Here is a 57,671-nt window from a genome sequence, read left to right as displayed (position 1 = left end):
TCACCTTCCGCCATGCCGGCGATGATTTCCTTCGAGTCCTTGGCGTCGGTGAACCGGGACAGCCCTCGCACCTTCACCGGGAACGACGCCATTCGTTCGGTGAAGGTCTGAAGATGTTGCTGTGCAAGCAGAGTCGTCGGCACCAGCACCGCCACTTGCTTGCCGTCCTGCACTGCCTTGAACGCGGCGCGGACGGCGATCTCCGTCTTGCCGTACCCGACGTCACCGATGACCACCCGGTCCATCGGAACCGGCTTCTCCATGTCGGCCTTGACCTCACTGATAACGGTCAACTGGTCGATCGTCTCGGTGAACGCGAATGCGTCTTCGAGTTCCTTCTGCCACGGTGTGTCCGGGCCGAACGCATGCCCGGGAGCAGCCTGACGCGCTGCGTAGAGCTGAACCAGCTCGCCCGCGATCTCACGAACTGCCTTGCGGGCCTTACGCTTTGTGTTTGCCCAGTCGGATCCACCGAGCTTGCTCAGCGCCGGCAACTCCCCACCGACGTATCGGGAGAGTTGATCGAGCGATTCCATCGGGACGAACAGACGATCGCCCGGATGACCGCGCTTGCTCGGCGCGTATTCGATGACCAGGTATTCACGACGCGCCCCACCGATGGTGCGTTCGACCATTTCGACGAACCGGCCGATACCGTGCTGATCATGCACGACCATGTCCCCTGCCGACAGCGCGAGGGGATCAACCTGATTGCGGCGCTTGGCCGGCAAGCGCTTTCCGTCGCCGACCGCGGCAACGCGGTTGCCGGTCAGATCGGACTCGGTGACGATCACCATCCCAGGCGTCGAGTCGTCGCCGGCGAGTACCAGTCCGTCGTGCAGTGATCCGCGGAGCACCGCGACCTGTCCACGGGCGGGGGTAGCGCCGGCATCGAGCATCTTGGCGGGCACTTCGGCTTCACCGAGTCGCTCCACGACGCGGCTTGCGGTTCCGGCACCTGCCACCACGATCGCCGCGCGACCGCCCGTGCTCACGTGCGCCCGAAGGCTGACGAACAGCTCGGCCAACAGGTCGTCGGAACCGCGCACCTGCGGTGCCGCATGCACCGGGAGTTCGAGTTCTTCACCGTTTCCCGACGCCAGCGGGCTGACTGTCCACCAGGGTCTGCCGGCAGCTTCGGCAGATTCGCGAACATGACGAAGCGACCGGTACGCGGAGGCACCGAGATCGACTCCTCCGCCGTTGAGGATCGACGTGTCGAGGGGTGCAGCGCCGCCGATCGACGCCGCCGTCCACGATGCTTCCAAGAATTCCTGGCCGGTGCGCACCAGGTCGGTGGCGCGGGTGCGCACCTTTTCCGGATCACACAGAAGAATGTGCGCCCCTTCGGGAAGTACATCGGAAAGTAGCTGCAGTTCACCGGGTTTGAGAACCGGGAGCAGAGCTTCCATCCCCTCGACGGGGATACCTGCCGAGATCTTGTCCAGCATCTCGACCAACGACGCGTCAGCCTGGTTCTCAGCAGCGAGTGCGGCAGCTCGATCACGAACATCAGCTGTCAAAATCAGTTCACGACACGGCGGCGCGATCACGGAATCGACGTCGACGTCCGCTAGCGAACGCTGATCGGCAACTGAGAAGTAGCGAAGCTCCGATACCTCGTCACCCCAGAATTCGATACGGACCGGATGATCCGCCGTCGGCGAGAACAGGTCGAGAATGCCACCACGGACCGCGAACTCACCACGCTTTCCCACCATGTCGACGCGGCTGTACGCCATCTCCACCAGACGAACCAGAACGGAATCGAAATCGATCTCGGTGCCGACGCGCAACGTGATCGGTTCTATCTCGCCCAGGCCTGGCGCCATCGGCTGAACGAGAGAGCGCACCGTGGTGACGATCACCCGAAGAGGCGATCCGTACGAGGCGTCGTCTGGTCTGGCGAGTCTGCGCAGTACCTCCACCCGTCGCCCAACGGTATCCGCGCTCGGCGACAGTCGCTCGTGCGGCAATGTTTCCCACGACGGAAACTGCGCCACTCCTCCACCGAGCATCTCGGTGAGTTCCGAAGTGAGATCGTCGGCTTCACGACCGGTGGCCGTCACCAGCAGCACCGGCGTGCGAGCGGCGAGTGCAGCGGCGATGAACGGTCGAGCCGGCTTCGGAGCCACGATGTCCAAGGCGGCCGAGCCGATGGATTCGATCACCGGAGTGAACGCGGCATCTGCGAGGGCGACCTCGGCGAGTCCAGCGAGCGCAGTCTGGGCAGAGGACAAGGAAGTCAACGAACGCGCTCCTGAACAGTGATGACGGGTTGCGGACGCACAGCCCGAGCGCAATATCCCCACCGAGGCAGAGTTGTGCGCCGGTTCGATTCTATCGGTGTGAGATCTCGCAGCGCAGTCCGATCCGTTCAGTTTCCCGTAGCACTCGTCTTCTTCGACGTCCGCTTGGACGGCGAGGATTGTGTGACCGGAGTGATCGGCGGCGCCACGGCCGCACTCACGTATGAGTTGAGCGCCCGAACGCGACCGATCACCTTCGTCGCCTGACCGGTTCTCCGTAGACGTACAGTCCTGCGACCGTTCGGCGCGAGGTGGAACCAGGAGTCTTCGGGCTCGAAGCCCTGCAGTTCGAGGGCAACGTATTGGGCGGAAGCATCCGTCGAGACGTCGACTACCCACTCTTCGTCACCGACGTTGCGCGCTGTGGCAACAAGTCCGACCGATCGCTCGCGAGGCCGCGCCGAGCCACCCAGGAGGTGGACCACTTCGTCCACCATCTCGCCGTCTTCGTCTTCGAGTGTGACGGTGACGGCGTCGTATGTCCGCGCCCCGAACCGAAAGACGTGAGTGAGGTCGGTGAAACGGCCGACAAGGCTGTCCACGGACCAGGTCAGACTTGAATGCGCTTCCACCTTGACCGGTAGCGCGACGTCGACCGGGACGACACCTGACCGACTGTGCGCTCGAAACCTGATCTCGCCGACGACAGGTTCGGCGGTCTCGTTGATCGCGTCGAGCCTCAATCCGTCCATACCGTCGTCCGTGACGAGGAGCGCGATCGGTTTGGCGCTCCTACGGAGCACGAACCACGGAGCTTTGGGGCTGCCGCTCCAATCGAGGACCCCCCATCCCGGTCCGGGCTCCAGGTCTCGCAGTGCGAGTGTCAAGGCGCCGTCGCACCGAGAGTCCGGGCGACGCCAGTATCCGAGCGTCGATGCGAACGCCTCACATACAGCTGCTCGCCCCAGGTCGAGATAGCGTTCCGGGTCGGACCACCGGACTTCACGAGCGTCTTCGCCGAAAAGCGCGTGGACGTAGTGGTCCCGAACATCCTCGAAATCCCACGACGATCCGTTGTCCCGAGGCACCGCGGCTTTCCATGCCGGGTGGTGCCCCGCGACGGCGAGTGAACCGAATTCGTTCTCGATCACCGCATTCGACGGTGGAATCGAAAATGCCAATGATTCGGTCGCAAAACGTACTCGCGCGCTGAGCACGTCGGCCAGTGGACGACGATAGGCACCCACCCCGAAGTAGTGAGCGACCCCGCTTCCGACATGCGTTGCCAATTGCTCGCCCCCGCGAGGCGCCGAGGGGGACGACGTCACGTACTCGAGTTCGGGTGCCACCGTCGAGATCAACTCCGGCAGTCTCGAATGAATGAGCGGGATGTGTTGATCGACCAAGCCCAGCATGGTCGGCTGCTGTTCGGTCTCGCTGCCGCCGCAGAAGACTGCCAAAGCGGGATTTCCGCGCACTCTGTGCAAGAACTCGGTGACCTCGGAGGCAACGAGTTCGAAGAATTCGTCGGTGTCGGGCGGATCGAGCGTCGCCAACATCATGTCCTGCCACACGAGAATGCCCAGACGCGCGCATTCCTCCCAGAAGTGGTCGCTCTCGTAGACCATCGTCCCCGGGATTCGAATCATGTTCAGGCCCGCCTCTGCCAGGCGTTCCAAGACACGAGTGGTGCCGGCGTCGCCTTGAAGCGAGATCGGGTCGGTCGGCACCCACACCGAACCACGGCAGTACACCCGGATGCCGTTGACATACAAACGGAATCCACCATCGGATCTGTCGACCTCCACCGTCCGGAAGCCAACTGAACCGAGATGCTCGGAGACTCCGAGCGCTTCCATCGTCACCCGATAAGTGCGCGGGGTGCCATGAGTGTGCGGCCACCACAACTGCGCGTCCGGCACTTCGACGACGCCGGACACCTCGAGAAATCCATCCGGTCCGGCGGATACAGCCAATTGCCGCGAGTGATCGCCGACGCGCACGGTCACGTACTCCAGCGAGGCCGGCAATCCGGTGAGCCGAGCACTGACGGCAACGCGACCGGTTGTGCCGTCAACACTCGCATGCTTGACAGCAGAAACTACGGCGGCAATCCCCTTGTCCAACAAGCGGATACCCCGCCACGGACCCACCGGTACCGGTACACCACTGAACACGGGAGCCATACCGAGCATCGTGGTTCGGATCCACCGAAGACCCTGTTCACGGACCATCGACGAGCGCCAACGCCCTCGGGGACGCCTCGATCTCAAAATCGCGGAGAGAGAATGAAAATGAACAGCCACCTGGACACGTTTACCAGCTCCGACTCCGGCCGGAATGATCACTTCCCCAGGTGTGAACATGGATTCAGTGGACGCGACACGGACACCGCCGATCCAGACATCCGCAAACGCCGTCATACCGTCGAACTGGAGCAGCCACGACCCCTCACCGGTCGTGGCCACGGTAGTCACGAACCACCAGTCCGACGATGAAACGGACGATTCTGAAACAGACGACGACGAAACGGACTTCGTGCGTCCGGCGTCCGTCTGCGCCGCACGTAACGCACCGACGACTGTTCCAGGCACGGACGCTGCGACCCACTCGGTCACGGCTTCGAGGGCATCCGGGTCGGATATGGATCCGGGTTCGGTTGCAGCGCATCGCCATATCGCGCCGGCCAGCAGGTCTGCTGACGAACGAGGCACTGTTAGACCAACCTCAAGTGTCGATGCGAGTCGACGCCGACTGTGTCGGCAACGATTTCCATCGCCCTCTTCCACGACACGGCCATCTCGTCGAGTTGCTCACGCGGGTCCACCGCGCGGCCCCTGGAGGCACGCGCCATCTGAAACTGCACGCTCTTGGCACCGGATGCCACTTTGCGGAAATCTGGCGCAGCTTCGCCTGTCCCGGAGAAACCTGCAGTGTCCAAGAACTCGCTGGCGTCGGCAGCCAGCTCCGCGCTGGCCCCGCACTGACGAAGTAGCCCGAAGGACCAGAGGTGAAAGGCATCCATACCCGCCCCCTGCACCCATTCGAGGTCGTCGATCACCTTGCGTCCCAGCTCTCGCACGGGATTACCCACCGCTCGAACCGCTACATTCCGCCGAGCCACTTCGGCGATGTTTCCGGCGTTGGTCGCGTGAACCGGATTCAACCTGATCTGTTCGACGTAGGGCACGAACGAAGGAAGTGAGGAACGATCGAGATCGAAGACGCCGGAGAAATCGTCGCCTCGCAGCAAGTAGTACCCGCTGTTGTGAAAGTACTCGAGCTCGCCGGCAACGCGATCGATCCGATTGGGCACGATCGTGGTCTTGGTGTGCCCCTCGTGATAGCTCGTTCCAAGAGTATCGGGAAGCCAGTATCCGTCCACTTCAACCGTCGACAGCATCCCAACCGCGAGGTTGTCCTCGACATGGATCAGCGGTGCCCGCCAGACGTTCATCTCGGCGACTTCGATTCCGTACAGCGCGTAGATGTCCTCGGCCTTGAGCTTGAGGAACGTCCACTGAGTCCCGTCGAACCGCGATGAGAAGGCACATGCCAATGCCGGGACGGGGTCCAATCCCAGCGAATGCAACACTTCGATCCACAGATCCGTGTAGCAGTTGGTCTGCGCCCACACGCGGTCGTCCTGATGCAACGAATGGGGCCTGTAGCGATCAGGTGAAATGTCGATGAGCCGTGACATCAGATGCCCATTCGTTCACGAACGGAGGTTGGCCATGCAGCCACGTCAAGACCATGAGTCCGCAACAAGGACAACGCGATTCGCTCCATCCCGAAGCCGACGCACGAGCTGTGTGCCACCTCCCCCTCCGCCGTTCGGATGTCGAAGTTGACACCGAAATGGTCGAGATGGTTGTTCGAGGACACGATCGCCGTGCCCTCGTCGAGATCTCCGTAGAGCCGAACCGTCAGTTCCGTCTTGAGATTCTCTTCACGCTGGTTGGCTGCAAGCATCTTTCCGGCGCGCCCGAAGAAGGGATCATTGGCGATCACCGGGGTAGCGTCGAGTTCGAGCCGGCCGAGCACCTCGAGCCCCCGCTCGATCCAGTGCTCGCGATGCGCTCGCGCTGCCGCGGCGTCACCGATCGTCACGAACTCGTGCATCCGAAACGCCTGCATGCGAGCCGGATCGATGGCCGGTTCGTGCCGGAAGCAAAAACCGTAGATGTCCAGCAGCACTCCGCCTTCGGGGAGAACTCCGGTATACCGCGCATAGGCAGGATGGCACGCTGCGGACACGAGCATGGTCTCGGTCGGCTCGAGGTGGCGGTCCCACGATTGTCCGTCGGCGCGATCGGCCAGCAGTCGCGCGTGATCGCGATTGGAACCGGCGAAGGTGTTGATGGCGCCGGTGAGGTTGGGAAACGAAGCGATGTAGTCGGTGCGCTCGAAACTGCTCCGCGGGAACACCGGCGGGAACCGCAGCCGAGTCGCGGCGTCGCCTGGCCCCGCTGCAATCACCACTCGGTCGATACCGTCGACGATGTCCTCGAACACTCCGGAACGCCCGTAGAGTCCCGGCACCTCCGTCTCGACGAGAAGTCCTTCGACGAGCAGTTCACGTTGAAATGCAGCCCGGGCCCGATCCAGATCGGTCTCGCCTGTCACAGTCTCGGTCGTCACAGTCTCGTTCGTCATAGCGTTCCCCGGTATCCGATAGCCATGTGCGCTGAACCTGCCATGATTCGATCGTTGTTCACCATCACCGCTGCGCCGTGCGCGTCACGAAGGTGCCGACCGAGCGAGAATTCGGTGTCCTCGCGATATCCCGAGATTCCACAGATCAACATTGTCTGCCCCACGATTTCCACCACCGCTGTCGACGCTGTGACTTTCAGGTTGTTCATTGCGAGCGAAAATCCCACCGCTCCCGTCGCCTCGAAATCGGCAACGCCTTCCTCCGCGTGGACTGCGCGGTCGTACCTGCGTGCAGAGGCGCCGACGAGATCGGCGAATTGTTGTGCCGAAGCGGCAACTTCGGCGAGCCGCAGCGCTCCGGGGGAAGTGACCCCGGGCTGCTTGCGGGCGGCGGCACGCACGTACTTGCGCGCCTTCTCGACTGCAGCGTCGGCAATTCCCAACCACACCGAACTCCAGACGACGTGCGAGACCGGAAGCATCGTGTGGGTGGAGATATCGGAATACGGTACGTCGGCGACCATCTCCGGCGTCGAGGTGGCCCGAAGGATGTAACCGAGACTGCAAGTTCCCCTCAGCCCCAGCGTGTTCCACTCGGTGGTGCGTTCGAGCGTCAGGTCTGGGGTACGACACACCACGAGAACCTGATCGTTCGGCTGACTCTCCGGTGTTCGCCGAGCCGTCACGACTATCGCGTCGGAGTGTTCACCGTACGAAATGACAGGCGCGTTCTTGATCAACAGCAGGTGACCGCCCAAGTCTTCCACCGCGCAGTAACTCCGGCTGACGTCACCACCGATTCCCAGCTCAGTGGTTGCCGATGCCAACAGCAATTGCTTGTCGACCGTTTCTTCGACAAACTCGCGTAATGCTTCGGTGTTGCCGTGCTTGACCAACGAGTATATCTGCGTCTGATGCATCGCGAAAATCATTCCGCTTGCTGCACAGCGTGTTCCGATCACACGGGCGATCTGCGACACTTCCTGCAGCGAGAGCCCTTCGCCGCCTAGTTCCCTCGGCACAGCTACGGACAGCAGCCGTTCGCTTCGCATGGCGTCGACAGCTTCACGCGGAAACCTTGCTTCTGCATCGACTTCGTCGGCCCACACTGCTGCAACTTCGTCGGCCAACCGTGCGGCCCGCTCGAGGGCCGTTCCGGTGGAGCACTGCGATTGCGGAGCGTTCATGCAGCACCCAACTCCGTCAACGCACCCTCGATCGCCTTGACGCTTGCGAAAGTACTCTTCCGCAACAACTCGTCAGGGAACTCGATGTCGAACGAATCCTCCAGCGCCAACATGACATTCACGCTCGCGTGCGACGTCAAACCCAACTCGTAAAGATCGGCCTCTCCGTCGATCGTGCTCACGTCGACTGCCAGCCGACCGTGCTCGACGAGCACTTTCCGAATTGCCTGATCAATCATCAGCGATGTCGTCCTTCTTTTCGATGCGAGCGCCCGAGCGTGTTGCGATCACCATTGCGATGGCCACGTCCGCTTCGTGCGAGATAGATACTTGAAAATCGTGCAGATCCTGGGCCCGCGCGAGTTCCGCGGCATTACCGGACAGTGTCACCCCACAGCCACCCCACTCGGCCCGAGTGATTTCGATGGAACTCCACGGAACGGGAACGTCACCAGGCCGCAGTACCTTCACCACAGCCTCTTTGGCGGCGAAACGTGCAGCCAATCGTTGATCCCGCGCCGGCCCGGCGCACGTCTGCAATTCGTGCGGGGTGAAGGTCCGATCGAGATACCTCCGCCCGAAGAGTTCGATACTTCGAGTGACATCCACGACGTTCACTACGTCACAGCCGATCCGCGGGCCGATGTCGAGCATCGGCGTCGGCGCAGTGTCACCCATCTGTTGACTCCCCATCTGGGGTCGTACACGCCGGGCAGCCCCCTATGCTGCCCGGTGCGCCGACGCCGTCACCCTGCCCTGACAAACCTTCATTCTCAGCAATTCTTCAGCTACCGATAGAACATACCGCAATCCGAAGATTGACGGCAAGATCGGACTTCCAGATTCCCATCAACACTATAAACATACTCTCAGTTTGTTTCGAATGCAGAATAAAGAGAACAATGTCCCTACCAGGACATTTGCAGCAAATTGACCAAAGGAGCAGTGCGGAGAGCCAGTGATTTCAGTGATCACTGGCAAGGCGACGGGCCGCGAATTGCCTGAAGTACTCCACTTTCGATTCCGGGACCACGATCGGAAGTATCAGATTCCACGATGCCTTCATGGAGTCCGAAAGCTCACGAACGGTCCCGGTCGCGGCTGCCATCAGCCGAACTCCCGACGCAACTTCCAACAGGAAACGAGCAATGTCAGCAGAATCCGCGTCCGAACGCAGATCACCTTCGTCGGCGGCACGGCTGGCAAGTTCACGGTAAATGTCGAGCCACACGTCCAGAGTCGCCGGCCCGGAGCCCCGGTAGTCCCCGATCTCGACCAACAAGCGGAACGTCGCTCTAACCATGGCGTCATGCGCACCGATGTCGACGATGACCGACGAAATACCGATCAGTGACTCGAGTGCGGGAGTTCGACGGTCCAACCAGAGCTCACATTTTGCGTCGAAACGTGCCGAACCCTCGTCTATCACCGCCCGCGCGAGTTCTTCCTTGGACCCGAAATGGAAGTACAGGGCGCCTTTGGTCACCTGCGACTCGGCGATGATCTCGCTCAAGCTGGCATTGGCATAGCCCAGGCGCAAGAACACACCCGCTGCTCCGCGCAGCACCGAATCACGGGTGGCTTCTGCCCGCTCTTGCCTCACCATCGATCCGGCCTCCAATCACCACACATCGAACGAATTCTTGGTCTTACCCGTTCACAGCGTCAAAATGGATGGCACGGTTCGGCATTCAACCCACCCTGCAAACAAATGAGACATTTGCCCATCAAACGATCGTGATACAGCGAACACAGCTTAGACCGCGATCCATCTCTGCGCGGCAGGCGCGCCTGGTTAACCCTCCAATTGTGGATCGGCTTCCAGATTCGTCAGCCCATTCCAACACAAATTCACGAGGTGAGCGGCGACAACTTCCTTCGACGGAGTCCGTTCGTCGAGCCACCAAGTAGCCGTAGTGGACACCATGCCGACAAGCGCCTGTGCGTACATCGTTGCTAGTCCGGGGTCGAAACCGCGTCTGGAGAAGTCCCCCGCCAACAGGTAGCCCACCTGACTGATCGCATCGTTGAGCAAGCTCGAATATGTCCCACTGGGCGCGACAACGGACGAATCGCGCACGAGTATCCGAAATCCGTCGGTGTGCTCTTCCACGTAGGTGAGCAAAGCCAACGCAACCCGCTCGACTCGAACTCTCGAGCGATTTTGTGAGAGCGAAGACGTGATCATCTCGAGGAGTCGCGACATCTCCCGGTCCACTACGACGGCGTACAGCCCCTCCTTGCCGCCGAAGTGCTCGTACACGACAGGCTTGGACACGTTCGCGCGCTGGGCGATCTCCTCGATCGAGGTCGCTTCGTATCCCCGTTCGGCGAACAATGCCCGCCCGATCTCGATCAGCTGTTGCCGACGTTGGGTACCGGTCATCCGGATCCGTGTCACTCGTTCGGGAACTGGATCCCCGCCACCCGAACCGGACACCGTCGCCATTGTCTTCCTCTCGCCGACACACAAATCACTGCTGTGGACGCTCAGCCTATCGGGACTTCAGGGGCCCGATCGGAGGAGCGGTTCGACCTACGGCGGGTCGGCATGCGATTATTCTTTCGCGCGTTCGGCCGCAAGGCTCGGCAATGCGTGGCAATCCGCCGTGGTGTAATGGCAGCACCTCTGATTTTGGTTCAGATAGTTCAGGTTCGAGTCCTGGCGGCGGAGCTGGTGAACAACATGCTTTCCCGAGCGGAATGTATGTCTTGATCGACAGTTTGATCGACAGAGGGAGCTCAAACCAGTGCAGACCGCCGTGATCGTTCTCGCAGCGGGTGCCGGTACACGAATGAAGTCGAAGACTCCCAAGGTCCTCCACACTCTCGCCGGACGCAGCATGCTGGCACATTCGCTTCACGCGGCAACCTCACTGAATCCCACGCACCTGGTGACCGTCGTCGGTCACGATCGTGAGCGTGTCACCGAAGCCGTGAACGCAGTCGCCGGGGAACTGGACCGTTCCGTCACCGTCGCTGTTCAGGACGAGCAGAAGGGCACCGGGCACGCTGTCAGTTGTGGGCTCGAGGGGTTGCCGGCCGACTTCTCCGGGACCGTACTCGTCACAGCCGCCGACGTGCCTCTGCTCGACGGAAAGACCATCGCAGACCTCCTCGCCCAGCACACGGCTGCTCCCGCGGCCGCGGTGACGGTGTTGACGTCGACGGCCGTCGACCCCACCGGCTACGGGCGAATCCTTCGTACGACGGACGGCGAGGTGAACGCCATAGTCGAGGAGAAGGAAGCCACCGATTCGCAGCGCTCGATCACCGAGGTCAATTCAGGGGTCTACGCCTTCGACTTCGAAACTCTGCGCGACGCGCTGGCGTCCCTCGACTCCAACAACGCACAACACGAGTTCTATCTCACCGATGTGATCATGATCGCCCGTCGCGCGGGCAAGCGTGTTCGTGCTCAGCACATCGCGGATTCGGTTCTCGTCGCGGGCGCCAACGATCGCGTGCAGCTCTCGACGCTCGCCCGCGAGATGAACCGTCGGATCCTCGAGAAGTGGATGCGTGCCGGCGTCACCGTCGTCGATCCTGCGAGCACATGGATAGATTGCGACGTGCACGTCGCACAGGACGTGACGCTCCTGCCCGGAGTTCAGTTGACCGGCACAACCTCGGTGGGCGAAGACGCCGTGATCGGCCCGGATACCACCTTGGACAACGTGACCGTCGGTGAGCGCGCAGTAGTCGTCCGCTCGCACGGGACCGACTCCGTTGTCGGCGCGGACGCGGCTGTGGGCCCCTTCGCCTATCTCCGGCCTGGTACCCGCCTCGGGGCACACGGCAAGATCGGCGCCTACGTGGAAACCAAGAACGCGGATATCGGCGAGCATTCGAAGATTCCGCATCTTACCTACGTCGGCGACGCCACCATCGGCCATCACAGCAATATCGGAGCTTCGAGCGTCTTCGTCAATTACGACGGGGTGAACAAGAGCCGTACTGTGGTGGGGTCGCATGTCCGAACAGGCTCCGACACCATGTTCGTCGCCCCTCTCGTCGTGGGAGACGGCGCATACACGGGTGCGGGCACGGTCTTGAAGAACGACGTACCGCCTGGGGCGCTCGCCGTCTCGGGTGGGGTGCAGCGCAACATCGAGGGCTGGGTCCAGAAGAATCGTCCCGGCACACCCGCGGCCGATGCCGCTGCAGCAGCTGCACAACCTGACGGCCCTGCAACAACCTGACAGCCCTGCACAACAGACAGCACAGATCACCACCAGATCGACCGGCAAGTACAAAAGGATGGCATGAACCAGTGACTGCGAATTGGATCGACAACCAGAAGAACCTGATGTTGTTCTCGGGTCGCGCACATCCCGAGTTGGCGGAGCAGGTGGCGAAGGAACTCGATATCCGCGTCACCCCGCAGACCGCGCGCGACTTCGCGAACGGTGAGATCTTCGTTCGATTCGAAGAGTCGGTTCGCGGCTCCGATGCGTTCGTCCTGCAGAGTCATCCGGCACCGCTGAACACGTGGGTGATGGAGCAGCTCATCATGATCGACGCTCTCAAGCGTGGATCGGCAAAGCGCATCACCGCCGTTCTTCCGTTCTACCCGTACGCCCGCCAGGACAAGAAGCATCGCGGACGCGAGCCGATCTCCGCTCGCCTGATTGCCGACCTGCTCAAGACCGCCGGCGCCGATCGCATCATCACGGTCGACCTGCATACCGATCAGATCCAGGGCTTTTTCGACGGCCCCGTCGATCACATGCACGCACACAGCCAGTTGGCCAACCACATTCGCGCGGGCTACAACCTCGAGAACATCACGGTGGTGTCCCCCGACTCGGGCCGCGTTCGTGTCGCCGAGAAGTGGGCCGACTCGCTCGGCGGAGCACCGCTGGCATTCATTCACAAGACGCGCGACCCGTTGGTACCCAACCAGGTCAAGTCCAACCGCGTCGTCGGTGAGGTCGAAGGTCGCACCTGCATCCTGATCGACGACATGATCGACACCGGCGGAACCATCGCCGGCGCGGTCAAGGTGCTCAAGGAGGCCGGTGCAGGTGACGTCGTCATCGCTGCAACCCACGGCGTCCTCTCCGACCCTGCGGCCGAGCGTCTGTCGACGTGTGGCGCGAAGGAAGTTGTTGTCACCAACACACTTCCGATCGACGAGTCGAAGAAGTTCCCGACGCTGACGGTGCTGTCCATCGCACCGCTGCTCGCTCGCACCATCAAGGAAGTTTTCGAGAACGGTTCTGTGACTTCACTGTTCAACGGCAGCGCCTAGTCTCGCGCCGCACGACGGGGGCGTACCTGTGACTTCACGGTCACCGGTACGCGCCCGTCGTCGTCTTCGTGAAGGTCTCAGAAACAGACCACCCGGTCATCATGAAACCACCTGTGGGACACACGAATACCGCCGAATGCGACGATTGGCATGATCTTGATCACGCTACCGTCGAGAAACCCAGGTCGATGTTGGGGCGGTGTTCACCGCGCCGCAATCTTCGCCTAGTGTGGCTCGTCGTGATCGACGCGCAAACCCTGGAATCCCGGCCCGAATCTCATTCCCTGAATTCATCAGTTCCGACGATCCGGCGGTGGCGCCCAGGATCTTGTGTCTGGTGCGGAGACGACAACTCCGTGGACATGTTCCGCAACGAACCCCGCTGCGGAAAATGCCGTGAAAACGAAGGCATCATCGACGACGCCAAGCGCTTCCTCGGCATGTACGGTCTGCGCCCGCTCGGCGGCACGCTGCAGTCCGACGACGACGAAGAGCGCGAGTACCGCGTCAACGCACGCGAGGCACGCCGAGTCCTGAACGAGATCCGTATGGACGTCCTTCCCGATGCGGCCGCTGTTCGCAAGGCAATTCGGCCCCGCGCCGCAACGGTTGTCGCCGACACGTCACCCGCACGCGCTTCCCGCCCCGCCAGCACGGGCACAGCGACGCGTGTTGCCGCTCCGGTCAAGACCGACACCGTGGACATCGACACGCTCCAGACGCGCGTCCTAGGGCTTCTCGATCAGCTCGGTTCGATCGACGAGCAGATCAAGGTCGCCGAACTCGCACAAGGGTTGCCGGCTCGCGCACGACTGAGCGATCTGAACAAGCAGAAGGCCACGGTTCTTCGCACGCTGGCCGCTCTCGAGAAGGCCCGCATCGCCGCCTCCAACTAATTCTCCTCGCGTCCGTCCCACGGCCCCGTCTCACTTGCGGAGACGGGGCCGTTCTGTATGAGCAGGTACCTTTACGAATCGTGAATGACATCACCATCACTTTCGTCGTGCTTGCACTGGTCGTGGCGCTGTTCGTGATCGGCCGAATCCCGGTCGGCATCATCGCGATCGGCACTGCCCTGGCGCTGTACGCCACCGGTGTGATCACGATGGAGCAGGCGCTCGCCGGATTCGGCGATCCCACGGTGGTGTTCATCGCCGCGCTTTTTGTCGTCAGCGAAGCCCTCGACGCCACCGGTGTCACCACGTGGGCGGGCGAGAAACTGCTGGCGAAAGTCGGCGAATCCCGAGTCCGTCTCGTGAGTGCGATCATGTTGCTGGTTGCCGCGTTGACCGCATTGATCAGCGTCAACGGGGCCGTAGCCGCGTTGGTACCGATGGTGGTCGTCTTGGCGGTACGTCTCGGTAAATCGACGTCACAACTGCTTCTGCCGTTGGCATTTGCCGCCCATGCCGGATCGATGCTCACCTTGACCGGAACACCGGTCAACATCATCGTTTCCGAAGCCGCCGAGGAATCCGGGGCCGGTGCTTTCGGGTTCTTCAGTTTCACCTTGGTCGGTGCGCCGCTCGTATTGGGAACGATTGCGATCGCCGTACTTCTCGGTCCTCACGTCCTCCCCCATCGTGCTGGGACGTCGATGTCGCCTGACCTGAGCCGGCATGCCAAGACCCTCGCGAAGCAGTATCAGCTCATGGGAAAGGATGCGCCGTCCGCAGAGCCCTTGATCACCAAGCACGACGGCGTGGTCGAAGTGATCATCCCGCCGCGCTCGGAAATGATCGGCGACAGGGCTTTTCCGGGCATGGTGACCGACAGTGGAGATCTGGTGATACTCGCAGTCCAGCGCGCCGGTGAGGACTGCGGCCCCAAGGGCGTCAAGTTGGCGGCCGGTGACACGCTTCTCCTGCAAGGAAGCTGGGACGATCTCGACACCCACACCGCCGTCGATCCGAACGTCCTCGTGGTCGACGCACCTGCCCAGATCCGTAAGCAGGCAGCCCCGTTGGGAACCCGCGCGGTCATCGCTCTCGTCGTCGTCGCGGCGATGGTAGTGATGCTGACGTTCGGATTGGTGCCGTCCGCGATAGCCGGACTCCTCGCGGCATGTGCGATGGTGCTGCTACGAGTCATCAGCGTCGAGCAGGCGCATCGGTCCATCTCGTGGACAACGTTGATTCTCGTCGGCGGAATGATCCCGCTGTCGACCGCAATCCAGCAGACCGGCGCGGCCGAAAAGCTCGCTCATGCGTTCGTCGACGTAGTCGGTGGGGCAAGCCCGTATGTCGTCGTCGCCGGACTCTTCGTCGTGACGGCAACTCTGGGCCAGCTGATCAGCAACACTGCAACCGCGTTGATCATCACGCCGATCGCGATCTCGGTCGCCATCGAACTCGACATCTCGGTGCTGCCCCTTCTGATGACGGTCACCGTCGCTGCCGCGGCCTCCTTCCTGACGCCCGTAGCCACTCCCGCGAACATGATGGTGATGGGCCCTGGTGGTTACAAGTTCGGCGACTACTGGAAGCTCGGACTCCCGATGTTGTTGTGGTTCCTGATAGTTGCAACGGTGTTGATCCCAGTGATCTGGAGTTTCTGATGTGCTCACCGAAGGTCTTGTCGGAGGTCTACGAATCGATCGGACGCGAAGGCAGGAAGATCAGCCGTCGATCGATGTTCGCGGCGCTGGGCACCGGTGCCCTCGGCGCGACCGTCATGGCTGGCGCTGTACAGCCCACTGCGTCGGCAACGCCATCGGGTCGGACCATCGTCGATCTGACCCACGTACTGACGCCGGAGTTCCCGGTGTGGCCGGGCGCGCGCTCGTTCGAGATGAGGAACCTGGCGAAGATCGCCGACGCCGCCGGATCTCTGGGCTCGCTCGGCTCCGCCGGGTCAGGTGGAAACTTCTACCTCAACGAACTCCGCCTCGAAGAACACACTGGTACTCACATCGACGCTCCCGCACACGCCAGTGCGGACGGAATCACCGTCGAGAAGATTCCCGTCGCCGACCTCGTCGTGCCGATTGCGGTCGTCGACATCAGTGCCCGAGCCTCCGTCGACCCCGACACACTGCTCACCCGCCAGGACATCCTCGATTGGGAGTCCCTCCACGGGACCATCGCTCCCCGCAGCCTGGTTGCGATGAACTCGGGTTGGGATACCCGGGCCGGTGCCGGTGGCGCCTTCACGAATCGAGATGCACTCGGCGTGCAACACACACCGGGATTCAACCCCGAGGCGATCGACTTTCTCGTCCGCGAGCGCGACATCGTCGCCGTGGGCTCGGACACCCTCAGCATCGACGCGGGCCGAAGCACCACCCACGGGGCTCACCGAAGCGCTTTGGGCTCAGGAAAGTACGCAGTCGAAGCCCTCGCAAATCTGTCCGCACTTCCGGCCGTCGGCGCCACGGTGATGGTGGGAGCGCCGACGCATGCGGGTGGTTCGGGTGGTCCGTGCCGGGTCATCGCCTGGTACTGAAGATCAGGGCGTGGGCGTCACCCGCAGCACCTTGTCGCCGGCGCCGTTGTCGGTGGTCACCAGGAGCGAGCCGTCGGGCGTCGGGGTCACCGACCGCAAGCGACCGAACTGGTTCTCCAACCCGAAGGTCTGCGCGTCGACCGAGCGTCCGTCGGCATTCAGGCGGAGAAAGATCAGTTCCTTGCTCTTGAGGCCACCCATTACGAGCGCACCGTCCCAGGCACCCCATGCAGCTCCACCGGTGAAGGCAGCGCTGGCGGTAGCCAACGTCGAGCTACCCGAACGCCACACCGCCGCAATTGCTCCCGGCACTCGCACCGGGTCGGTCATCGGCACGGATTCGTCGTACGTTCCGGGAAGCCGATCCGGGCGGTAGCCGTAATTTCCGCCGGGGGTAAGCAGGTTGACTTCGTCGTCGACGCTTGTGCCCTGTTCAACCGAGTACACCCGGCCGGTTCCGGGTTGCACGGCCAAGCCTTGGACGTTGCGGTGCCCGAGCGTGTAGACCGGGCTGGAAGCATTCGGATTCCCCGCCGCCGGAGTTCCGTCGGCGTTGATGTGCAAGACCTTGCCGCCCAGCGAATTCGGATCCTGGGGGACGCTCGGCGTCGCGGTGTCACCCGTCCCGACGAACAGCGTTCCGTCCTGCGCCGCAAGAATTCGGCAACCCCCGTGACGCCCGGACGAGACCGGGATTCCTGGCAATACAGTTCCGGTTCGCGTGAGTGCGGTCCATCCGGCGTCGACGGTCCACGCGATCACTCGAACGTCCGTGACTCCCCCAGCGCTGAATCCCTGGCAGGTGTAGAGGGTGCGCGACTGAGCGAAGTCGCGGGCAAGCGCGATACCCATGAGGCCGGTTTCGGACTGCGCGTAGAGATCCGAAAGGTCAGCAGCGACTGGACCTGTCGTCTTGTCGCCTCGGCGAACGAAGAATCCGCCGGATCGTTGTCCGGTCAGGATTGCACCGTCCGGGGCCGCCACCACGTCCCAGGGGTGGTCGAGTCCGTCGACCAGTGTGGTGACCGACAACTGCGGGAGGGTGTCCTCGATGGGTATGTCCGGGTCGTCGCTCCCCAACGATCCGGTGCTTCCGTTGCCGAAACTGCCGGGGTCGAAGGGGAATGGTTGAGCCACGCTCTGCGTTACCGGCATCACCAGTACTGCAGTCAGGGCCACGGTCAATGCGGCGAGCTTCGGATGACGCACGCGTTCTCCTCGGGTCGGAAACCGTTCTGCGCCTCACTATAAACAGACAAACACCATTTTTCGGGCCCTCTCGCTATACCCGCAGGCCACAGGAGAAACGAAACCCCTTCAGAAGTCGGCAAACTCCGGCAAAGCGTTCGCCAGTGGGGATGCGTTACGTCTTGATGCAGATCGTGCCTTCCGCCAGCCGGGCACACTCCAGTCCAGGAGGTATTCGAGATCCGCTTCCACTCCCCTGTCCCGAAGTCCGAAACGTCGTTCCAGCGCATCGCCGTCCGTCAAATGCAGTCTCGCCGCGTCGGGCACTCTCAGTTCGGGGTCACAGAATGGGCCTACGGGCGCGGTAACCGTTCGTCGTCCTGACGGATCTTTCCACTCCAGAAGACCACCTCCGATTTGCTTCACTGTCCACCTGCCAAACGTCTTCAGTCGGTGATGTTTTCGACACAGACAGGCCAAGTTCCGTTCTGCAGTAGGCCCTCCCTGAGCGGGGTTGCCGTGATCGAACGGCACCGTGTGATCGATATCGCAACTATCAGAACGCACAACACAATTCGGAAAGCGGCACGTACCGTCTCGCGTCCTTACAATCGTCACCAACGCCGCGGACGGCTGGTACGTGGATTCACCGCGCCGCGAACCACTGTTCCTTCGCGAGCGATTATCCCTTGCCGCAGCGGGCAATATCTCCGGTGAGCGCATCGACCGACCCACGCCGAGCACCGGTCCGGCTGCCCCCGCAGTCGAACAATGTTGCACCTCGGACGGTGCAAGGGTGAGGACTCTCTGCCACGTGGCGTCCGCGGCGATCGCGCGCGCAAGGTCGGCATCGATGTGGCCGTACCCCTGCAAATAGCCTGGCAGGTCGTCGAATCCGAGCAGGGTGGAAGCGTTGACACCCACAAGAATTGTCGCAATCGGGAGCGCGGAGGTCTTCGTATCATCCCTACGGGTGCAATCGCCGTCGCACTGACAATCCAACGACGTCTTTCCTTCCGCCAATGCGATCAGTGCATCGGCACGCCGTTGCCCGAAAGTTCTCGGATCGGAACCACAGACCTGCATCGACATCGCACGGAGCCTCGTGGCCAAAGTCTGAGCGCCGACCGCTGGAAGCATTCCGTCCAGAGTCGACATACCGTCGTGCGACGCGCACGTCCGAACGTCCCGATCCGCCTCCGCACGAACTCGCCTGGCACGCACCCCATCAGGGTCGTGCCGAGCAATGAGACCTCGTGCGCGCGCCTTCAACTTGTTACCGGTTACACGGCAGGCACCGTCCACGAGGAGTCGCTCGATGTCATCGAGCGCGTGCTCGGAGACGTTGGCGAGAGCTTCGGACAGTGCCATCGCTTTGGCCAGATCGATGTCACCGCAAGCAAAAGCGGCCGCCACCCGCGGAAGTCGCCAGCGCAGGTCACATCCCAGTGCAATCATTTTCTGCGCGGCGTACTCCGTAATGCTCAGTATCGACGCGATCTCCACGTGCGCGAATTGACCCCGAAAAGCCTCATTGACTCCAACCGCGGCATCCTCCTCACAACGGTCCAAGTACAGCGCAGTGACCGCGTCGATCTCGAGGAAGTGGGCGCGCGCGATTTCCGCATGCTGCCGAAACAGCGCGTCCGCGGAAGTCTTCGATTCGAACATATGAGCGATTCTACGGGCGCCCACCGACAAGTTTTTGCGAAATCCCGGGGTATTCACCGATACCTTTTGCGCTCCGATGTCACTACGTTCAATCGCATGACTCAGCATCCGACACGAGATCAACCGTACTTCGGCATAGCGATATTCGAGTTGGGGAAGAATGACGGGGTCGGGTGCTTCCACCGAGAGGACTGTTATCTCATCTGGGCTGGCGACCCCGCTGAGGCGCAGTCAAAATTCGAGCGCAAGGCCGGCGAGCAGGAGTATCCGCTCGGCGCGAGCGATGACCAGTCCTATGTAAAACTCGCGCATCTCGTGGATCTTGCGCCGGTGTCGGACGCTGTCCATACTGGCACCGCAGATCTCTACTCTCGACACTTCTCAAATATTGCCGCCTACAGAACTTTTGAGACACTTCTAGGGGGAGACAGCATCCTCTGACAAGCGCCCACTTCACGCCCGCTGCGCGCACAACAGCGCAAAGCGCTGATCCTGATCCGTCCACACCTTCCGCACCCCGAAGCCCGCGGACGCGAGTTCCGCGGCAATCCCCTCCTCGGTGAACTTCGCCGAGATCTCGGTGCGCAGCTGCTCGCCCGCTGCGAAGGTGATCTCCAGATCCAGGTCGTCGATATGCACCGAGACTTCACGAAGTGCTTCCAGGCGCATATCGATCCACTCGTTATCGGCATCCCAGAGCGCGACGTGACGGAAGTCCTCCAAGGGAAAGTTCGCTCCCAGTTGCTTGTTCAGGACCGAGAGAACATTGAGATTGAACTGAGCAGTCACACCGGCAGCGTCGTCGTAGGCGGGCACGAGGACTGCGGGATCGATCACCAATCCCACGCCCAGGATCAGGTTCTCACCGGGATCGAGCACCGCTGCAATGCCCGAGAGGAACTCGGCGCGTTCTGCCGGAACGAGATTGCCGAGAGTTCCACCGAGAAACGCGACCGCCCGCCGTCCACCACCTGGCAGATGATGCAGCGAACCGGTGAAGTCACTGACCACCCCGACCACATCGATGCCGGGGAATTCGGCACCGACCTGCCGCGCCGCGCCTTCCAGTGCTGTCACCGAAACATCCTGCGGTACATACGTTCGCAGAGTTCCACGAGCAGTCATTGCATCGAGCAGCAACCGCGTCTTCTCCGAGGAACCGGAACCCAGTTCGATCAGGATCTCAGGATCGGTGAACGCAGCGATCTCGTCGGCGTACCGAGCGAGCAGGCCGCGTTCGGTACGGGTGGGGTAATACTCGGGTAAGGCCGTGATCTCCTCGAACAGTTCACTTCCACGCGCGTCGTAGAACCATTTGGGCGAGAGCCACTTCGGCGTAGCGGTCAAGCCCTCCCTGGCCTCGGCTCGCAATGCGTCGACCGATTCGGCCGGTGTCAGATAAACCTCGAGCGTAGGGGTTTTCATTGTTCTCCCATCGGTATCGGGGTGACGATCAAATGGCCGGGACGCGCGCAGACGATGTGCCGGTCCGGCACCTGCTCCCAGTCCGGCGAACGATCGGACGGTTCGGAAACGATCAGTGCCCGCGACTCGTCGACCCGCGTGTACAACGTGTGGCCCCACGCCGTGGCCCACAGTTCCTGCCCGTCGCCGAACAGGAGGTTCAATCGTGAATCCGGTGCCGCCGCAGCCACATCGTGAACGAGGCTCGTCACGGCGGCTTCCGCGGGCTTCGACTTCAACCGATGCCGAAGCACTGTCCACAACAAGGCAGCATCCGTCGGCGCGGGCATCTTCAGCAATTCGACGGCCGGAACTTCTGCTGCCAAGTCGGCGAGTGAGCCAGGCCAACCGGATACCGCTCCGTTGTGGCTGAAAGCGTAGGTTCCGTCGACGAACGGTGCGCAGGCACCGATCTCGACGGCCATCCCCTCCGTCGCGGAACGTACGGCGGCGAGAACGGATCCGGAAACGATGTGGGACAACGTCTCGTCGACTGTCGGGTCCGACCAGATCGGCGAGATACTGCGGTACCGTCCCTGCCTTCCACCGTTCCACCACACCGCGCCGAATCCGTCGGCATTGATGGTCCCGCCGCCACGCATCTCGCGAGGTGCCCACGACTGTCGCATCAGTGAGTTCTCGCCGTCGTGGAGGAGTTCACGAACCGAACGCGGCGGCCCGAGATACCCGAGGTGCCGACACATGTCAGGATCTACCCGAAATCGTTCTGGCGCAGCGAAAACCCGAGAAGATCTGGCGCCTGATCGGGTGGTCCCAGTTGCGGAACGTCCCCCGGCAGGCAACGCTGTCGGTCCCGAACGATCCCCCTCGCAACACTTTGTAGTCGCCGCCGAAGAACACCTCCGAGTACTCCCGGTAGGGGAAGGCCCGGAAACCCGGATACGGATGGAAACCCGAAGACGTCCACTCCCACACGTCACCGATCAACTGCTCGACACCTGCTGCCGATGCACCCGCCGGGTACGAGCCGACGCCGGCGGGACCGAGATGGCGCTGACCGAGATTGGCAAGTTTCTCGTCTGCGGACACGTCCCCCCACGGGAATCGTCGCGATCTTCCGGATTCCGGATCCCACCGCGCGGCCTTTTCCCATTCCGCCTCGGTGGGAAGCCGTTTGCCTGCCCAGCACGCGTAGGCCTCGGCTTCGTAGAAGCTCACATGCACGACGGGCTTGTCCGGTGGGACCGGAGCCTCGACGCCGAAAGTCTCGTGCCACCAACCCGAACTGTCGCGTTCCCAGAACAGTGGTGCACGAAGTTTCGCGTCGACGCGATGCCGCCAACCGTCGCGAGACCACAGTTCCGGTCGGGAATAGCCGCCGTCCTCGATGAATTCGACGAACTGCCCGTTGGTGACCGGGAATCTGTCGATCGCGAAGTCGGTGAGATAGACCTGATGCGCAGTGCGCTCGTTGTCGAGTGCCCACGGTTCGTCGTCGGTCCCCATGACGAAGGGGCCGGCGGGAATCGTGACCTCGTCGAGTTCCGGCATGCGGGCCGCTTGCGGAGCGGGTGTCGCAACGAGTGCCGTGGGTCCCGAACGCAATTGGTGTGTTGCGAGCATGGTTTCGGCGTGTTGCTGCTCGTGCTGCGCGATCATCCCGAAGGCAAAACCGTCCATGTCGAGTTCTGTGCGTCCGAAGGTGCTGGCTTCGAGCACATCCCAGACCTTCCCGCGAACCGTACGTACGTATTCGCGCGCCTCGGCCGGGTTGAGCAGGGGAAGTGTGGGTCTCGACGATCTCGAATGCTTGAACGCGTCGTACAGCTCGTCTATGTCGCTACGCACCGGATCGCGGCCACCGACATCTCGCACCAGCCAGAGTTCCTCTTGATTGCCGATATGCGCCAGGTCCCACACGAGTGGACTCATCAACGGGGAATGCTGAGCGACCAATTCGGCATCGTCGACGCAGTCGGTGAGCAGCGTCGACCGTTCACGCGCTCGCAGAAGTACGGCCTCGACCGCTTCCTTGGTGATCTCCCCCGTCATGTGTCGCTCTCACCGGGCACGATTGCGCGACAACACCGTTCGGCAGCCGCGTCGAGAAGACGGACGTACTGCGGCTCCGGCGCGTACGACGCGGCAAGCGACATCAGAGAGGTTGCCGCCGAACGCAGTTCGACGTCGTCCAAACCGTACTCTGCCGCATCCCGCCATCTCCCGGCCGTCGACGCTGCGGCATCACTCGCCTCACGCATCACGGCAGGCCCGGACAGTAACGCGTCGATCGCTGCTACCGGTACTCGCCACAGATCTCCCGGCTGCGCATCGATGTAGCGAACCTCCAGATGGCCGACAGCGCGAACCGGCGGGAACAGCGTGGACAGGTGATAGTCCAAGTCCGCCCAGACGGGTCGGCGTCCGATCTCGGCATCCAAAGCGCCGTCTATCCAGTCCCCGAAAGTGGCACCCCGCGGAGCCGTCCAATCGTCGCCCTCGTTTCGCACACACATCAGCGGAACATCGAGCGCCCAGCCGGCGTAGTCCTGCACTTCCGGGACTGCGACCGTTCGCCAGGAATCGAGTTCGAGCCACGTCCGCATGCGTTGGGACGCCCAATCCCCTCTCGGAACCCCTTGCAAGCGTGGAGAACACGCAAACGCAGCGATGAGCGCCGGCCCCATGTCCCCGAGGAGCCGCCAACGCTGGGCAATGGACTCCGGGCTGCCGCCGGCATCGACACTGACCTGCACTGCTGCTGTATTGCACATCATCAAGGTGCCGTACGGTCCTATCCCGGCGAAGCGGGATTCCATTGCGCAATAACGTGGCAACCGGAGAATCCGGGAAGGTGGGCGGGCGACGTCGGCCGCGGCAGAACTGATTTCGATGGAGTACGACGCGAGGAGTGTTTCGAGAGTACGACGGTCTTCGTCGAGACAGTCACACAGTTCTCGGGCGGACGTCCGCGGCGCTGACGAGAGTTCGATCTGTCCGCCAGGTTCTACGGTGACGAGGCTGCCACGAGGAAGCGGAACCGCTGGTGAATCCGGGTCGATACTGGTGGGCGCGTATCGCCCGAGTGCCTTTGCCAGAGTCGCTGCTGACGGCCGCTCCCCACCGGGAACCTGGCTGGTCAGCCACTCGAGCTCAGCTCCGACCAAACGGGGTGGCCCCTGTTTGAAGCACACACCACCGACGTAGGCCTCGGCCGCAGGACGTGAATCCACCTGCGTGGTCTGTGCTGCTGTCAACGCTGCTGTCACCATTCGACTTCCCCTTCGGGCGGTCTTCGCGGTCGCTACCGACGATAGAACGCCAACGTCCGAGATGCACCCTTTGTGGTGTTACGTGTCGTTGAATTTCTTCAGTCGTATCCACCGGTACCCACAACCGGCCAGAACCACACCTGCGCCGGAAACAACCGCGATCCACGGAAGTGTGACCACCAGAACGACACAACCAGCCGCGCCGACCGCTTGCAGCCACTTCGGATACATCCGGTCCACACCGCGTTGGCTGTACGCACTCACGTTCGCGACGAAGTAGTAGAGCAGCACTCCGAACGACGAAAAGCCGATCACCCCACGAAGATCGGTTGTCGAGACCAAGGCGATCACAACGGCACCGACCACAAGTTCCGCATGGTGAGGGACCCCGAACCGTGGATGGACTGCAGCGAGGGCCACTGGCAGATCGCGCTCGCGGGCCATCGCCATCGCCGTACGACTCACGCCGGCGATCAGAGCCAGCAGCGCCCCCGCCGACGCCGCCGCGGCACCGATCACCACTACGGGAACGGCCCAGCTCCACCCGACTGCGCCCACCGCATCTGCCAGTGGTCGCGCCGAATTCGCCAGCCGATCAGGTCCCAGCGTCACCAACAGCACCACCGCTACCAGCGCATAGAGGATGACGGCGACGGTGAGTGCGATCAGGATCGTCCGCGGAATCGTTCGACGCGGATCACGCACTTCCTCCCCCAGCGTCGCGATCCTGGCGTACCCGGCGAAGGCAAAGAACAGCAGTCCCGCCGATTGCAGAATGCCGTACCACGACCCGAATGCGAGATCCGGGAACTCGCGCACCGCACCAGGACCGACGACGGCAACCACCAGCGCTACACACAGCGCCGTCGTCGACACGGCGACGATCACCCTGGCCATGTGCGCCGTCCGCGTGACTCCGCGGTAGTTGACTGCAACCAGCGCTGCCACCACCAATACCGCGACGGGGACACGCCAGGCCGTAGGCGCAACATACGTCGCGAAAGTCAGAGCCATTGCCGCGCAGCTCGCGGTCTTCCCGATCACGAACGACCAGCCGGCGGCAAACCCCCACCAGGGTCCGAGCTGCTCACGTCCGTAGACGTAGGTCCCGCCTGAAGTGGGGTATCTGGCCGCAAGCTGCGCCGACGACGTCGCGTTGCAGTAGGCGATGAACGCTGCAATCGCCAGGCCCACAAGCAACCCGGTACCGGCTACTGCGGCAGCGGGCGCGAACACCACGAAGACTCCGGCGCCGATCATCGCGCCGAGGCCGATCACCACGGCATCGGCCGTGCCCAGTCTTCGCTCCATCGGGACAGCTTCGTTCACAGGTAGTTTGAACCACACCGACATGAACGGAAGGTGCCATGTTCGATCTCGACACGATCCGCCGCGACACCCCCGGATGCCTTGACAAGGTGTTCCTCGACAGCGCGGGATCCTCGCTCCCGCCCGAGCCGGTGCCGGCCACGATGATCGAGCACCTGCGACGTGAAGCCGACGTCGGCGGATACGTCGCAGCTGCTCGTCAGAGCGGCGCCCTCGCTGCTGTTCCCCATTCGCTGGCCCGGGTCATCGGTGCTCAGGCAACCGATATCGCTTTGACGGACAGCGCGACCCGCGCGTGGAACGACTTCCTCGCTGCCGTTCCGCTCGGACCCGGTGATCGAATTCTCATCAGCGGAGTCGAATACGCGAGCAACGCCATCGCTGCACTGGGGCGGGCGCGTTCGACCGGTGCCCACGTCGAGATCATCCCGAGCGATCAGTACGGACGCATCGACCTCGACGCACTCGAGAACATGCTCGACGATCGTGTTCGCGTCGTCTCCGTCGTCCACGTCCCCACCAACGGCGGCCTGATCAACCCCGTCCGCGAGGTCGTCGAACTCGCGAGGGCCCACGGCTCGCTCGTTCTGCTCGACGCATGCCAGTCCGTCGGCCAATTGCCCATCGACGTCACCGAACTCGGCGTCGACGCCCTCAGCGCAACCGGCCGCAAGTGGCTCCGCGGGCCACGCGGAACCGGATTCCTGTACGTCCGCCCCGGACTCGTCGATGCACTCGAACCCGCTGCGATGGACCTGCACGGAGCGGAATGGACCGGCGAGAACAGCTTCGTACCCGCACCGGACGCAACACGATTCGAGCTCTGGGAAACGAGTGTCGCTGCGCGCCTGGGTCTCGGCGTCGCCGCCGACTATCTGCTCTCGATCGGCACCGACACGGCGTGGGAGCAGATCGAATCCCGAGCAGTCACGCTGAGGGAAGGTCTGGCAGCGATTTCCGGAGTCGAAGTCCGCGATCGAGGAACCCATCTGAGCGGCATCGTTTCCTTCACCGTCGACGGTATCCCCGAGCACTTGGTGCGGGATCAGCTTGCAGCACAGAACATCACCGTCACCGTCAGTGGTCGCGGGTCCACCCTCCTCGACATGGATGCCCGCGGGCTCGATGCCGTGGTTCGCGCATCGCCGCACTACTTCGTCGACGAAGCCGACCTGGACACATTTCTGGGCGCGGTCAGGGGATTACAAACCTCCCGTTGACCGGGACCATGCCTGATCTGTGGAAGTCGAAACTGCAACTGTGGGGTGATCAGCAGTTTCGCCTTCCGAGAGGACTATTCGCATGGCCGACCCCACCGTCAGACCGATCTCCGCTGCCGACATCACCACCTGGGACTACGAGGCCGACGTCGTCGTCGCGGGATACGGCATCGCCGGCGTCACCGCTGCGATCGAAGCAGCTCGTGCCGGCGCCGAGGTGCTCGTCCTGGAGCGGACGGGCGGTTGGGGCGGAGCCGCGTCACTGGCTGGTGGATTCATCTACCTGGGCGGTGGAACGCCGTTGCAGAAGGCGTGCGGGTTCGAGGACTCGGTCGAGAACATGAAGACGTTCATGAAGGCAGCGCTCGGCCCCGGAACCGACGATACGAAGATCGACGCGTACTGCGAGGGCAGCGTCGATCACTACAACTGGCTCGTCGACGCCGGGGTCCCGTTCAAGGAATCGTTCTGGGGTCAGCCCGGCTGGGAACCGCCGTACGACGACGGCCTGATGTACTCGGGAGGCGAGAACGCCGCGCCGTTCAACACCCTCTTCGATCCCGCGCCCCGCGGACACGTTCCGCAGATGTCCGAGAAGAACACCGGCGAGAAGGGCGGCGGCTACATGCTGATGAAGCCACTCGTCGAGACGGCCGAAAAGCTCGGTGTCCGAGCAGAATACGATCTGCGCGTCCAAACTCTGGTGGTAGACGGCGATCGGGTTGTCGGCGTCGTCGCCAAGCGTTACGGCAAGGATGTCGCGATTCGTGCCCGCAAAGGCGTAGTGCTTGCGATGGGCAGCTTCGCGTACAACAACGAGATGGTGCGCTCGAACGCACCGCGCATCTTCGGCCACCCGGCGGCCTCCATCGAGGCGCACGACGGCCGCGCAATCCAGATCGGTCAGGCACTCGGCGCCGACACCGCACACATGGACGCCACCGAGGTCGCGTTCTTCTGCGACCCGCAGTTGATGGTGCGCGGCATTCTTGTCAACGGCCGCGGTCAGCGATACATCCCCGAGGACACCTACCCCGGCCGCATCGGCCAGGCAACACTGTTCCAGCAGGACAACCAGGCATTCCTCGTGATCGACGAAGCTGCGTACGAGGAAGGCATGAATGCCGAATCGTCCAGTGCACAGTTGCGGGCGCAGCCGAGCTGGGTGGCGGAGACCGTCGAGGAACTCGAAGGCGAGATGGGATTGCCCGCCGGATCGCTGCAATCCACCGTCGACCTCTACAACCGGCACGCGGCTGAAGGTTCGGATCCGGTGCTCGGCAAGAAGTCCGAGTGGGTGAAGCCGATCGTCGGCCCGTTCGCGGCAATCGATCTCCGTGGCCGCACAGGCGGATTCACGCTGGGAGGATTGAAGACCACCGTCGATTCCGAGGTTCTGCACGTCTCGGGTGCGCCGATCCCCGGACTTTTCGCAGCGGGTCGCTGCACGTCCGGTGTCTGTGCGGGCGGTTACGCCAGCGGGACAAGTCTCGGCGACGGCAGCTTCTTCGGACGTCGTGCCGGAATCAGCGCGGCGCGCTAGATCACCACAACTCGCACACCGTCGGCAAAGCGGTACGGCTGAGTCTGCAGGACCGCGCCGAGGTGTTTCCTCAGTCTGGACACCTCGGCGCGCACTGCTACGACATGCTCGCGATCACCGAAGAGCACTTCGCTCAGGCCTGCGGCATCCACACCTGCCGAACCGACGGCTGCCAGTGCCCGCAAGATCTGAGCGTGACGCGGCGAAAGCGCGCGCGTCCAGTTGGCGTCACCACGCACCGTCACCTGCGGCGATGCTCCGAGGGCCAGCTCCAGCTCGATCAACGGCCCGCCGACGCCGGTGCGCAACAGCCAGCCGTCTCCGAGCGGCTCAGGCAGACACATCCCCAGACCTGGCACGATGACGGGCTTTCCCGCACTGGGTGCTGCCACACGGTCGGGCGCGGCAATCCCGCTGGCGCCGGCTACCCAGCCGAACTCGTCGACCACCAATGCCGGACCTGTGCCTGCCGCGAACAACGGCGCCGCGCGCGAGCGCAGGCGCTCGAGCGAAGCTGCGTGCTCGCGCCACAGCGTCGCCTCCGCGAGGCGAACCGCGGTGCGCACCAGCGCGACGGTGGTGGGATGAACCGAAGCTGCGGATCCACTGATGTCCACCACGCCCAGGATCTCGCCCGTCCGTGGGTCGTGCACGGGCGAGCCGGTACACGACCAGTTGTGATGCGTGGGCGCATAGTGCTCGGCCGAGAAGAGTTGCACCGCAGAGTCTTCGATCAGCGCGGTACCTATCGCGTTGGTCCCCACCGACTGCTCCGACCAGCGTGCGCCTTCCGCGAACCCGAGAGCGTCCGCCGCACGTTTGACGGTCTTCGCCCCTTCGCGCCAGAGCAGGACACCGTCGGCGTCGGCAACGACCACGATGAAGCCCGCGTCCTCGGCGACCTCGGTGAGCGTGGTTCGCAGTTCGGGCAGAACGCTTCGCAGCGCGGTACGCGAACGCCTCGCCTCCAACTCGGAGAAATCGGCGACAGTAGACGCACCGCAGTGATCCGGCGTGAGCCCGCCGGCGGCCACCCTCGACCACGACCGCGCCACGACGGTCCGCGGCTGCGCCGGTGGTTCCTGGCCGGAGAGAACTGCGTCGTGCACCCGACTGAGTAGGCGAGCATGCTGCGACAGGTCGGTACCCGGCACGACGGCACCGAGCCGACTGCCTTCGGGAGCGTTCCCCACGATGGTCACTCCGTCAGGCTACCGCTTTCGATGTGACGCGAACCACGTCCATACGGCCAGGTCCCCACCACCTGCGATTAGCGGCCGGGAGCAAACTCCGGTAACGTATCCAAAGTTGTCTCGGCGAGGGTGAATCGCAGCAGTTCCACACGTTGCAGGTTTACCGTGATCGACGCGGCTACGGCTCAGCTCGAGCGTTTCGCTCCTGGCCGTGTGCGCGCCTGTCCGCCTTGCCGCAGGCAAAACCACACGTCAGTAAACCGAGCACGAACCCCGTGAGTTGTAGGAGCCGTTTCATCATGTCTGAAGAAAACAACCTCGTCGCCGTCGTCCGCACCGAATTCGGCAAGGGCGCAGCTCGCCGCGCACGTCGTGACGGCCAGGTCCCCACGGTTCTGTACGGCCACGGTGAAGATCCCCGCCACCTCAATGTGCCGGCTCGCGACTTCGCCGCCATCCTCCGTGCACACGGCACCAACGCCATCCTCACCCTCGACATCGAGGGCACGGAGCAGGTTGCACTGACCAAGTCGGTCGTCGTGCACCCCATCCGCAACTACATCGAGCACGCCGACCTCCTCGTCATCAAGAAGGGCGAGAAGGTCACGATCGACGTGAACGTCATCGTCGTCGGCGATGCTGCTGCAGGCACGATGGTCGCGCAGGACGCATCCACGATCTCCATCGAGGCCGACGCGCTTCACATCCCCGAGCAGATCGAGGTTTCGGTCGAGGGTCTCGAGATCGGCACCCAGATCCTGGCCAGCCAGCTCGAACTGCCCAAGGGCTCGACCCTGCAGGCTGACGCCGACACCCTGATCGTCAACGTCGTTGCTGCACCCACCGAGGCAGACCTCGAAGAGGGCGCAGAAGCTCCCGCCGCCGACGAGGCTGCAGAAGAGGCCTGATCCTCTCGGTTCCAACAGAACTCACTGCGCGCGGCGCGTCATTCCGATTCGGAGTGACGCGCCGTTCGTGCGTAGCAGGAAAAATCAAGCCAGAAAGTAGCGTCCGTTGAGCACAGATACCGCCCTCGTCATCGGCCTGGGTAATCCCGGCCCCCAGTACGAGAAGACCCGGCACAACGTCGGCTTCATGGTCGCCGGCACCCTTGCCGGGCGCATGGGCGGAAAGTTCAACGTACACAAGAAGAGTGGTGCCGAAATCGTCGAAGGTCGCCTCGCCGGCCGGCGCGTGATTCTCGGAAAACCACGCTCGTACATGAATCTCTCGGGTGGCGCTGTCGCCGGTCTCGCACGGTTCTTCTCGGTCGACGCCGCGAACATCATCGTCGTCCACGACGAACTGGATCTCGATTTCGGGACGATCAGACTCAAACTCGGCGGCGGCGAAGGCGGCCACAACGGCCTGCGGTCCATTTCGAGTTCGTTGACCACCAAGGACTACCTGCGCACGCGCGTCGGGATCGGTCGTCCGCCGGGCCGCATGGACCCGGCGGACTACGTTCTCAAGCCGTTCTCGTCCACGGAGCGAAAAGAACTCGATCTCGTATGCGAAGAGGCTGCGGATGCAGTGGAGCTACTGCTCGAACTCGGGTTGGAAGCCGCACAGAACCGCCTGCACTGACGGTCAGTTACCCAGCAGTGCAGCCGAATTCGCGCGGCGGAGCTTCCCCGACGACGTCTTCGGGATACTGCCGGGACCCAGGACCGCAACGGCGCGAGGTCGGACACCGACGTCGGCAACCACGGCGTGGACCACTTCGCGTTCGATACGCTTGACCTCTTCCGGATCTTCGAAAGCGTTGGTCTCGACGGCGACTGCAAAGCTCTCACGCTTCTGGCCGGCGTCGAGACGAATCGCGACGGCGTTTCCGGGACGCACACCGGCAACGGTTCCGGCCGCCCGTTCGATGTCTGTCGGGTACACGTTCCGGCCGCCCATGATGATGACGTCCTTGACACGCCCGCACACCACGACCAGTCCTTCCTCGGTGAAGTACCCGACGTCACCGGTGTCGAGCCAACCGTCGGCGTCCTGGGCCGGCTTGTGTCCGTCGACCGTGACGTACCCGGGAGTGACTGCCTTGCCGCGAACCTCGATGATTCCGACACCGCGGGCCGGAAGCACCTGACCGTCACGGTCGACGATGCGTCCCTCGAGATCAGGCACCATCTTGCCGAGTGTGGCGAGGGCACGAGCGTTGGGGCGATTGGACGGCACCGCGCGAGACATCGATTCGAGAAAGTCTGGATCGACGTAGTCGAGGACCTGACCTTGATCGGGATCCGGAATCGACACGGCGAGCGTGGTTTCCGCCATTCCGTACACGGGCGCCAGCGCAGTCGGGTTCAAACCGAAACGCGCACCGGCCTCGGCGAGTGCATCCATCGTGTCGGGATCCACCGGCTCGGCGCCGTTCCACATGTATCGGACGCTGGACAGGTCGACTGCCCCGTCTTCCGCCTGTGCGAGTCGACGAGCCAAGAGCGAGTACGCGAAGTTCGGTGCGGCGGTGACAGTTCCGCCGTACTTGCCCATCAGCTCGGCCCACAGCACCGGGGTGCGCAGGAAATCCATCGGCGTGATGCTGATGACCTCTGCGCCCACCTGCATCGGAACCGTGAGAAAACCGACCATGCCCATGTCGTGGAAGAGCGGAAGCCAGCTCACCATCACGTCGTCTTCGATGGAGAACTTGATGCGGTTGATCATGGCGTAGGCATTTGTGTAGAAGTTCTCGTGCGTGATCTGCACGGCCTTGGGCGAACCGGTGGAACCGGACGTCAACTGCTGGAGTGCGATATCCGATTCGGCCGTCTCCACGGGATCGATCGACGTTCCGCTGCGAAGCTCGTCCACCGTCACTACGGTGATGCCACGCTCTTCGAGGAGCGGCTTGGCCGCGTCGAAGGGCGCACCCAGAATGACGGCTTTCGCGGAGATCATGTCGATCACAGTCTCGGTGTCCTGAGCCCAGACGCCCAGATCCGTTCGGGGGGTCGGCTGATGCAGCATCGTCACCGACGCACCGCGCATCCACGTCGCCTGGCAGGCAGGTGCGATGTCGACGGGCTGTCCGGCGAGAATGCCGATCGCGACGCCGCGATCGATACCGACCTCGGCCAGGCCGCCGGCCATGCGCCGAGCCTCCTGGTGGATGTCGCCCCAGGTCTGACGGAAAGCGTTGTCCGGCTCTCCCGTCACCAGGCCGCGGTCGGTGACTGCGGCGGTCGCATACATCTCTTCGGTGAACTTGCTCAACGCAACTCCTCGGTCAGTGTCACTCTTCGATCAGTGCAACTCTTCGCAGGACACAAATGGCTGTGTGTTCGAACACACACATACATGGATAATCAGCGATCGTTCGCCGAGTGTTACGCCGCAGTGGCTATCGCATCGTGGTCTGCGAGTATCCTTTCTCTGTTGTGCTGCCGCACTCTCCACCTGTCCGCGCACCGGCACGTCGCCGGCACCGACGCCCACTTCGAGAGGTTCTTCGTTGACTACCCCGTCCGACTCGACCGTCCCTTCCGACTCGACTGTCCAGTCCGACACCGAAGGCCCCGATTCAACCGAGAGCGGGTCGGTCGCGGTCACGACGACGACCAAGGGCCTGTCCGCCGAGGCAGAGCGTCGCCGCACCTTCGCCGTCATCTCGCATCCCGACGCCGGAAAGTCGACGCTGACCGAAGCGCTGGCACTGCACGCGAAGAAGATCTCGGAGGCAGGAGCCGTCCACGGCAAGGCAGGCCGCAAGTCGACGGTCTCGGACTGGATGGAGATGGAGAAGGCCCGCGGCATTTCCGTCAGTTCCACCGCACTGCAGTTCAACTACCACTCGTCCGAGACCCCGGACGAGCAGATCAACGTCATCAACCTCGTCGACACCCCCGGTCACTCCGACTTCTCCGAGGACACGTACCGCGTCCTGACCGCCGTCGACGCGGCGGTCATGCTCATCGACGCTGCCAAGGGCCTCGAACCGCAGACGCTCAAGCTGTTTCAGGTGTGTCGTCACCGCGGCATTCCGGTCATCACCGTCATCAACAAGTGGGACCGTCCCGGTCAGACTCCTCTCGAACTGCTCGACGAGATCAGCGAACGGATCGGCCTCACACCCACCCCCCTGTACTGGCCGGTCGGCATCGCCGGCGACTTCCGCGGACTGCTGCGGCGCGGTGAAGACGGTGAGGCTCGCGAGTACGTCCGCTTCACCCGTACCGCAGGCGGCGCGAAGATCGCCCCCGAAGAGGTCATGGACGCCGACGCGGCGCTCGCCAAGGAAGGCTCCGAGTGGGAGACCGCGGCCGAGGAGAGTGAACTGCTCTCCGCTACCGGCCAGGACCACGATCAGGAGATGTTCCTCGCCGGTCAGACTTCCCCGGTGATCTTCGCGTCCGCGATGCTCAACTTCGGCGTCCGCCAGATCCTCGACACCCTCGTCGAATTGGCGCCGCCGCCGCGTGGGCGCGAAGACCTCAGCGGCAAGCCGCGCGAGGTCACCGATCCGTTCAGTGCGGTCGTCTTCAAGGTGCAGGCCGGTATGGACACCGCGCACCGCGACCGTCTGGCGTTCATGCGCATCGTCTCCGGCGTGTTCGAGCGCGGCATGGTTGTCACACACGCCCAAACCGGCAAGCCCTTCACGACCAAGTACGCCCAGACGGTATTCGGACGTGAACGTTCCACCGTCGAATCCGCGTTCCCCGGCGACGTCGTCGGCCTCGTCAACGCCACCGCACTCGCACCCGGCCACACGCTGTACACCGAGAAGAAGGTGGAGTTCCCGCCGATCCCGTCGTTCGCGCCGGAACACTTCTCGATCCTGCGCGCCGAAAGCGCCGGCAAGTACAAGCAGTTCCGCCGTGCTGTCGACCAACTCGATTCCGAGGGCGTCGTCCAGATTCTCCGCAACGACATCCGCGGCGACGCCTCCCCCGTCATGGCGGCCGTCGGCCCGATGCAGTTCGAGGTCGTCGCAGCACGCATGAAGGCCGAGTTCAACGTCGAGGCCAAGATGGAACCGCTCGGCTACGCATTGGCTCGCCGTACCGACGCCGCGTCCGAGGTCGAACTGAACCGTCAACGAGGTGTGGAGGTCTTCACCCGTTCCGACGGTGTTCTGCTCGCCCTGGTCAGTGACAAGTGGCGCCTGCAGTACATCCAGAAGGAACTCCCGGATCTGACGCTCGAACCCCTCGTCGCTGCTGCGGACTGATGAGCCTGATCGAGGCGCTGTTCGACGCCGAACTGCACATCGGCAGCGCCACGATTCTCTGGCGAGAGATCATCGGAAACGCGTTCGGAATCGGCTCCGCGATCGCGGGCGCGCGACGCTCGGTATGGGCGTGGCCCGTCGGCATAGCCGGAAATGCCTTGTTGTTCACGGTGTTCATGGGCGCACTTTTCCACACGCCGCAAGAGCTCAATCTCTACGGCCAGGCCGGCCGTCAGTTGTTGTTCATCACCGTCAGCGTCTACGGGTGGACTCAGTGGCGACGCGGGGCACGCGACTCCGGTCGCGCAGTCCTGCCCCATTGGGCGACAACTCGCGAGCGCGTCGCCATGATCGCCGTCATGACCAGCGGCACAATCGCTTTCGCCTGGATCTTCGACCTCCTCGGCTCGTACGGAGCGTGGGCAGAGGCCTGGATCTTCACCGGCTCCATCCTCGCGACATACGGCATGGCGCGCGGCTGGACCGAATTCTGGCTCATCTGGATCGGCGTCGACGCCGTTGGTGTTCCCCTTCTTTTCCGAGCCGGCTATTACCCTTCGGCGATCCTCTATCTGGTCTATGCATTCTTCGTCCTGTGGGGCTTCGCAATGTGGCTGCGCATTCAACGCCGAACTCCACAAGGGGTGTGACCGTAAACCAACTCCTGGTATGTTTGCGTCGATTAAGCAAACCGGCGGTCTGTTTACGGGCATCAGGAGCGAAACAATGGAAGACAAGAATTCTCACGGAATAGCGGGCCCCAACGGTTCCGGCAACGGATCGAGAGCCAATAGTTCCGCAAGTAATGGTTCTGCAAGCAATGGTTCTGCAAGCAATGGTTCTGGGAGCAACCTTTCCACGGGTAACGGTTCCAGCAGTGCCACCGCCACAGCGGATTTTCTGTCGACCGCACCCAAGCAATCCGATGCATTCACGTTTCCGCTTCCTGCCCGAACCACGGCCGCACACAGCAGCGGAGAGGACCTTTCAGTGCCAGCTTCAACACGCGAATCATCGAGGACGCTCGAAACTCGGAGTCGTACCGTCGTACGTCGCGACGCGATGGGCGTAGCCGCCGTTCGAGTGGCCGGTCGACTCACCCACACCGAACTCATCGCAAATCAGGCCTCACCCTCAAGCGCACATTCCTCCGATCCCACGACGGATCTGGACGAGTTGCTCACGATGCTCGGCAGCTACCTGTTGTCCTCGGGGTTCGAACATCCCGAAATCCACGCCAAGCTGGGCGGACAGTCGATCGTCGTCAACCTCGTATCGCCGGAGATCAGCGCGAGCTGATCTGGGCCCAGCTGCCCCTTAGGGCCACAGCACTGCTCGTGTCCATGCTCGGTCCGAGCCGCGCCGGTACAACCACCGCTGATGCCGACGCCCGGAGTCTGCCTGCCAGAACTCGACAGACTCCGGCTGGAGGCACCACGCACGCCAGTCCTCCGACACGAACCCTGGGTCGTCGCTGATTCTTGCTTCCGCAGCGGCCACCGACGTGTCGTACGCCCCTAAGTCTTCGAGCACCTCGCTCTGCTCACTTGCCGTCGCCACCGCTCTCGCCGTGACGGAGCGTTCGACGAAGTCTCGGCGTCGAAGTGCGTCGTCGCCCTCGCGAACCGTTCCGCGAATCCGGATCTGTTGACCCGTCTCGCGCCAGTAGAAGGCGAGCGATGCTCGCGGATTTTCTTTCAGCTCAACACCTTTCGGCGAAGCAGCTGAACCAGAGAACCAGAACCCACCCTCGGTCACGTCCTTGAGGATGAGGAAGCGAGAATCAGGCATACCGTCGCCGTCCACGGTCGAGAGCGCACACACGTGTGGCTCGACGACGCCGAAGGCCACGGCCGCACGGAGCCAGTCGAGGAACAACTCCCCCGGCTTTTCCGGAAAACACTCGGGCGCGGGCGGCGGAGTTCCGGTCAGCGCGGGGATACCGCGAATCCACGTCCGTACGTCAGGCAGCGAAAAATCTGCATCAACCATGAGCCGACTCTAATCGCGGGCGACCTCAGGAGACGTTGCGAACGACCGAGTCGCCGAACGACGGTTGCTGCAGCAGCGCCCACTTGTTGGACGTCAATCGGAAACTCGGCATGTCGGCGAGCGCCACCACCGATTCCCAGGTCCGCTCGTAGCTCGTGTGGGAGATTCGCCATTCACCGTCGCTGCAGCGGGTGTATCTGTCGTGATAGAAGGCCGATCCGCGAAGCAGCATGCCGTCTTCGGGGATTACCACTGTGTCCGCGAGGCACCAGATCCCGGTTGCGGTGTCTCCGTCGACGTCGATCTCGGGTTGCCCGCACTGATGTTCGGTGATGATGTGTGATCCGAGAGTGTTCTCGAGGAAGGAGACGAACGAATCTCGGGAATCGAAACTGAGTTGTTCTCCGTAGATCGCGGTGGCGTCGACGGTCAGAGTGTCGGCGAATTCGACCCACGATTTGGTGTCCAAGGCGCGTGCGTATCGGTACTTGAGTCTTTGGATGAGAACAATCGCTTCGAGATCCATGATCCCCGCCTCCCGGTGCAGCAACCACCCGTCCTATGTGTGCACATTAGCCTGTATCACGCCGAAACGGGCATTACTCTCAAAGCTAGTAGAAATGTCAGCCGATAACACGCTTTTCCAGGCCGTCGAGCATGATCGTGATCTTCTCGTCCAACCAACCTCGCCCGTGCCACGTCGATTCGTCGCCGATTCCCTCGATCAACGACTCCGATGCATTCCAACTTTCCTGATACGCCTGTCGCGCGGAACGTGAATCGGCGGAGCTGACGGTCTTGTCCATCGCCGCCATCATTGCGAACTGCGTCATCGTCACCTCGGAGATGAAGTCCACCGCCAATATCGCATCGTGGGGTGTGAAGCCTTGCGCAGTCAACGAACCGACCAGTTTCTCCACGATCTCGATTATCGCCGGCGGCGTGCCCGGAACTGCGAGACCGACCTGGGCCAGACCTGGATAGCGCTCGAACGAGGACCACAGAACGTCGCAGAAATCCTTCAGGAATTCGCGCCACGGACGATTCGTATCGGGCCATACAGTCTGACGCACAACATGATCCGAGCAGGCACGCAGCAGCGCTTCGCGGTCTGCGAAGTAGCGATAAAGTGCAGAATGACTGACGCCCAGCCGCTTTGCCACGCTCGGCATGGTCAGTTCACTCAGATCACCGGCGAGGGCGGCCTCGACGATGTCCACTGTCGACAACGTCGGCGGCCGCCCCGTCTTCTTTCCGGTCTGCATTCTGCTCAGCTTGCCACCAACCGCCATCCCGACGCACGGTGGCGCTGATTCCAGAACGCGGCGTAGTTCCCACCGGCTGCGAGCAGGACTTCGTGGGTGCCCACTTCGACGATCGAACCGTCGTCACCGAGCACGATGATCTGATCTGCGGCCACGACGGTCGACAGTTTGTGAGCGATCACGAGCAGTGTGCTTTCCCTGGCGAGTTCTTGCATCGCACGTTGAACGTGTGCCTCGTTCTCGGGATCGAGCGCGGCAGTCGCCTCGTCGAGCAGAACGACAGGTGCGCGTTTGAGGAGTGCGCGTGCAATGGAGACCCGCTGCCGCTCTCCACCGGACAGTGCCGTCCCGCCCTCACCGACACGGGTGTCCCAACCCCGAGGAAGCCGCTCGACGATTTCCGCGACGCCCGCGATCCGAGCCACGTCGAAGACTTCTTCGTCCGTGGCTTCGGGGCGGCCGAGGCGGATGTTCGCGATCAACGTGTCGTCGAAGAGGTACACGTCCTGGAAGACCAGAGACAGCTGCGACATCAGGTCGGCACTCGTGAGGTCCCGCACGTCGACGCCGCCGACACGCACCACACCGGAGTCGACGTCGTAGAAGCGCGAGATCAACCGGGTGACGGTGGTTTTGCCGGACCCTGACGGACCGACCAACGCCGTCAACGACTTCCGTGGCACGTCGAAGGAGATGTTTCGCAGAACCTGCCCACCGTCCGCGTATCCGAAGTCGACGGCGTCGAACTGCACTGCCGTCTCCCCCGTCGCCGTCCCGCTGGTATCGGGTTCGACCATTGGTTCAACTTCGAGGATCTCGGACATTCGCCGGATTTCATTGCGTGCCATTCTGATTGCACCGCCGAACTCGCCGATCTCACCCAGCGGCTGGATGAACCGTGCGGTCAGTCCGAGTAGCGCGATCAACGTGACCGGATCGATGTCGCCGCCGAGCGCGAGGAACGCGCCCAAGATGATCACGGCAGAGAACACGAATTGCAGGGCGATCCCGTTGACCACGGACCCGATCACCACGAACCACAGTTGTGAACGACCGGCAGTGTGTTGCGCTTCGATCGCGTCGTCGAGCGGTTCGTACACCCCGTGGGTGCGTCCGAAAGCACGCAGGACCGGTTGGCAACGCGCGTATTCGAGCACTCGATTGTTCGATTCGACGGCCGCTGCATGAGCCCGATCGTCGGCCTTGGCAGTCATCGTCGAGGCAAATCGTGCTGCCGCGAAGAGAATCGGAACGCTGATTACCAGCGCGAGCCCGAGCCGCCAGTCGAAGAACAACATGCACACGACAATGGTTGCCGGGCTGGCAATTCCGGAGATGATCGGTGTCATCAGGTGCGCAGCGGCCCCCATCACCGAGATGGTGCCCTTGCTGGCAACCTGCGATACCTGCCCGAGTCGGCCGGCGCCGAACCAGCCGAGCGGCAGAGTGACGAGATGATCTCCCAGGCGCAGATGCATCGTCCGCAGCAGAGTGAGGGCCGACTCGAAACCCTTCATCGCCTGCAGGTAGTGCGCAATCGAACTGATCACAGCGCATACGGCCATGGCGGCGAGCCACCGAACGAAACTGCCCCAGCTCTGATCGAACAGTGCCTGCACCGCAGGGACCAGAAGCGCCACTGCCAAACCCTGCATCACGCCGTACAACACTGCCCACACCAGGAACTCGCGATAACGGCCCTGATTCTGCGGGCCGAGTATCCGGAAGAGGTCGCGAATCATGAGTTGGCCTTTCCTGCTGCGTCAGACTTACCTGCGGTGTTGCGTTCAATCGAGTCGGCCCGACTGTGCTCAATCGAGTCGGCCCGACTGTGTTCAATCGAGTCGGCCCGACTGTGACTCGCCCACATCCGCGCATAGGTTGAACCACTCGCCACAAGCTGATCGTGCGTGCCCTTCTCCACGATCCGTCCGGCGTCGAGGACCACGATCTGATCGGCACTCACGATCGAAGCCAACCGGTGCGCGATCACCAGCACGGTGCGCCCCACCGTCAAACGCGACAGCGCTTCTTGGATATCGGCTTCGGACTCCGGGTCGGCGAACGCGGTTGCCTCGTCGAGCACGAGAACAGGAGTGTCCGCGAGAATCGCACGCGCGATGGAGACTCTTTGGGCTTCACCACCCGAGAATCTGGCGTCGACCCCGACCACCGAGTCGTACCCCCTCGGGAGCGCTTCGATTCGGGTGTCGATCTGCGCGGCTGCGGCAGCGGCCTTCACCTCGGCCGAAGTCGCCTGCGGTTGGGCAAGCCGAATGTTGTCGAGCACGGTCGCTTCGACCAGCTGCACGTCCTGCAGAACGAATCCGACGTGGCGGTACAGCTCGTCGGTAGCGACTTCCCTGACGTCGACACCACCGATGGCCACGGATCCGGCACGCACGTCGTGGAACCTCGGAACCAGCGTTGCCAGCGTCGACTTACCCGAACCCGAAGGTCCGACCAGCGCCGTCACCGTACCCTCCGGCAGCGTCAGATCAATGTCGGTCAGAACGTCGGCGCCGTCGTCGTATGCAAAGGAAACTCCGGAGAATCGAACTTCGTTCCCCACAGGCTTTTTCGGATGATCGGTTTCCGGCAGAGCGTCGGTTGCGAACAGCGCGATCAGTCGCGCCGCAGCGGCGGCTGCCTCACGGCGAGCCTGCATACCGAAACCGATGGTCGTCACCGACACCGGAATCACCATCGCGACAAGAGAACTGGTCAGCACATCGATGGGTGACACCCATCCGGAGTGAACGAACCACGAGCCGAGGCCAAGGTTGACCACCAGCACAACCGGTGCGCTCAACGCAATCGAGGCCAGCGCCTCGGTCCGGAGCATCGGGCGAACCCAGCCCTCGTACGAGACGGCAAACGCCTTGGCAGCGTCGCGGTATCGAGAATGTGACTGCTTGTCCTGACCGAAGGTCTTGACCACTGCGATGCCGGTGACGAACTCGACGATGGTGTTGCTGATGGCCGCGATGCCCTCATTCATCCGGCTCATCTTGACGGCCATGTCCTTGGTCATCATCGCGTAGGCGATCATGTAGATCGGGAGGGTGGCAATCGCGACCAGTCCCAGACGCCAGTCGATCGAGATCACGTAGCCGAGCCCGACGAGCGGCACCGCGATGGCGCCGGTGGTCTCGACGGCGCTGTGCGCAACCAGGTAGTGGAGATCGGAGATGTCGTTCTGCGCGGCTTTTCGCACGGTTCCGGACGAGTGGGAGGTGAACCAGCCCAGTGGAAGTCGACCCAGTGTCGCTGCGATTCGACGCCGAAGCACAGCTTGAAGATTGACATCGGCGAAGTGCGTCACGATCAATGCACCGCCTCCGAAGAACGCACGCATACCCAGACCCAAGACGACCACCCACACGATCGTCCAGACGCGAGACGAGTCGATGTCGCCGCCCACGATCAGCGTCTTACCCAACTCGGCGATGGCCACGTACGGCACGATGGCCGCGACCGCGGCGATCACCTGCATCACCATCGCGATGGTGGTCCGTGTACGAACTGGCGCAAGGAGTTCGCGAAGCGCGCTCTTGTGCGCCGCCGCTTCAGCTTTGGCTTGCGAGGCTTCGGCCGTCGCTCCTTGTGATGCGTCGGCCTCTTCAGATGAAATGTCTGCTTTCGTGGCCTGTGTCGTCGTCATTTCGAGAACGCCTTCCATCGGGTAACTGCGTCGGCGTCGGATGCGATGCGGCCTTGGAGTTCCGCGCCGGTGAGAGTGCGATCGGCAAGAGCCTCGAGGTCTTCGAGGATCCAGTAGACCGCGAAAGGATAACTGCCGAACCAAAGTTCACCGCTCACGTCTGCCGTGCGTCCGGCCTTTACTGCGGAGATCTCGTTGAACAGTGGATTTGCGTGAACTAGAGCGCCGTCGTAGATGTTGCCCGAGGTCACGACCATCGCGTCCGCCGCATGCTGTCCGACCTCCTCGCCGGACACCGAAGACGTGGCAACACCTGTGTTGGGGCCGATCTTCGCGTCGAGTTCGGCTTGCGGGCGCCCGAAACCGGCTTCCTCGATGATCGAGGACATCGGCGACTGTGGGATGACGGTGTAGATGCCGCCGGAGAATCCCACCAGCACTGACAGTGTCTGCGGTTGCGCCTCGACCGTTCCGGATACTTCGGCAAATTTGGCCTCGAGCCTCGACACGATTTCGCGAGCTTCGGACTCTCGACCCAGTGCAGTCGCCGCGGTATTCAGAACTTCGCGCCACGGCGCCGCATAGGCGAGCACCGTCGTCGGGGCAATCTCGTTGGCCTGCACGGTGATCGACGTCAACGAGCCGACATCACTGAGCAGGATTCGGTCAGGATGAACGGCCGCGATCTGCTCCACATCTGGTGATTGGAAGAACGTCGGTTTGTCGACGACCTCGATCCCCTCACTCTGCAATATCTCCTTCGCCGCCTGCGACTGCAGCGTGGCGAAGACCGTATCGGGCTTGACCCCGAGCGTGAGTGCGTTGAGCGCTGCGAACTCGTCCAGTGCGAGCAGTTTCTGAGGTGCAGGTACGGCCGACGACTCGCCTGTTTCCGATGCGTCTGCGTCATCGCCGCCCACGGAGCAACCGACAAGCGCCGTTGCTGTCGCTGCGAGTGCCGTTGCTCGCAGGCCCCACTGCTGCCGCATCCTTCTCTCCCCGCTTTAGTTACACGCTGTCTCGATTAGGGGAGCCTACAATAAGTCACGCCTTTTGTGCAGTCCTCGTCGCTGGAAGTGCAATCGCCGGCAGACAGGCGACAACACTGATGACGGCACCCATCACGAACGCCAGCGCGAACGAGTCGCCGGAAATGCCGATCGCCAGGACCGCTGTGGTCACCGGGGCGCCCACCGCCGAACCGACGGTTCTGATCACACTGTTGACTCCACTGGCTGCTGCCATTTCCGATGGCGGGACGATCGAGGCAACCAACAGAGCACAGACCGCGAACCCCACGCCGTTCCCCGATCCGACGAGGGAAAAGAACGCCACGATCGCAACCACCGAACTCGGCCAGATCGCGAGTCCGACTGCGCCCGCCGCCATGAGGGCCAGCGCTATGACAGCGGGCACCCGCGGCCCGAATCGCCGCGCGAGAGCCGGCGTCAAGCGGCCACCGAGAAAGACGAGGACAGCGGCGGGCAAGAGCGCCAAGCCGGTCTGCACAACGGTGAATCCGCTTCCATACGTGGACGTTTCCGGCGCCTGGAGGATCCGCGGCAGACAGAGATAGAAAATGTACGGCACGAACCCGAACACCAGGGTGAGTGCGCTGGTGATCATCATCGGCTTGTCCCGAAAAACTCGCATGTCGACGATCGGCGCGTCGTGGCGGGAATCGACGGCAATCAGTGTCGCGAACGAAACGAACGCGACTACCACCAGACCCCAGAATCCGAGCGACAAAACTCCCCAGTCGGAGGCTTTCGTGATCGCCAATAGCAGGCTCACCAATCCGAACGCCAGAGCGCCGGCACCGGCCCAGTCCGTCGGCATACCCGGGCGGCGATGCGAGCCCGGAACCACGGCCACCACTGCGACCAATGCGAGCACGATCAAGATCCCGGTGATCACGAACAACCACTGCCAACTGAGATACTCGAGGATGACACCGCCGATCACCAGTGCACTTCCGGCACCGATTCCCAAAGTCCCAGCGAGCCAACCTATCCCTGAAGACAACTCGGGACCTACTACCGTTCTCCGCAGTACTGCCATCGCAAGCGGGAAGCTCGCCATGCTCACTCCCTGGACAGCTCGAACGACAAGCAGCACCCCGATATTCGGGGCGGCTGCCGCGGCAAATGTCGCGAGAGCGAAGATGATCAGGACGATCACCAGGACTCGCTTGTCGCCGAATCGGTCACCCATCGCGCCGACTATCGGAGCCATCACCGCGGCCGCCAACAGGTACGCCGTCAGGATCCAGCCGGTCACCGCCACGGACGTGTCGAAATGCTCACCCAACACCGGCAACGCCGGTACCAGCATGGTCTGCATGAGCGAGTAGACGAGTACCGCCCCCGCAAGCGCGGCGATCACCCGGCTCCCGGATCGCGTGGGCGCCTCCGCCAAGGTTGTCATCGACACCTTCCTCCAATCATGAATCGAATCGGAACGGAACACTCCGTTCCGATTGAGTAAACCATGCATTGCTAGCCTGTGGGAATGGCGAAAGAGAATGCGAGCCTCCCCGGACGCGCCCGAGAAGCCGCAGACAACGACGTCACCGTACTGCGAGCAGCGCGCGAGATTTTTGCCGAACAGGGTTGGAATGCACCGGTATCGGCAATTGCCACCCGGGCCGGAGTGGGAGTAGGCAGCATCTATCGCCGATACCGAGGCAAGGAGGAACTGGCGCAATCCCTGCGCGTCTGGGCGATCGACCACCTCGCCACCCTCGCCCGAGAGTGCATGAGCACCGCGAAAACCGATGAAGCCGTATTGAAGACGTTCTTCTCGCGATATCTCACCGAATCAGTGGGACCGCTCATTCCGGTCCTCGGCGGCAAGTTACCTGAACACGCCGAAGTCACTCGTGCCGCCGAAGAATTGGAGGCCGCACTGCAATCGATGGTCGACGTCTGCATCGACGCTCGCGAAGTCCCGCCCGACTTCACTGCTGCTGACGTCATGCTCATGACAGTGCATCTGCGGCCGACTCTGCCGATCGAGGGTGATCGAGCCACCGAAATACACACGCGCTATCTCGACTTCATGCTCGACGGACTTCGTGGCGGAACACCTCGACCAACGATCACTCCCCCGTCCTGGAGCGAATGGCTTCAGATGTGGCAGGGCAACTGACCCCGAGAACACCCGAATGACATGTCAGGTTAGGCTTACCTAGCTTATTTCGCCATGTTCGGAAGGTTCTCATGAAAATCAATCGCCGGCTCGCCGGCTTCGCCACACTACCCGCCGTCGCCACGCTCCTACTCGCCGGTTGCGGAAGTAGCGACGCAGCGCCCTCTACCGAGACCAGGTCTGCCGACCAGTCCTGGAGTTACACAACGGGATACGGAAACACGATCACCCTCGACCACGCCCCGGAGCGGATCGTCGTCGACGCGTACTCCGCTGCGGCTCTGTGGGACTACGGCATTCGGCCGGTCGGCATCTTCGGTTACGGCGTCGGCAATCCAGACGTCACCGATCGCGCTGACGAGTCGACGATGACCGTCGTCGGCCGTGAAGGTGAACTCAGCGCGGAAGCTCTTGCGGCGCTGGACCCAGACCTGGTCATCGGGTACGGCAACAGCGACGACCCGACACGATGGACTTGGTGGGACGAGCCGATGGGCAAGACCGTCAACAATGTTGCACCGTTTGTCGGCGTCAAGTTCTCCGGAGCCTCGACACCGGACGTGTTGAACGAGTACGCCTCACTCGCCGAAGCACTCGGCGGGAACACCGACACAGCCGCAGCACGCGAGGGCAAGGAAGCATTCGAATCCGGTGCGGAGCGCATCCGAACTGCTGCGGCCAAGGTCGACGACATCGAAGTCCTCGCCCTGAACGGTGACAGCTCCGAGTTGTACGCAGGCACAACTGCGCTCGCTCAGTTCGGTTACCTGAAGGAACTGGGCGTGAAGTTCACCGGTCCGGGAGGCGACAAGGGCTGGGCCGATCTCAGCTGGGAACAGGTACCGGACTATCCGGCGGACATCGTGTTCCAGTTCGCGAAGTCGGCAGAGGCATTCGCGGCATCACCTGTGTTCGTCAAGCTGCCCGCGGTGACCGCGAACCAGGTGATCGACTTCGACGACAAGCGTCCCAACACCTACGCCAATTACGGCGCCTGGTTCGAGCAGGTTGCACAACTACTCGACCAGGCCCGCAACGTCGCCTGAATTACTGCCCAGCAGTGATTCGCCCGGCCGCTTCCTCGAGAACGTCGAGGAAGATGGCCGCGGTGAGCGCAAATCCTTGGTTGTATCGCGCGTCGCTGGTCAACACGTTGCCCGCTTGAACTGCAGGCAACCGCTGCCACGTCGGCTGCGTCTTGATCGCGTCGAGCGCTTCCTGATCGCGTGCTTGAGCGATGATCACATCCGCCGGAGCCAAGGTGTCGAGTTGCTCGAACGACAACTCGAACGAGTTCTCTGCATTGTCGTCGTCACGGAAAAGCACGTCCAGGCCGGCATCGAGTGCAACACTGATTCGCAGATTCCGCTGATGCACAAGGAAGCCCGTCGGCGTCTGAACGCCGAACACGATCTTCTTTCCGCCCAGCTTCTCCTGCAACATCGGTCGCAGTCTCGCGAGCTTGTCGTCGTACTCCGCAATGGAAGCCTCGGCGATCGTCACCCGGTCGAGCTGGCTCGCCTGCGCCATCAGAGCACCTCGCCAGTCGACCGGGTGCCCGGCAATCGGTTCGACGTCGTCGCCGACGACCAACAGCGGCGCGATGGAAGACAATCGCTCGGTGCCGTACCAGTCACTGGTGTATCCGATCGCAGTGATGACGATCAGATCGGGCTCGAGAGCGAGCAGAGCCTCGAAGTTGGTGGAGAAGTCGCCGGCGACGTTGACGAAGCTCGCGTCCTCGATGGTGCGGCCGGGAAACTGGAATCCTGCCTTGGCGTCGGGGAACCAGAAGTTGCCCGATCCGACGATCGGGTAGTCCATCATCATCGCGAATTCGAGGTCGACGCGGCCGTCGAGCACCACCACACGCTTCGGGTCGCGCGGAACGTCGCCGCTGAACTCGGCCCACGTGTACGGGAGAGTGTCACTGGCAGAGTCGGATTCGCCATCGGAGCTTCCGCAGGCGCTCAGCGCCAATGCTGCAGCCACACCAGCTGCGCCACCGAAGAATCGGCGTCGCGAAATGCGGTCGACGATCTGAGCCCACTCCGTGTCGGTAACCTGCGCATCCAGGACGAGTGTCATACCTTTGCTCCTTCGATGTTTCGCTGACGCTCGCGTCCCAGCGGAATGACCAGCGGTGTGTGGGAAACCGGATCGTCGATGATGCGGCACGCCATGCCGAACACCTCCTGCACCAGTTCTTCGGTGATGATCTCCGCGGGCGGGCCCTCGGCGACCACCGCGCCGTCCTTCATCGCGATGATGTGAGTTCCGTAGCGGCACGCGTGATTGAGATCGTGAAGCACCGCCACCAGCGTGTGTCCGTCGTTCTCGTTCAGATCGCGGCAGAGTTCCAGCAGCTCGATCTGGTGCGCGATGTCGAGGAACGTCGTCGGCTCGTCCAGTAGCACCAACGGAGTCTGCTGCGCGAGAACCATAGCTACCCAGACACGTTGGCGCTGACCACCGGACAGTTCGTCGACCGGCCTGGCCGACAGATCCGTGACCTTGGTTGCCTCCATCGCCTTGATGACGGCGGCCTCGTCCTCTCGGGACCACTGGCGGATCAGCTTCTGGTGCGGATAACGCCCTCGCGCAACCAGATCGGCGACTTTGATTCCGTCCGGCGCGATCGACGTCTGCGGCAGAAGCCCGAGTCGCCTCGCAACTTCCTTTGCCGGGTACGACGTGATCGCCTTACCGTCGAGAAGGACCTTGCCGGTGGTCGGCTTGAGCAACCGGGACAGCGCACGCAGAAGCGTCGACTTGCCGCAGGCATTGGGACCGACGATGACGGTGAAGCCACCGTCGGGGATTTCGACGTCGAGGTGTTCCGAGATGACGCGCTTGTCGTAACCGATCGTGACGTCCTCGGCGCGAAGCCGATTCGTCCTTTCGACCACGACGGCGGCCGTACTTGTCTCGTTCACGCTGTTCCTCGTTCCTTCACCGATCACTGCTTACGTGCCTCTCGCGCGAGAAGCCATACGAAATAGATGCCACCGATGGAGACGGTGACGACGCCGACCGGCAACTGTGTCGGCGCGAAAGCTCGCTGCGCCACCCAGTCGCTGACCATCAGCAACGCGCCACCCATTGCTGCCGACGGCAGCAGGGTCACTCCGGCACTACCGGTCAATCGCCTCACCAACTGCGGAGCCGCAAGAGAGACGAACCCGATGGGACCGGCCGCTGCTGTCACCATGGCCGTCAGGGCGACGCCGAGAACAACCAGGGAAAGCCGCGTGGGTTCGGCCCGGACGCCGAGCGCCTTGGCGGCGTCGTCGCCCATCTCGAGCATCTGCATCCGCCTGCCCAACACCAGGATCAGCGGAACGAGGATGGCCAGCACGACGACCACCGGCCACACCTGAGTCCAGCCGAGGCCGTTCAACGAACCGGCACCCCACACTGCGGCAGCCATGGCGTCGTCAAGTTTCGCCTTGAGGATCATCCAGGTGTTGACCGAGCCCAACATCGCGCTGATGGCGATACCGACGATGATCAACCGGAATCCCTGCACACCTCGCTTGTACGCAAGGAGATAAACAACTGCTGCGGTGGCGATTCCGCCCACCAGAGCACCGACTGCGATCTCGTAGTAAGTACCACCGATGAGGAGGATGACCACCAGAGCGCCCGTGTACGCACCGGAGTTGAAGCCGATGATGTCCGGGCTACCCAACGGGTTCCTGGTCAGCGATTGGAAGATCGCACCGCTCATACCGAGCGCCGCACCGAGCATCAGCGCCAACAGAACTCGGGGCAGACGCCATTCCACGACGACCATGTGGATACGCGCGGGGGCTTCGCCGAACAGTGCACCGAGGACGTCCCCGATCGGCACTTGGTAGTCACCACTACCGAGCGCGATGACACCGATGGCCAATGCAAGCGCAACGAGGACGAGGCAGACTGTGACCGTGCGGACGTCGATCCGCGCGGACCAGCCTTCTTTGGGTGAGCGCACCACCGTGGTGGCGCGCCCGAAATCGATGCTCACAGACCGCTCACCTTGCTTCGACGCACCAGCATGATCAGCACCGGAGCGCCGATGAAGGCCGTGACGATGCCGACCTGAAGTTCACCCGGGCGCAGCACGATTCGGCCGACGACGTCGGAGAAGAGAAGAAGAATCGGCGAGCACACCAACGTGTACGGGAGAATCCATCGCTGATCCGGTCCGACGAACCATCTCGCGACGTGCGGAACCATCAAACCGACGAATCCGATCGGCCCGGCCGCAGCTGTCGCCGCGCCGCACAGCAATGTCACCGCGATGACACCGAGGATGCGAGTACGAGTGATGTTGGCACCGAGCGAACGTGCCAGATCGTCACCCAGGGCCACCGCGTTGAGTTGGCGCGCCAACGCGAGCGCCAGGAAGAGCCCGATGAGAATGAACGGTGCGACGGCGAGAACGATTTCCAACGAACGCCCGCTGAGTGAGCCGGCATTCCACTGGCGCATCTGGTCGAAGGCGGTCGGGTTGAGCAAGGTGATCCCGGACGAGATGCCGCCGAGCACGGAGCCGATGGCAACACCGGCAAGCGTCAGCCGAATGGGCGTCGCACCACCTCGACCGATCGAGCCCAGCGTGTAGACGATCGCCGTGGCTATCACCGCTCCGAGGAAAGCGAACCATATGTACGACCAGATGCTGGTCAAGCCGAAGACCGCGACGGCAACGACCATCGCGAAGCCCGCGCCGGCATTGACACCGAGAATTCCTGGATCAGCCAAGGGATTTCGTGTCATCGCCTGGATGAGGCCACCGGCCACACCCAGTGCCATACCGACTATCAGACCGAGCAGAGTACGCGGTAGTCGCAGGTCACGGATGATCACGTGATCGTTCGAGTCGTCGTAGTTCACCAGCGCGTCGATCACGGTCCCGAACGGAATGGTCTTCGATCCCACCGCGATACTCAGAAGGAGCACGGCGGCGAGCACCACCAGGCACACCAGAAGACCCGCCATACGACGAGAGTTGGTCGACACCAGGCCGTCCGGTTGCTTCTGCTTCTCGTGCAGCGACTCGTCGATCAGTTCTTCGGTGTGTTTGTCGACTGCACTCTTGTCCGCCGCACCGCTGTCGACAGCACTCTTGTCGAATCCAACGGTCACAAGCCGGCGCTCTCTAGAGTCTTCTCGACCTCGTCGCGGATCTCTTCCTCGTCGCGGTCCGATTCCCAAGCCGCATCGAGTGCCGCGCGGACACTTTCGTCGAGGGCCTCGTACTTCGCGTTCCACACCTCGGCTTTGTACGTCCAGTAGCCGATGACCTTGTACTGCTCACCCGGCAACTTCAGTTCGTGGCGAAGGTACTTGCGGATGTCACGGAGCATCGTGCTCTCGCCTGCAACCCACACGTATCCGAGTTCGGTGGGCAAGTTCATCGCGCGAACCGCGTCCGGCAACTTCGACGGTGCAACACCGTTGCCACTGCCGACCAGCCAGATGAACTCGACGTCGGCGTCCGAGGTGATCTGCTGCTTGTGAGACTCGTCCACCACCTCGACGATCGCCTTGGCCGACATCCCGGCGGGCAACTGTTCGATCAAGCGCCCGAGTGCGGGGAGTCCAGTCGCGTCGGCGACGAACACCTGCCAGCGTGCGTCGGCCGGGGGCTCGTAGAGGCCACGAGACTCGCCGATCGCCAACTTGTCACCGATCTCGGCCTTCTGTGCCCAGTCGCTGGCGATACCACCCTCGTGAACGACGAAGTCGATCGTCATGCAGCTGGTTTCGGAATCGAACCGTCGCACGGTGTACGGCTGGCACGGGGACGGTTCCTCTCCCTCCGGGTATCGCCAACCGCGCGGTGCATCCGGATCTTCCGCCGGAAGAACGAACTTGCCTGTAGCCGGGACCGGGAAGTGGAGGCGCAGGTATTCGTCACCGGTACCGGTGGTTTCGAAGGCGGTCAGCTCCTCCCCACCGAACACGATACGAACCATTCCCGGGGTCACGTACTCCTTGTGAAGTACCTCGCCGAACACAAGACTCACAACAATCTCCAACATCGATGGAACATGAACCGGACCCAAACACGAGGATCCATCCGACTTCCGGACATAGTTAACCCGTGCTAAGTAAGGTAGACCTTAATTTATTGCAGTGTCGTCGATGAGTCGATGCCTTCTCCGCTGCAACGGGGCCAACTACTATCGCAATTCGGCCAACGCAATACGTATGGCCTGTTCACGACAAGTATTGGCACCGGTGTGACTTCTGACTACCGCCCACGATCCCTAGCGTGGACCCAGTGCCTTCGACACCACTTCTTTCGGCCGAGACAAACGGTCCCCCAACCAGCCCGGCGATCACGCCGCGTCAGGTAATCACACGCGCGATCGCTTCCGAAGGTCGCGGAGCCAAGCTGGCGGCCGCGTCCGTCGGCTTCACCGGCCACCAGGTCGCGGAAGCGTTGGTGCCGGTGGTGATCGGTGCGGTGATCGACCGTGCTGTGGCGACCAGCGATGCCGCAGCGCTCGGAAAGTGGATCCTCGTTCTCGGAATTCTCTTCACCGGCTTGTTGCTCAGTTGGCGCTTCGCGGCGCGCATCTCCGATTCCGTCACCGAGCACGGAGCACATCGCTTGCGGATGGACATCGCGCGCCGAGGCCTCGATCCGCACGGCATGTCGCCGCGGCGTATGCCGGGCGAGGTCTACTCGATTGCAACATCCGACGCGGGTTCGGTGGCCGGATTCACGCACACGCTGAGCACCAAACTTGCGGCCGCCTGCGGAGTGCTGACCGCCGCGATTTCGCTACTGGTGATCTCGGTGCCACTCGGCCTGCTCGTCATCCTCGGCACTCCCCCGGTGCTGGCTCTCATGCAGGTGGTCAGTCGGCCGCTCGAACGCCGAGCCGAAACAGATCAATGGCAGGGCGCCAAGGCCGGCGCGCTAGCCGCAGATCTACTCTCCGGACTCCGAATCCTCTCCGGAATCGGCGCCGGAGATGCTGCAGCGCAGCGGTATCGGGGAGCCAGCCGGACTTCGTTGGAAGCAACCCTTCGCGCACAGAGATACCAAGCGATGTACTCCGCCGCCAACGTTGCGATCGCCGGCGCTTTCCTCGCCGTCATCGCGTACGTGGGCGGACGGATGGCAGCGTCCGGGAGCATCTCGGTCGGTGAATTCGTTGCCGTGGTTGGTCTGGCACAGTTCCTTCGGGGTCCGTTGATCGACATCATCTACTTCGGCGCCGGTCTGGCACGGGCGCGTGCTTCCGCCAACCGCGTCGCAGCACTTCTCGGGACCACCGAGGCTGTGACTCCCGCGGGTGAACCTGTGTCCCTGAATCACTCCGAGTTCCTGACGCTGCGCGACGTCGTGTTGGCCGGAGCGTCACCAGTCGATCTCGACGTCAAACGCGGCGAGATCATCGGCATCGTCACCGAGAATGCCGCATGGGCGGATGCGTTGGTCGACGCACTGGCGCGTCGAATCGAGCCTTCGAGCGGAACAATTCATCTCGGCGACAACGCCATTCACGAGCTGCACATCGACGAACTTCGCACTCACGTTCTGGCAGCACCGCACGACGCGGCACTGTTCATCGGCACAGTCGGCGACAACATCGACGCCCTCGCACCGATCGGCAGCCGCAACGACGAGGCCATCGCCGCTGCTGCGGCAGATCAAGTGATCTCGGCACTGCCGCTCGGCCTCGCAACCCGAGTCACCGAGCAAGGGAATTCTTTGTCCGGCGGTCAGCGTCAGCGCATCGCGTTGGCGAGGGCACTGGCGAGCGAAGCTCCCGTCCTGGTCCTGCACGATCCCACCACTGCCGTCGACTCCGTCACCGAAGCGCGCATTGCTCGCGGGATCGCCGAGGTACGCGGGGCGCACGCCACAATACTTCTGACCAGCAGCCCCGTGCTGCTCGATATCTGCGATCGGGTGATCGAGCTGTGAACGAACTACTCCCCACCGCAACACCGAAACAAGCGCGGCGCGCGGCACTTCGGTTGATGGGACCCCACCGGATTTCCGCGATCGCAGCAGTCGTCACCCTGACCGCCGCGACCGCGATCGGTCTGCTCACACCGCTGGTCCTCGGCGCCATGGTCGACGCCGTGACCGACGCAGACGGCGACGCTGTCTCTCGCATCGGCACACTGACTCTCGCGTTGGTCGGTATCGCGGTTGCCTCATCCCTTCTCGTCGGAGTGAGCAACTACCTGCTCGCCGGCGTCGGCGAGCGCGTTGTCGCCGACCTTCGCGAAGAAGTCGTCGTCCGGGTTCTCGACCTTCCGCAGAGCGACGTCGAACGGGCCGGGCGCGGAGATCTCGTCTCCCGCATCACCGGCGACGTGCGGTTGGTGACCCGGGCCGTATCCGAAGCACTTCCGGTTTTTGCCACCGCGGCACTGACCATCGTGTTGACCCTGATCGGATTGGGTAGCCTCGATTGGAGATTCGCCGTCGCCGCGGTGATCGCGGCACCCATCCAGATCCAGGCGCTGCGCTGGTACCTCTCGAGGTCGGCACCGGTCTACCGCGAGGAGCGGGAGGCAGAAGGTGCACGTGCGCAACAGCTCCTGGACTCGCTGAGCAACTCCGACACCGTCGGATCGCTTCGCCTGGCCGAGTCGCATCTCGAACAGATCGAATCTCGATCGATGACGGCCGTCCGGCTGAGCTTGTTGACCACGCGTCTACGCACCAGGTTCTTCGGCCGGCTCAACATCGCGGAGTTCATCGGCCTGTCCGCTGTGCTGATCACCGGCTTCTGGCTGGTGAAAGACGGTCAGATCAGCATCGGTGCCGCCACCGCCGCAGCCCTGTTCTTCCACCGCCTCTTCGATCCGGTGGGCGCGGTTCTCAGCGTGTTCGACGAATTGCAGGAAGGCACAATCGCGATGGCTCGCCTGGTCGGAGTCACGCTTGCGCCCGTGCCATCCGCACCGACCGATCCGCAGGAACCTGTCGACAGCTCAGCTTCTTTGGAACGCGTCACATTCTCGTACCGAAGCGGCGACGCTCCTGTTCTGCGAGACATCGACATCACCATTCCGGCAGGAACCGTCACCGCACTGGTGGGCGCTACCGGAGCCGGAAAATCTACAGTCGCAAAGCTGATCGCGGGAACCTACGAACCGACCGAAGGCGTCGTGAAGATCGGGACGGTGCCCCGGAACGAACTGCCACCGTCGACATCTCGGAGCGCGGTGGCCCTCGTGACTCAGGAGGTCCACGTCTTCGCCGGCACGTTGGCCGAGGATCTGCGGCTGGCCGACCCGTCGGCAACCGACAACGACATCACCGCGGCGCTCGATACCGTCGGCGCGTCGGATTGGCTGCGGGCTCTCCCGGACGGACTCGAAACCGTGGTCGGAGACGGTGGACACCGGCTGACCGCAACACAGGCACAACAACTTGCGTTGGCAAGAATCGAATTACTGGATCCGCCGCTGCTGATTCTCGACGAGGCGACCGCCGAAGCGGGCAGCGCCGGAGCCAGGGTCCTCGACGATGCCGCTCTCGCTCTGACCCGAGGTCGCACTGCTGTCACAGTGGCACACCGACTCTCACAGGCCGTCGACGCCGATCAGATCCTGGTGATGGACGACGGCCGCGTCGTCGAGCACGGCTCTCACGACGAGTTGGTCAACCTCGGGGGTCGGTACGCGGAGCTGTGGGAAGCGTGGTCCGCTCCGCGGAGTTGACCGCGACGGTTGCACCGAGCACTTCCGCCCGGTGCAACCCAACTCAAGCGTGCAGAAGGTACGGCACCGATTCCGGCGCCACGCTCCCCTTGTTCATCATGCTGCCGGGTGTGCGGCCGGTGACCCGGCGGAACACTGCGACAAAGGCACTCGGAGTTTCGTATCCGACCCGCCTACTGACAACCGAAACCGGCACTCCAGCAGCTAAATACGTCAACGCTGCGCGGACACGTACCTGAATTCGCCACTGCGCAAAAGTCATTCCCGTGCCCTGAGCGAACACACGCGTCAGCGTACGGACGCTACCGCCAGCCGTCAGCGCCCATTCGGACAGCGACCGCTGGTCTGCCGGATTGGCGACCAACGCTTCGGCAACGAACAACGCTCGCGGATCGGTCGGCATCGGAACCTCCACCGCAGCGACTTCGAGCGGCTGCAACATGTCGAAGGCCACCCGCTCGGCGCGACTGCGCGCCTCGTCGGGCATGTTCCGCCGATGCATGTGCAGGAGTACCTCACGCAGGAGAGCGCTGACACCGAACAAGCCCGGAACACCCGACGGCGCCTCGTGAGCCTCGGGCCGGAAGTAGGTGCAGAAGAACTCCGTACCCGGACCGGCCTTCACGGCATGCAACGCCCCGGCAGGCAGCCACAGTCCGGCCGAAGGCGGCACCTCCCAAGTGATGCCGTCAGCGACAACCGTGAGCATTCCACCGGAGTTTCCCCAGATCAGCTCATGTTCAGGATGACGATGCGGGGCCCACTGCCGCTGATGAGAGAGCTTCAGAGTCACCGTTGTCATCGAGTAGGGGTGATCGATGGAACGCGGCCCCACGGGCACCGAAATTCTCTCTGCCACAGCTGTCATGAAGACGAGTATAGGACTTTCGTTAGGCATACCTAAATAGGAACCCGAAAATCGTTGACTGTGACCCCAGAGTTACACATACCAGGGTCCCCGATATCGTGACTGCAACTCCCGGCTACGGGTCGGCAACGAGAGGTACATGATGGTTGACGCATCACGAATCCCGGTCATCGTCGGCGTCGGCGATCTGCGCTGGAATCCTGCCGACGGGCACCGCGAACCCCTCGATCTGATTCACGACGCCACCGTCGCCGCGTTGAACGACAGTGGACACGCTGAACTGGGAACACAGATCGATTCCGTGTTCGCGATCAAGACAGTCAGCTGGTCGTACGACGATCTCCCCGGGCTACTCGCCTCACGATTAGGCGCGACCCCCACGGTCACCTCTACCTCGCCGATCGGTGGCCACTGGCCCGCGGCGCTCCTCGATCGGATCGGCGCGGCCATCGCTCGCGGTGAATCCTCGGCTGCTCTGCTCGTGGGCGGCGAATCGCACGCCAGCAGTACCGCCCTGCGAAAGTCCGGAGTCGCCCCCGACTCGATCGGGTGGACAGCCGCGCCCGGTGGGCCTCCCGGATTCGATCCGACCGACCTGGGAAGCCCTGAAATGCAGCGCGCCGGTTTCATCGTGCCTACGCGCGTCTACCCGCTCTTCGAGAACTGTTTCAGCGCTGCCGAGGGCCACGACGCCGGTGAATCGCTCGACTGGTCCGCGCGGATGTACGCCGCATTCTCGGAACTGGGTTCGAAGAATCCCGCCTCCTGGACGTCGGAGATCCGATCGGCAGACGAGATCGGCACCGTCGGCCCCGGCAATCGGATGGTCTCCGAGCCGTACCCGCTGATGCTCAACGCCATGCCTTTCGTCAATCAGGCTGCGGCCGTTGTCGTCTGCTCGTTGTCGACGGCCCGCGAGTTCGGGATCGATGAAAGCAAACTGGTGTACCTCTGGGGCGGCGCTGGTGCGAGTGATCCGTTGGACATCCTCAGCCGCAACAGCTTCGACAGCTCGGCCGCGATGCATGACGCCGTACATCGCACACTCGACGGTGCCGGAGTCGGCGCCGACGCACTCGACATCGTCGATGCCTACAGCTGCTTCCCGATCGTGCCCAAGCTGTTGATCCGCGAACTCGGACTTCCCGATACCGCGATCCCAAGCGTCACCGGAGGACACTCGTTCTTCGGCGGACCGCTCAACAGCTACACCCTGCATTCCGTCGCTGAAGTCACCAGGCGAATTCGCGACGGCGCGAACCTTGCCCTCGTCCACGGCAACGGTGGATTCCTCACCTACCAGCACTGCGTACTGCTGTCGTCTGCCGCTCATGCCGACGGGTACGTCGGTGATCCCGACGCACGCGCTTTGACCGCGGAGGCTCCGGAACTGATCACCGATTACCAGGGCACTGCAAAAATTGTCACTGCCTCTGTCGAATACGGTCGCACCGGGGAGCCTGAGATCGGGTTCGTGATCGCGGCAACGCCGGACGGCCGCCGCGTCGCCGGTCACACCGGTCCCGAGAATGCCTCCGAACTGACCCAGCTTCGCGGTGACAACCCTCCGTCGATCGGGCGAACTGTTCACATCAGCGACGAGAACGGGCGACTCACGCTCACGTTCTGACAGTAGCGTTCTGACAGTAGACAGCCGTGAGCACCGGGGCATGGTGATGCCCCGGTGCTCACGTCTTCAGTTGTCGCGATTCACGCCGCCGTGGGTGGGCTGTTCCCGCCGATCGGCTGCTGATACGGATCCACCGACATCGGCGGATAAAACACCGTCTTCCGATCCGGCCCGATCTCCACCCGCCACTCCGTGTGGTGCAGCGTCCGATGGTGATGACCGCACAACAAGATCAGATTGTCGAGATCTGTTGGGCCGCCATCGTTCCAGTGAACAATATGGTGGGCATCGCACCACCCCGATGGTGTCCCGCATCCCGGGAACGCGCACCCACCATCACGAACCGCCAACGCCCGCCGCTGGGGTACCGTCGCGGTCCTTGCTTCTTTGCCGCAGTCGAGCGGAACCCCGTTCTCGTCCAACAAAATCCGGGTGACCGTGCAGTCGCAGGCCAACATCCGTGCGGTGTCGATACTGATCGGGCCCACCCAATCCGTCCACGCGAAACCCAGTTCCTGAGTCGACGGCAAGAGGTCTTTCAGAACTTTAAGGTCTGTCATATCTTTCGCCGACGCAGTCACCGTGATGTGCGGTTTAAC

At 62.8% G+C, this 57,671-nt stretch carries 50 protein-coding genes and 1 tRNA gene (1 of these 51 running past the window's edge); 19 read left to right on the top strand and 32 right to left on the bottom strand.

Annotated elements, in window-relative coordinates; all coding sequences use genetic code 11:
* The 9 genes from mfd to AC1Q61_RS10630 all read right to left on the bottom strand — a co-directional run.
* Positions 1 to 2,249, bottom strand: partial view of a transcription-repair coupling factor gene (gene mfd, locus AC1Q61_RS10670; RefSeq protein WP_003946285.1) — the 5' portion only. The gene continues 1,378 nt to the left of window position 1, outside the view; only the first 2,249 of its 3,627 coding nucleotides appear in the window; the start codon lies at positions 2,247 to 2,249; its stop codon lies off the left edge, out of view.
* Positions 2,250 to 2,377: 128 nt separating this feature from the next.
* Positions 2,378 to 4,963, bottom strand: a complete 2,586-nt coding sequence (locus tag AC1Q61_RS10665) for a glycosyl hydrolase 2 galactose-binding domain-containing protein (protein ID WP_042920932.1) — start codon at positions 4,961 to 4,963, stop codon at positions 2,378 to 2,380.
* A 2-nt stretch (positions 4,964 to 4,965) separates the two neighbouring features.
* Positions 4,966 to 5,952: a DUF1839 family protein gene (locus AC1Q61_RS10660; protein ID WP_003946304.1), complete on the bottom strand. Its 987-nt coding sequence runs from the start codon at positions 5,950 to 5,952 to the stop codon at positions 4,966 to 4,968.
* Positions 5,952 to 6,908: an amino acid--[acyl-carrier-protein] ligase gene (locus tag AC1Q61_RS10655; RefSeq protein ID WP_054781160.1), complete on the bottom strand. Its 957-nt coding sequence runs from the start codon at positions 6,906 to 6,908 to the stop codon at positions 5,952 to 5,954. Before AC1Q61_RS10655 ends, AC1Q61_RS10660 begins: the two co-directional genes overlap by 1 nt.
* Positions 6,905 to 8,095: an acyl-CoA dehydrogenase family protein gene (locus tag AC1Q61_RS10650; protein ID WP_042448906.1), complete on the bottom strand. Its 1,191-nt coding sequence runs from the start codon at positions 8,093 to 8,095 to the stop codon at positions 6,905 to 6,907. The genes AC1Q61_RS10655 and AC1Q61_RS10650 overlap by 4 nt, the downstream gene beginning before the upstream one ends.
* Complete coding sequence (locus tag AC1Q61_RS10645) at positions 8,092 to 8,334, bottom strand: acyl carrier protein (protein ID WP_003946296.1); 243 nt, start codon at positions 8,332 to 8,334, stop codon at positions 8,092 to 8,094. Before AC1Q61_RS10645 ends, AC1Q61_RS10650 begins: the two co-directional genes overlap by 4 nt.
* The gene (locus tag AC1Q61_RS10640) at positions 8,327 to 8,773 is read right to left on the bottom strand and encodes a holo-ACP synthase (RefSeq protein ID WP_003946314.1); all 447 of its coding nucleotides are present in this window, start codon (positions 8,771 to 8,773) and stop codon (positions 8,327 to 8,329) included. The genes AC1Q61_RS10645 and AC1Q61_RS10640 overlap by 8 nt, the downstream gene beginning before the upstream one ends.
* 286 nt (positions 8,774 to 9,059) lie before the next feature.
* Positions 9,060 to 9,701, bottom strand: coding sequence for a ScbR family autoregulator-binding transcription factor (locus tag AC1Q61_RS10635; RefSeq protein WP_003946317.1), 642 nt, complete (start codon positions 9,699 to 9,701; stop codon positions 9,060 to 9,062).
* A gap of 189 nt (positions 9,702 to 9,890) precedes the next feature.
* Positions 9,891 to 10,544, bottom strand: a complete 654-nt coding sequence (locus AC1Q61_RS10630; RefSeq protein ID WP_003946303.1) for a TetR/AcrR family transcriptional regulator — start codon at positions 10,542 to 10,544, stop codon at positions 9,891 to 9,893.
* Between the two features lie 154 nt (positions 10,545 to 10,698).
* Between AC1Q61_RS10630 and AC1Q61_RS10625 the strand changes: the two genes are divergently transcribed.
* The 6 genes from AC1Q61_RS10625 (at position 10,699) to AC1Q61_RS10600 (ending at position 16,793) form a co-directional block, all read left to right on the top strand.
* Positions 10,699 to 10,769 (top strand) — tRNA-Gln (locus tag AC1Q61_RS10625).
* Between the two features lie 76 nt (positions 10,770 to 10,845).
* Entirely contained in the window at positions 10,846 to 12,297 is a 1,452-nt protein-coding gene (gene glmU, locus AC1Q61_RS10620) for a bifunctional UDP-N-acetylglucosamine diphosphorylase/glucosamine-1-phosphate N-acetyltransferase GlmU (protein WP_076948394.1), read from the top strand.
* A gap of 71 nt (positions 12,298 to 12,368) precedes the next feature.
* Positions 12,369 to 13,349, top strand: coding sequence for a ribose-phosphate diphosphokinase (locus AC1Q61_RS10615; RefSeq protein WP_003946284.1), 981 nt, complete (start codon positions 12,369 to 12,371; stop codon positions 13,347 to 13,349).
* 239 nt (positions 13,350 to 13,588) lie between these two features.
* Complete coding sequence (locus AC1Q61_RS10610; RefSeq protein ID WP_030536285.1) at positions 13,589 to 14,245, top strand: hypothetical protein; 657 nt, start codon at positions 13,589 to 13,591, stop codon at positions 14,243 to 14,245.
* 80 nt (positions 14,246 to 14,325) lie between these two features.
* A complete protein-coding gene (locus AC1Q61_RS10605) occupies positions 14,326 to 15,906 on the top strand; it encodes an SLC13 family permease (RefSeq protein WP_007728891.1) in 1,581 nt (526 codons plus the stop codon).
* Entirely contained in the window at positions 15,906 to 16,793 is an 888-nt protein-coding gene (locus AC1Q61_RS10600) for a cyclase family protein (protein WP_064111676.1), read from the top strand. Before AC1Q61_RS10605 ends, AC1Q61_RS10600 begins: the two co-directional genes overlap by 1 nt.
* 3 nt (positions 16,794 to 16,796) lie before the next feature.
* On the opposite strand, the gene AC1Q61_RS10595 is transcribed toward AC1Q61_RS10600, so the two are convergent.
* Together AC1Q61_RS10595 and AC1Q61_RS10590 are read right to left on the bottom strand one after the other, a co-directional pair.
* The gene (locus AC1Q61_RS10595) at positions 16,797 to 18,002 is read right to left on the bottom strand and encodes a PQQ-dependent sugar dehydrogenase (RefSeq protein ID WP_042920946.1); all 1,206 of its coding nucleotides are present in this window, start codon (positions 18,000 to 18,002) and stop codon (positions 16,797 to 16,799) included.
* Between the two features lie 108 nt (positions 18,003 to 18,110).
* Positions 18,111 to 19,652, bottom strand: a complete 1,542-nt coding sequence (locus tag AC1Q61_RS10590; RefSeq protein ID WP_051649520.1) for an HNH endonuclease signature motif containing protein — start codon at positions 19,650 to 19,652, stop codon at positions 18,111 to 18,113.
* A gap of 96 nt (positions 19,653 to 19,748) precedes the next feature.
* Between AC1Q61_RS10590 and AC1Q61_RS10585 the strand changes: the two genes are divergently transcribed.
* Positions 19,749 to 20,093 (top strand): hypothetical protein, encoded by a 345-nt coding sequence (locus AC1Q61_RS10585; protein WP_042921056.1) that lies wholly within the window; start codon positions 19,749 to 19,751, stop codon positions 20,091 to 20,093.
* A gap of 12 nt (positions 20,094 to 20,105) precedes the next feature.
* Here AC1Q61_RS10585 and egtD read toward each other — a convergent pair whose 3' ends face one another.
* From egtD to AC1Q61_RS10560, 5 genes are all read right to left on the bottom strand, one after another.
* Positions 20,106 to 21,077: an L-histidine N(alpha)-methyltransferase gene (egtD, locus tag AC1Q61_RS10580; RefSeq protein ID WP_492650977.1), complete on the bottom strand. Its 972-nt coding sequence runs from the start codon at positions 21,075 to 21,077 to the stop codon at positions 20,106 to 20,108.
* Complete coding sequence (gene egtC / locus AC1Q61_RS10575) at positions 21,074 to 21,820, bottom strand: ergothioneine biosynthesis protein EgtC (protein ID WP_065351226.1); 747 nt, start codon at positions 21,818 to 21,820, stop codon at positions 21,074 to 21,076. Before egtC ends, egtD begins: the two co-directional genes overlap by 4 nt.
* 1 nt (position 21,821) lies before the next feature.
* Positions 21,822 to 23,129, bottom strand: coding sequence for an ergothioneine biosynthesis protein EgtB (gene egtB / locus AC1Q61_RS10570; protein WP_311053643.1), 1,308 nt, complete (start codon positions 23,127 to 23,129; stop codon positions 21,822 to 21,824).
* Complete coding sequence (gene egtA, locus AC1Q61_RS10565; RefSeq protein ID WP_492650978.1) at positions 23,126 to 24,349, bottom strand: ergothioneine biosynthesis glutamate--cysteine ligase EgtA; 1,224 nt, start codon at positions 24,347 to 24,349, stop codon at positions 23,126 to 23,128. The genes egtB and egtA overlap by 4 nt, the downstream gene beginning before the upstream one ends.
* A gap of 78 nt (positions 24,350 to 24,427) precedes the next feature.
* Positions 24,428 to 25,702 carry an APC family permease gene (locus AC1Q61_RS10560; protein ID WP_492650979.1) on the bottom strand — a complete coding sequence of 425 codons (1,275 nt, stop codon included), beginning with the start codon at positions 25,700 to 25,702 and terminating at the stop codon, positions 24,428 to 24,430.
* Positions 25,703 to 25,716: 14 nt separating this feature from the next.
* Here AC1Q61_RS10560 and AC1Q61_RS10555 point away from each other — a divergent pair, with 14 nt between their 5' ends.
* On the top strand, positions 25,717 to 26,898 hold the full coding sequence (locus AC1Q61_RS10555) for an aminotransferase class V-fold PLP-dependent enzyme (RefSeq protein WP_030536293.1): 1,182 nt from the start codon (positions 25,717 to 25,719) through the stop codon (positions 26,896 to 26,898).
* A gap of 82 nt (positions 26,899 to 26,980) precedes the next feature.
* A complete protein-coding gene (locus tag AC1Q61_RS10550) occupies positions 26,981 to 28,441 on the top strand; it encodes an FAD-dependent oxidoreductase (RefSeq protein WP_204855509.1) in 1,461 nt (486 codons plus the stop codon).
* Here AC1Q61_RS10550 and AC1Q61_RS10545 read toward each other — a convergent pair.
* Positions 28,438 to 29,643 carry a GAF domain-containing protein gene (locus AC1Q61_RS10545; RefSeq protein ID WP_242430774.1) on the bottom strand — a complete coding sequence of 402 codons (1,206 nt, stop codon included), beginning with the start codon at positions 29,641 to 29,643 and terminating at the stop codon, positions 28,438 to 28,440. The two genes, AC1Q61_RS10550 and AC1Q61_RS10545, sit on opposite strands and share 4 nt — an antisense overlap.
* A gap of 290 nt (positions 29,644 to 29,933) precedes the next feature.
* Between AC1Q61_RS10545 and AC1Q61_RS10540 the strand changes: the two genes are divergently transcribed.
* Complete coding sequence (locus AC1Q61_RS10540) at positions 29,934 to 30,542, top strand: 50S ribosomal protein L25/general stress protein Ctc (protein ID WP_003946242.1); 609 nt, start codon at positions 29,934 to 29,936, stop codon at positions 30,540 to 30,542.
* Between the two features lie 106 nt (positions 30,543 to 30,648).
* Entirely contained in the window at positions 30,649 to 31,221 is a 573-nt protein-coding gene (gene pth / locus AC1Q61_RS10535) for an aminoacyl-tRNA hydrolase (RefSeq protein ID WP_003946229.1), read from the top strand.
* 3 nt (positions 31,222 to 31,224) lie between these two features.
* Here the strand turns inward: pth and AC1Q61_RS10530 are convergent, their stop codons facing one another.
* A complete protein-coding gene (locus tag AC1Q61_RS10530) occupies positions 31,225 to 32,859 on the bottom strand; it encodes a fatty acyl-AMP ligase (protein ID WP_007728923.1) in 1,635 nt (544 codons plus the stop codon).
* A gap of 352 nt (positions 32,860 to 33,211) precedes the next feature.
* On the opposite strand from AC1Q61_RS10530, the gene AC1Q61_RS10525 reads away from it, so the two are divergent.
* The 3 genes from AC1Q61_RS10525 (at position 33,212) to AC1Q61_RS10515 (ending at position 36,115) form a co-directional block, all read left to right on the top strand.
* Positions 33,212 to 34,816 (top strand): peptide chain release factor 3, encoded by a 1,605-nt coding sequence (locus AC1Q61_RS10525; RefSeq protein WP_135000451.1) that lies wholly within the window; start codon positions 33,212 to 33,214, stop codon positions 34,814 to 34,816.
* A complete protein-coding gene (gene pnuC / locus AC1Q61_RS10520) occupies positions 34,816 to 35,466 on the top strand; it encodes a nicotinamide riboside transporter PnuC (protein WP_050654516.1) in 651 nt (216 codons plus the stop codon). Before AC1Q61_RS10525 ends, pnuC begins: the two co-directional genes overlap by 1 nt.
* A 340-nt stretch (positions 35,467 to 35,806) precedes the next feature.
* The gene (locus tag AC1Q61_RS10515; RefSeq protein WP_306669658.1) at positions 35,807 to 36,115 is read left to right on the top strand and encodes a hypothetical protein; all 309 of its coding nucleotides are present in this window, start codon (positions 35,807 to 35,809) and stop codon (positions 36,113 to 36,115) included.
* An 18-nt stretch (positions 36,116 to 36,133) separates the two neighbouring features.
* Here AC1Q61_RS10515 and AC1Q61_RS10510 read toward each other — a convergent pair whose 3' ends face one another.
* The 7 genes from AC1Q61_RS10510 to AC1Q61_RS10480 form a co-directional block, all read right to left on the bottom strand.
* Complete coding sequence (locus AC1Q61_RS10510; RefSeq protein ID WP_050654515.1) at positions 36,134 to 36,808, bottom strand: pyridoxine/pyridoxamine 5'-phosphate oxidase; 675 nt, start codon at positions 36,806 to 36,808, stop codon at positions 36,134 to 36,136.
* Positions 36,809 to 36,833: 25 nt separating this feature from the next.
* Positions 36,834 to 37,334: a nuclear transport factor 2 family protein gene (locus tag AC1Q61_RS10505; RefSeq protein WP_003946235.1), complete on the bottom strand. Its 501-nt coding sequence runs from the start codon at positions 37,332 to 37,334 to the stop codon at positions 36,834 to 36,836.
* 97 nt (positions 37,335 to 37,431) lie between these two features.
* Positions 37,432 to 38,073: a TetR/AcrR family transcriptional regulator gene (locus AC1Q61_RS10500; protein WP_054780876.1), complete on the bottom strand. Its 642-nt coding sequence runs from the start codon at positions 38,071 to 38,073 to the stop codon at positions 37,432 to 37,434.
* A gap of 5 nt (positions 38,074 to 38,078) precedes the next feature.
* Positions 38,079 to 39,815 (bottom strand): ABC transporter ATP-binding protein, encoded by a 1,737-nt coding sequence (locus tag AC1Q61_RS10495; RefSeq protein ID WP_030536297.1) that lies wholly within the window; start codon positions 39,813 to 39,815, stop codon positions 38,079 to 38,081.
* Entirely contained in the window at positions 39,812 to 41,737 is a 1,926-nt protein-coding gene (locus AC1Q61_RS10490) for an ABC transporter ATP-binding protein (RefSeq protein WP_230587544.1), read from the bottom strand. The genes AC1Q61_RS10495 and AC1Q61_RS10490 overlap by 4 nt, the downstream gene beginning before the upstream one ends.
* A complete protein-coding gene (locus AC1Q61_RS10485; protein WP_058037023.1) occupies positions 41,734 to 42,726 on the bottom strand; it encodes an ABC transporter substrate-binding protein in 993 nt (330 codons plus the stop codon). Before AC1Q61_RS10485 ends, AC1Q61_RS10490 begins: the two co-directional genes overlap by 4 nt.
* 55 nt (positions 42,727 to 42,781) lie before the next feature.
* Positions 42,782 to 44,164: an MFS transporter gene (locus AC1Q61_RS10480; RefSeq protein WP_030536300.1), complete on the bottom strand. Its 1,383-nt coding sequence runs from the start codon at positions 44,162 to 44,164 to the stop codon at positions 42,782 to 42,784.
* A gap of 84 nt (positions 44,165 to 44,248) precedes the next feature.
* Between AC1Q61_RS10480 and AC1Q61_RS10475 the strand changes: the two genes are divergently transcribed.
* Both AC1Q61_RS10475 and AC1Q61_RS10470 read left to right on the top strand, forming a co-directional pair.
* Positions 44,249 to 44,887 (top strand): TetR/AcrR family transcriptional regulator, encoded by a 639-nt coding sequence (locus AC1Q61_RS10475; RefSeq protein WP_030536301.1) that lies wholly within the window; start codon positions 44,249 to 44,251, stop codon positions 44,885 to 44,887.
* A gap of 71 nt (positions 44,888 to 44,958) precedes the next feature.
* On the top strand, positions 44,959 to 45,933 hold the full coding sequence (locus tag AC1Q61_RS10470) for an ABC transporter substrate-binding protein (protein WP_030536302.1): 975 nt from the start codon (positions 44,959 to 44,961) through the stop codon (positions 45,931 to 45,933).
* A gap of 1 nt (position 45,934) precedes the next feature.
* Here AC1Q61_RS10470 and AC1Q61_RS10465 read toward each other — a convergent pair whose 3' ends face one another.
* Genes AC1Q61_RS10465 through AC1Q61_RS10445 form a run of 5 tightly spaced genes read right to left on the bottom strand, consistent with a single transcriptional unit; the run spans position 45,935 to position 50,904 of the window.
* A complete protein-coding gene (locus tag AC1Q61_RS10465) occupies positions 45,935 to 46,975 on the bottom strand; it encodes an ABC transporter substrate-binding protein (protein ID WP_007728999.1) in 1,041 nt (346 codons plus the stop codon).
* Positions 46,972 to 47,823: an ABC transporter ATP-binding protein gene (locus tag AC1Q61_RS10460; protein WP_050794099.1), complete on the bottom strand. Its 852-nt coding sequence runs from the start codon at positions 47,821 to 47,823 to the stop codon at positions 46,972 to 46,974. The genes AC1Q61_RS10465 and AC1Q61_RS10460 overlap by 4 nt, the downstream gene beginning before the upstream one ends.
* Before the next feature lie 23 nt (positions 47,824 to 47,846).
* Positions 47,847 to 48,896, bottom strand: coding sequence for an iron-enterobactin ABC transporter permease (gene fepG, locus AC1Q61_RS10455; protein WP_003946259.1), 1,050 nt, complete (start codon positions 48,894 to 48,896; stop codon positions 47,847 to 47,849).
* Positions 48,893 to 50,020 carry a Fe(3+)-siderophore ABC transporter permease gene (locus tag AC1Q61_RS10450; protein WP_003946222.1) on the bottom strand — a complete coding sequence of 376 codons (1,128 nt, stop codon included), beginning with the start codon at positions 50,018 to 50,020 and terminating at the stop codon, positions 48,893 to 48,895. The genes fepG and AC1Q61_RS10450 overlap by 4 nt, the downstream gene beginning before the upstream one ends.
* Complete coding sequence (locus AC1Q61_RS10445; RefSeq protein ID WP_228232781.1) at positions 50,017 to 50,904, bottom strand: siderophore-interacting protein; 888 nt, start codon at positions 50,902 to 50,904, stop codon at positions 50,017 to 50,019. The genes AC1Q61_RS10450 and AC1Q61_RS10445 overlap by 4 nt, the downstream gene beginning before the upstream one ends.
* A gap of 257 nt (positions 50,905 to 51,161) precedes the next feature.
* Here AC1Q61_RS10445 and AC1Q61_RS10440 point away from each other — a divergent pair, with 257 nt between their 5' ends.
* The gene (locus tag AC1Q61_RS10440) at positions 51,162 to 52,820 is read left to right on the top strand and encodes an ABC transporter ATP-binding protein (protein ID WP_235867842.1); all 1,659 of its coding nucleotides are present in this window, start codon (positions 51,162 to 51,164) and stop codon (positions 52,818 to 52,820) included.
* Positions 52,817 to 54,574: an ABC transporter ATP-binding protein gene (locus AC1Q61_RS10435; protein ID WP_193595072.1), complete on the top strand. Its 1,758-nt coding sequence runs from the start codon at positions 52,817 to 52,819 to the stop codon at positions 54,572 to 54,574. Before AC1Q61_RS10440 ends, AC1Q61_RS10435 begins: the two co-directional genes overlap by 4 nt.
* Positions 54,575 to 54,617: 43 nt before the next feature.
* On the opposite strand, the gene AC1Q61_RS10430 is transcribed toward AC1Q61_RS10435, so the two are convergent.
* The gene (locus tag AC1Q61_RS10430; protein ID WP_042920975.1) at positions 54,618 to 55,442 is read right to left on the bottom strand and encodes a helix-turn-helix domain-containing protein; all 825 of its coding nucleotides are present in this window, start codon (positions 55,440 to 55,442) and stop codon (positions 54,618 to 54,620) included.
* A gap of 139 nt (positions 55,443 to 55,581) precedes the next feature.
* Here AC1Q61_RS10430 and AC1Q61_RS10425 point away from each other — a divergent pair, with 139 nt between their 5' ends.
* Complete coding sequence (locus AC1Q61_RS10425; protein ID WP_007729005.1) at positions 55,582 to 57,072, top strand: acetyl-CoA acetyltransferase; 1,491 nt, start codon at positions 55,582 to 55,584, stop codon at positions 57,070 to 57,072.
* Positions 57,073 to 57,152: 80 nt separating this feature from the next.
* Here AC1Q61_RS10425 and AC1Q61_RS10420 read toward each other — a convergent pair.
* Positions 57,153 to 57,671 (bottom strand): HNH endonuclease signature motif containing protein (locus AC1Q61_RS10420; RefSeq protein WP_492654886.1); only part of this gene is annotated, 519 nt, incomplete at its 5' end.

Source organism: Rhodococcus sp. MPR-R1B (assembly GCF_058793255.1).
The sequence above is the reverse complement of the archived record's forward strand: the minus strand, read 5'-3'. Positions and strand labels throughout refer to the sequence as shown.

What these genes read in the sequence shown, in the direction of transcription:
- AC1Q61_RS10485 (WP_058037023.1), bottom strand. Translation starts at nt 42,726, where the DNA reads ATGCGGCAGCAGTGGGGCCTGCGAGCAACGGCACTCGCAGCGACAGCA.
- egtD (WP_492650977.1), bottom strand. Translation starts at nt 21,077, where the DNA reads ATGAAAACCCCTACGCTCGAGGTTTATCTGACACCGGCCGAATCGGTC.
- pnuC (WP_050654516.1), top strand. Translation starts at nt 34,816, where the DNA reads ATGAGCCTGATCGAGGCGCTGTTCGACGCCGAACTGCACATCGGCAGC.
- AC1Q61_RS10470 (WP_030536302.1), top strand. Translation starts at nt 44,959, where the DNA reads ATGAAAATCAATCGCCGGCTCGCCGGCTTCGCCACACTACCCGCCGTC.
- AC1Q61_RS10640 (WP_003946314.1), bottom strand. Translation starts at nt 8,773, where the DNA reads ATGGGTGACACTGCGCCGACGCCGATGCTCGACATCGGCCCGCGGATC.
- AC1Q61_RS10590 (WP_051649520.1), bottom strand. Translation starts at nt 19,652, where the DNA reads ATGTTCGAATCGAAGACTTCCGCGGACGCGCTGTTTCGGCAGCATGCG.
- egtB (WP_311053643.1), bottom strand. Translation starts at nt 23,129, where the DNA reads ATGACGGGGGAGATCACCAAGGAAGCGGTCGAGGCCGTACTTCTGCGA.
- egtC (WP_065351226.1), bottom strand. Translation starts at nt 21,820, where the DNA reads ATGTGTCGGCACCTCGGGTATCTCGGGCCGCCGCGTTCGGTTCGTGAA.
- AC1Q61_RS10630 (WP_003946303.1), bottom strand. Translation starts at nt 10,544, where the DNA reads ATGGCGACGGTGTCCGGTTCGGGTGGCGGGGATCCAGTTCCCGAACGA.
- AC1Q61_RS10650 (WP_042448906.1), bottom strand. Translation starts at nt 8,095, where the DNA reads ATGAACGCTCCGCAATCGCAGTGCTCCACCGGAACGGCCCTCGAGCGG.
- AC1Q61_RS10500 (WP_054780876.1), bottom strand. Translation starts at nt 38,073, where the DNA reads ATGCAGACCGGAAAGAAGACGGGGCGGCCGCCGACGTTGTCGACAGTG.
- AC1Q61_RS10505 (WP_003946235.1), bottom strand. Translation starts at nt 37,334, where the DNA reads ATGGATCTCGAAGCGATTGTTCTCATCCAAAGACTCAAGTACCGATAC.
- AC1Q61_RS10480 (WP_030536300.1), bottom strand. Translation starts at nt 44,164, where the DNA reads ATGACAACCTTGGCGGAGGCGCCCACGCGATCCGGGAGCCGGGTGATC.
- AC1Q61_RS10560 (WP_492650979.1), bottom strand. Translation starts at nt 25,702, where the DNA reads ATGTCGGTGTGGTTCAAACTACCTGTGAACGAAGCTGTCCCGATGGAG.
- AC1Q61_RS10660 (WP_003946304.1), bottom strand. Translation starts at nt 5,952, where the DNA reads ATGTCACGGCTCATCGACATTTCACCTGATCGCTACAGGCCCCATTCG.
- AC1Q61_RS10475 (WP_030536301.1), top strand. Translation starts at nt 44,249, where the DNA reads ATGGCGAAAGAGAATGCGAGCCTCCCCGGACGCGCCCGAGAAGCCGCA.
- AC1Q61_RS10600 (WP_064111676.1), top strand. Translation starts at nt 15,906, where the DNA reads ATGTGCTCACCGAAGGTCTTGTCGGAGGTCTACGAATCGATCGGACGC.
- egtA (WP_492650978.1), bottom strand. Translation starts at nt 24,349, where the DNA reads ATGGTGACAGCAGCGTTGACAGCAGCACAGACCACGCAGGTGGATTCA.
- AC1Q61_RS10465 (WP_007728999.1), bottom strand. Translation starts at nt 46,975, where the DNA reads ATGACACTCGTCCTGGATGCGCAGGTTACCGACACGGAGTGGGCTCAG.
- AC1Q61_RS10550 (WP_204855509.1), top strand. Translation starts at nt 26,981, where the DNA reads ATGGCCGACCCCACCGTCAGACCGATCTCCGCTGCCGACATCACCACC.
- AC1Q61_RS10490 (WP_230587544.1), bottom strand. Translation starts at nt 41,737, where the DNA reads ATGACGACGACACAGGCCACGAAAGCAGACATTTCATCTGAAGAGGCC.
- AC1Q61_RS10510 (WP_050654515.1), bottom strand. Translation starts at nt 36,808, where the DNA reads ATGGTTGATGCAGATTTTTCGCTGCCTGACGTACGGACGTGGATTCGC.
- AC1Q61_RS10425 (WP_007729005.1), top strand. Translation starts at nt 55,582, where the DNA reads ATGATGGTTGACGCATCACGAATCCCGGTCATCGTCGGCGTCGGCGAT.
- AC1Q61_RS10585 (WP_042921056.1), top strand. Translation starts at nt 19,749, where the DNA reads ATGACTCAGCATCCGACACGAGATCAACCGTACTTCGGCATAGCGATA.
- AC1Q61_RS10555 (WP_030536293.1), top strand. Translation starts at nt 25,717, where the DNA reads ATGTTCGATCTCGACACGATCCGCCGCGACACCCCCGGATGCCTTGAC.
- AC1Q61_RS10645 (WP_003946296.1), bottom strand. Translation starts at nt 8,334, where the DNA reads ATGATTGATCAGGCAATTCGGAAAGTGCTCGTCGAGCACGGTCGGCTG.
- AC1Q61_RS10655 (WP_054781160.1), bottom strand. Translation starts at nt 6,908, where the DNA reads ATGACGAACGAGACTGTGACGACCGAGACTGTGACAGGCGAGACCGAT.
- AC1Q61_RS10495 (WP_030536297.1), bottom strand. Translation starts at nt 39,815, where the DNA reads ATGATTCGCGACCTCTTCCGGATACTCGGCCCGCAGAATCAGGGCCGT.
- AC1Q61_RS10635 (WP_003946317.1), bottom strand. Translation starts at nt 9,701, where the DNA reads ATGGTGAGGCAAGAGCGGGCAGAAGCCACCCGTGATTCGGTGCTGCGC.
- AC1Q61_RS10430 (WP_042920975.1), bottom strand. Translation starts at nt 55,442, where the DNA reads ATGACAGCTGTGGCAGAGAGAATTTCGGTGCCCGTGGGGCCGCGTTCC.
- AC1Q61_RS10540 (WP_003946242.1), top strand. Translation starts at nt 29,934, where the DNA reads ATGTCTGAAGAAAACAACCTCGTCGCCGTCGTCCGCACCGAATTCGGC.